A 57,671-nucleotide genomic window follows, 5' to 3' on the forward strand; every position below is an offset into this window, starting at 1 on the left:
AGTGAGCTTTTGGTGAAAGCCAGTCCACTGATTTTAATTGCGTTAGGGCTTGCTGTGGGCTTTCGTGCCAAGCTTTTTAATATTGGTGCTGAAGGTCAGTTGACCATGGGGGCAATCTTTGGCGGTGGTGTTGCTATTTTGTGTCACGATCAGACAGGTTGGTGGATTTTACCTTTAATGATTGTGATGGGTGCGTTAGGTGGTGCACTGTGGGGGCTTATTCCTGCACTGTTAAAAACCCATTTTAATGCTGAAGAAACACTCACCACGCTGATGATGAATTATGTGGCGATGTTTATTTTGCTGTACTTGGTGGGTGGGCCATGGCGTGACCCGAATGGTATGAACTTTCCGCAGTCCATTATGTTTGGTGATAGTACAACTTTACCAATGGTGATTGAGGGTACGCGGATTAATGCATCTATTTTTATTACCATTGTGGCCGTGGTGTTGTTTTGGTTATTTGTACGTAAAAGTATGACTGCCTTTAAACTTGAAGTGAGTGGTCAAGCACCAATGGCAGCCAAATATGCAGGGTTTTCCTCTAAGAAAGCCATTTGGTTTAGCTTGGGGATTTCAGGGTTAATGGCAGGGATTGCTGGTTTGTGTGAGGTGGCAGGGCCGATTGGTCAGTTAAACCCTAATATTTCACCAGGTTATGGTTATGCAGCCATTATTGTGGCGTATTTAGGACGTTTAAACCCAATTGGTATTGTACTTTCGGGGTGCTTAATGGCACTGATTTATCTTGGTGGTGAAATGGCACAAATGCAACTTCAGTTGCCTGTGGCGATTACGGGTATCTTTCAAGGTTTATTGCTCTTTTTCCTTTTAGCCTCAGATGCATTTATTGAAAACCGTTACCGCTTTGCAAAAAGAAAAGTAAAAACCCCACCTGTAAGTACCACCTAAAAAGGTCATTAATGCCCATGAAAATGAAGGCAGGAGAACAGCATGAGTATTGAAGTTACAGCGATTTTAGCGGGTACAATTGCCGCAGCAACCCCGCTCATCTTTGCAGGTTTAGGCGAGCTAGTTGCAGAAAAAACAGGGGTCATTAACCTTGGTGTAGAAGGCATGATGTTGGTTGGTGCAATTGCAGGCTTTGCTTTTGCAACCCATTACCAAGCCAGTGTCTTTAGCTCACTGTTGGTTGGTGGTGGGGCGGGTATGATCATGGCGCTTATTTTTGCCTTTTTTACCCTGTCTATGAGTACTAACCAATCTGCATGTGGTTTGGCATTAACCATTTTTGGTATGGGTATTTCTGCTTTTATTGGGCAAAACTACGTGAGTATGGCTTTACCTGGTCTTGGTAGTTTAAATGTTCCAGTGTTATCAGATATCCCATTTCTTGGCCCGATCTTATTTCAGCAAAACTACGTGGTTTATTTGTCTATCTTGGCATTTTTCGTGGTTTGGTGGGTTTTAGCGAAAACACGTTTAGGCTTACTGCTTAAAGCAGTGGGTGAGTCGCCTGAAAGCGCACATGCCATGGGCTACAATGTGTTGGCCATTCGCTATGGTGCTGTTTTATTTGGTGGTTTAATGGCAGGTATGGGCGGTGCATTTTTATCTACCGTGTATACGCCAATGTGGATTGAAAACATGGTGGCAGGTCGTGGTTGGATTGCCATTGCTTTAGTGGTATTTGCAACGTGGAAACCGACACGTTTAATGTTGGGTGCATACTTGTTTGGTGGCGTGACCATTTTACAGTTTCATGCACAAGCATTGGGTTTAAAAATTCCAAATGAGTTTTTGTCTGCACTGCCTTATGTGGCAACCATTGTGGTATTGGTGATTATTTCACGTGACAAAAAGCTTTTAAAAATGAACTTGCCTGCATCTTTAGGGAAAACTTTTAATCCTTAAATTGATGATTTTGCTCTGATGTATTTTGAGATTGCACCATATTCATGGTGCAATTTTTTATTCAAAATAATATAGCCCCTAACCAATTTTCATAATAAAAAATATGAAAATATTCTATACCTGTTTATACGTCGATAAATATGCTTCGGTTGAATGTATATCAGCAAATTTAGTTAATGCTGCTAAATAAGAATGTTGTACATCATCTACAGCAATCTTTTTGTGGTTAAACTCTAACTCTCTAGTGGTAGTTGCATCATGAATTAAAATATTATCAAACCCTAAATCCTTTGCAGCTCTTGTTGTCGTATCAATGCACATATGGGTCATCATCCCTGTAATGACTAATCGTTTGACTGAGAGTTCTGTTAGGGTTGTTAATAGATTCGTATGTAAGAAACTATTTGGGAACTCTTTTATAATAATTGTAGAGTTATTTTTAAGTAACAGTCCTTTATGTAATTGAGATCCTAAGCTATTTTTAAGAAAAAAAGTGGCATTTGGGGCATTGTTAATATGTTGAATGTAAATAATAGGAAGGTTCTGGTTCAAAAAATAATGTTCTAAGGCATTAATATTTTTTAATACAGCAATTGGCTCATGTAAAGGGTATTTTCCATTTACAAAGTAATCATTCTGTACATCAATAATGAGTAAAGCTTCTTTCATTTTCATACTCTTATATAACTAAAAATGTTGCCTTAACTATAAATATCCTATATAAAATATCGAATGACCTGCTGAAAAAAATAAGATGAAATGCCTTTCACTGTGAAAGAAAAAAATAAAATGGATGATATAGACCTACAAATTTTAAAATTACTAAGATTAGATTCTAGAATGTCTAATAAGCAAATTGGTCAGCGAATACACCGAACAGGGCAAGCTGTTGGATTAAGAATTGAAAAATTGGTGTCTATCGGAGTTTTGAAAAAATATACTATAGAAATTGCGACAGATAATAAATCTTACATCAGAATTTTTTTAAAAGTTGCTCCATCTCAAAAAATAGAAGACATAATTGCTTCATATCCTAATATTCTTGAATTTAATAAAGTTGCAGGGCAAGCTTGCTATATGGTTGTTGCTGATTTTTCTAAGGATCAGATGCGTAATTTCCTAAACCATATCTCTGATTTTGCAAGTTATAGTGTTGAAAATGTTGTTAAAAATATCAAATGATTATGAATCATAGGTAAAACGATCATTTGTTGAATACGAGCCAATAGTTTTTTAAATTGAATAAGGTCGACGTTTAATCTTCTATTGAAAAAAGCTAAACCACTTTGGGGTCAAGTTGACCCCAAAATGAGCATAGATTAGAAGTGGTAATCTACACGAACCATTGGTGTACTTGCTGTCGCACCTTTGTTGCCTGTAGTTGGGTTACCAAATTTGTTGTGCCAGTATTGGTACTCAAAACCTGCACGGAATGTTTGGTCATTTTTACCCCAAAGCGAGGTTAAATCATACATCACACGTGCATCAATGTTGGTTTCTGGGGCAGTTTTGCCGCCGAACTCATTTTTGCCTTTAGAGTCAATCCATAGTGCAAAACCTTCAAATGCTAAAGGTGTTTTACCAATTGGCATGCCCCAACTCAATTGGAATGCGGCATGTGGGTCATAGCTGTAACGGCTACTAATGGCAGCAGGTTTATTGCTTTCAAAGAGCACTAAAGTACTTAAACTTAAAAAGCCTGGTACGTCAAAGTTAATGGTTGGACCAACCACCCACATTTGTTTTTTAGATGCATAGCCATCATTTTTAGTATTCCAATCTAAACCTGCAGTAAGTGCATAGCCACGAATACCCTGAGACGAAAGATCAGTTTTAAATACTTTACCAATGTCTACGTTGTTACGGTAAACCAAGTATGCTTCTTGAGTGCCTTTACCGCCTGTTTGAGCTGTATTGGGTTCTGATGAAGACTGCAGAAAGTCTACATTTAAGAAGTTTGTACCGTAAGCATAACCACTTGCGTGTGTGAAAGAGTAGATTTGCTTAGTAATGTCAATTTTTGAACCGTTGCTGTTGTTTTTAAACGGTTCAGCGAAGTCTGTACCATAACGCCAACCAATTGAGTTGTCGCTCCAAGTGAGTGCAGATGCAGAGGTCGATAACAATACAGATGATAACAGTGCGGTGGCAACTGCAGATTTTCTATAGTTAGAGAAGTGTTTGAAAAGCATATAACGCCCCCAAATAGTCTGGTATTGACCAAGTTAAGTAATATCTCAAGATCTTTCACATCTAAGATAGAAAATGAGATAAGCCATGTATTGGCTTATCTAGCAAAAAATGCACCACACTTTATAAAATTTAGTAAAAAAAATAAACAAAAAATCACAATTTATATAAAAACATTAGTTATTAGTCACTTATATTACTGCTGTGTTAACTGCCTCTATAGGTTGAGTAGGCATAAGGGCTAATTAATAATGGTACATGATAGTGCTCGGTTACATTGGCAATATAAAACTGTAGGCACACTTTTGGAAAGAAAGTGTCCTGTTTAAGTGCTTTAAAGTAAGGCAAAATGTCATACTCTAGTTGATATGCACCTTCTGTGAACACATGCTCACCAACATTAAAATCTTTGAGTCGACCATCAGTATCAGTAATGCCTTGCCCAATGAGGCTGTGTGTGTTGGCATCAAATAGTTTGACCTGTACGCCACTGGCAGGTTTTCCTCGGTTAGTGTCTAAAATATGGGTACTAATCATGTGTTAATTCCTTGATCTAAACGGCGTAATGCAATGAGTGCCAGTTGCTGTTTGACAATCTCTTGTTCGATTTGAGTGTCGTGTGTTAAACGTATATTGAGTTGCTCAAGTACTTGCTCACTCGACAAGCCCGCGGCTTTAATTAAAAAAATAAAACCGAACTTTTCTTCATACGCAATGTTACCTGCCAATAATGCGGCTTGTGTACGTTGGTCTTGTGAAATATTGGCTTGTTCTGCATTAGAGTGTTGCTGCTCTTGGGCAGATAAATGCGTTGTTGATGGCTTTTCCCCAATACGTGGGTGTTTACTCAGTGCAGATTCAATTTCTGCCCATTGCCATGTTTTTGCTTGCTGTTCGGCACAGCTGAGCAAAGCCTGTTTGCTTGAAAATGGGCGCTGCTGTTGTATGTGAGCAACCCATGATTCAATATTGACACAGCTTTGTAAAAAGGCTGTGACCTGAGCAGATTGCTCTTGGTTAAAGTCGGCAAGGTGCATACTATTCTCTCGTTGGTTGAAACACTTAGATCGGAATTATTTGCTTTGGCTGTAGTGGCTATACCAATGCTCGGCAATGTCATTACGGCGACAAATCCAAACCTGTTCGTGTTGTTGTATATAATCTAAAAAGCGTTGTAAGGCACGGAAACGACCCGGACGGCCTAAAATACGGCAATGCATACCAATCGACATCATTTTTGGTGCGGTTTTACCTTCAGCATACAGCACATCAAAAGCATCTTTTAAATACTGGTAAAACTGTTCACCACTGTTAAAACCACCCGGTGAACAAAATTTCATGTCGTTACTTTCTAGCGTGTATGGAATCACCAAATGTGGGCGAGTTTGCTCATTTTCGGTTGGGAGTGACGTCCAAAAAGGCAGGTCATCGCCGTAGTAATCACAGTCATATTTAATTTGTGGAAACTCTGCCAATAACTTGCGGGTATTTGGGCTATCACGACCTGTATACCAACCGATAGGCGCTTGACCAAACAACGCTTCAATGACGCTAATGGCTTGGTCCATATATTGACGCTCTTGCTCAATACTCATGTCTTGATAGTGAATCCAACGCTGACCGTGTGACACAATGTCGTAATTGCTGTTTTTGATGGCATCGACAATGTACGGGTTACGTGCCAAAGCCATACCGACACCAAAAATGGTCATGGGTAAGCCACGTTGTTTAAATTCATTGTGAATACGCCAAAACCCTGCACGTGAGCCGTATTCGTACATCGAGTCCATAGACATATGTTTGTCTGGAAAACTGGCTGCACCAATAATGTCAGATAAAAATTGCTCAGAACCTGCATCACCATGCTCCACATGGTTCTCACTGCCTTCTTCGTAGTTAAGCACAAACTGTACTGCCACACGGGCGTTATTTGGCCAAGAAATCTGTGGATTTTCACCATGATAGCCAATCAGGTCACGGCTATAGGCTTCAGATTGAATTTGGTCAACCAATGCTTGACCACGCAGATAGGAAGTTGTCAATTTGTTATCCTTTTGATAAGTTTTTAAAAATCTACTTGCATATTTTTAAAGTTAGATCATATTAAAAGTATAAGGACACTTTAAATGCAAGAGAACTTTAGTGTGATAGCGCATTATTGTTATACCGATTTTGGTGAATCTTGTGAATAAAGACAGGTGCAATAAATGGATGTATTTTTTCTGCACCAGATCAGCGAAAAGCGAGGATAATGTATGAATATTGAAATCCGCACAGATAAAAACATTAAAAACAGTGAGCGTTTAATCAGTTATGTACAAACTGAAATTAGCGATAAATTTCAGCGTCATGGTGAGAAGATCACCCATTTTTCTGTGCATTTAAGTGATGAAAATGCGGCAAAAGGCGGAGAGAACGACCTGCGTTGTATGATTGAAGCTCGTCCTGCAGGCTTGAAACCTGTTGCTGTTTCGCATAAAGCCTCAACCATTGATACGGCCATTCATGGTGCGGTTGAACGCTTAAAACACAGTTTAGAACATTTGTTTGAAAAACAAAAAAATCCACGAGATCAAAAACCATTAGATGTTGCACCAGAGGCCATCTAATTTAATAGATAAGCACGACAAAAAAGCACCGAAAAAGGTGCTTTTTTGTCGTCTAGGGCAGGCTTTCTTGTTACACTAAAAAAAACATGATACGGGCGTAAAGATGCTATCTGCACAACAGCAACAATTTATTGAAGCCATTGAGGCTTTAGATGTAAAGGCCGTAGAGCAAGTTTTAGCACAAGGCTTAGATGTGAATTTTATTGACCCTGAAAAAGGTTTACCGATTTCAATGGTCTGTGACGGTTTATTTGCTTGGTGGGAAGCGGTATCTACAGCGTATACAGAAGGAACGCCGTGGTCAGAACAACAAAAACAGCAAAAATTACAGGTTCATTTAGACCTTTTAGATGCCTTAATTGCCGCAGGTGCAAATGTACATTTATGGGATGCTGAAGAGTTTTATGGCCCATTGTGGGATTGTGCGAGCGCAGCTTGTGTGCCTGCAGTACAGCGACTACTCGATTTAAAAGTTAATCCAAATACCAAAGATGATGAAGACCTAACCATTTTATCATCTATTAGCCAACTGTTTTTTGACTGTGATTATGACGAAATTGATTGGTCAGAAGCATTGCCAGAAGAGCAACAAACCTTGCAACTTTTACGTGAGCATGGTGCAAAAATGTCTAAAGAATTGAGTGTTTAAAAGAGGGGTTAAGCATGAAAACAGTATTTAAAATGACCGTTATTTGTTCAGCATTCATGAGCATACATGCCTTCGCTGAAGATTTTTCGTTTGACCGTCCGGGTACTGGCTTTGGTACAAGCATTGCACCGATTGGCCATGTGGCATGGGAGCAAAGTCTGCCAACAGCGAGCTATAGCAAACCAAATATTAACAATGATTTACAAAACACGGTGTCGTTACAAGGTGACATGCTATTTCGTACAGGCTTAACAAAAAATACCGAGTTACAGCTTGGTTTTGGTGGCCCAGGATGGATTAAAACCACATTGCAGGGACAAAAAGTCACTGTACATGGTTTGGGTGATGTGACCGTGGGTGTGAAACATGCGGTGGATTTAAACGATAACCGTATGACAATGGCATTGCTTGGTCAGGTGGTGGTTGCCACAGGAAATGACCAATTTACAGCAGAAGATAACATTTATGCCTTATCTTCAAGTGTACAGTATGCACAAAATGATATTTTGACCACAGGTATTACCATGCGTTACGAAATGCAAAATCGTGACCTTGCAGTAACGGCTGTACCAACATTAAGCTATCAGCTTTCTAAAAAATGGTCGGGTTATTCTGAGTTTGTCTACCGCAAGCAAGAAAGCCAAGCCAGCCAAACGTCTTTGGCAACGGGTGTGATGTATGCAGTTAGCCCACGTATGCAACTAGATGCCAGTGTAGGTGCGGGCTTAAGCGGTGATGTACCTGATTATACAGGTGGTTTGGGCGTATCATTTTTATTTTAAGCCTTCGCTGTTAAATATTTGAGTAATTTATGGTTTTTCTGTGTCGTTGTTGGTGTAAAACACTGTGGTTGATGATTATTTTAGCAATGGCATGGGCAACTGCCATACTACACGCAGAAGAACCTTTATTACCTGCCAATCAAGCCTTTGCATTGAGCAGTGAGTCTGTAGACCGTAATACCATTGCATTGGCATGGCAGATGGCACCGAACTATTATTTGTATCAACATAAAGTGACGGTACAGGCCAATCAGCAAGATATGGCATTACAGTTTCCAAAAGCAACACGGCAACACGATGAAACGTTTGGTACAACGTGGGTTTATTTTAATCAACTCCATTTAAACATAAAAGCCAAGCCAAATACCGTGTACGATGTGTCTTGGCAAGGCTGTGCCAAAGACCGCTTGTGTTATCCACCACAACATACCCAGTTTAAAACCGATGCAGATGGTTTAATGGTGGCAGAAAATAAAATTGCCTCACAGCGTAGTGTTTTTGATCAAGCACTCAGCCGTCAAAATGATGAAACCACGCCACAAGCAATTCAACCGACATCAGTTGTAGATACAAATCATACTGCCACATTACAAGATACAGCATCGGATCAGCACTGGGCTTCTCGTTTAGAAAATCATTCGCTATGTTATGGCTTAGGACTATTTTTAGGGCTTGGGCTTTTGTTGGCTTTTACACCGTGTTCATTGCCGATGTTGCCCATTGTCAGTTCTTTGCTCATTCGAGAGCATAAAGGTGCAAAGGCATGGCTCATTGCAGGGGTGTTTGTCCTAAGTATGGCTACGGTCTATGCTTTACTTGGTGTATTGGCGTCTTATATTGGTTTAGGCTTTCAGCGTTGGTTACAGCAACCTGTCACCTTAATGGCATTTAGTGGCTTATTTGTATTGTTTGCACTGAATTTATTTGGTGTATTTGAACTACAACTGCCTCGCTTTTTAACAGCACGCTTAGATAAGTTACAATCCTCACAACAAGGTGGGTCGTATATTGGTGCAGCAGTGATGGGTACGGTCTCTGCACTCTTGGTCGGGCCGTGTATGACTGCACCACTTGCAGGTGCATTACTGTTTATTGCTCAAACCCAAAGCCAATGGCATGGAGCATTGTTGTTATTTGTACTTGGTCTGGGTATGGGTATTCCACTGCTTTTAGTGAGTATTTTAGGCAGTAAAGTCTTGCCAAAAGCAGGGCTTTGGATGAACCAAATCAAAGTCATTTTTGCATTTATTATGCTTGGTTTAGCGGTGTACTTTTTACGTCCGTTACTATCGGTATTTTGGTTACACCTACTGATCCAACTGTTATATGTTGCTTTTGCTGTGTACGCTTTATATGCCATTTATAAGTACACATTAAAGCTCAAAGTGTGTTACGCGGTATTACTCGTTGCCGTGGCTGTGGCGTTTTGCATACAGCAGATGCAATACCAACCACAGACCCAAACCGTTGCCAGTGGCATGGTTTGGCATGTAGCGACAGATGAGCAAAGTTTTAAAGAAATATTAGGGAATGCCCCCAAAGGGCAAGCCGTGGTTATAGATGTCTATGCCGACTGGTGTGTGGCTTGCCAGCCGATTGAGCATGGTATTTTAAAACAAGCATCTATTCAAAAAGCCTTACAGCCATATTATTTAATTAAGCTTGATTTGAGTAAATATAATGCCTCTCAGCAAAATGTTTTGACTCAATGGCAGGTGCTAGGCCCACCCACTTATCTTTTTTTAGATGCATCGCATCAAGAACGTAGAGATTTACGTTTAACAGGTGAGTTTGAGCAAAATAAACTGCAAATACAATTGGCAGCATTGGCACAATAGTCTGTTGTTGTTTTATATGATTTAACTATATATTCAGTAAAGGTAATGTCACTTAAGGTGCTTATATTAAAGGCACTTTATTTTTCGATGTGCTTTTAAACATGAAATTTCAGTTAAATCGACTTGCTGTCGCCATTGGTTTTACCTTACAAAGTGCGGTACTTTTTGCAGATACGCCTACGGTGAAATCAGGCATAGATGTATTGTCTGGCTTTAATGATTTATGGACACCTGGGGCAACATGGGACACGGGTACACCTACTGCAAAAGGTGCTCAGGTCTTAGATCAAAATGTACGCTTGGCAGTCAATATTGCAAAAAGTAGAACTGCGGATCAAGAAGTAAAAGCTTATGAGATTGATAGCCAAAATGCCAACTATGCAGTGATTCAAGCCTTAGGCCCTTTACAAAATATCCTTAAAAAAGAAACGGGTGCATTTACAACGGTGAATGGTATACCCAAAGAAGCGTATTCGGGTGCTGTATCAGACAAAGGCAATGGACTGGGCACGACCAATAATAACTTGGGGCAATTGGTGAGCCTTGTGAATGCAGTGCGTTATCCTGCAAGTACCACGCCTGCAAAAAATGCCTATAACTATCCAAGACCATTTCGTCAGTCGTTGGATGGTCAAGACCTAAAAGGGATTTTACAGCCTTCTTTAGCTGCTCGAGTTCCTGCAACAGGCAAGGGTGATGGCGGTTTCCCAAGTGGACATACCAATGCAGGGTATTTGGCGGCATTGAGTGTTGCCTATGTTGTGCCACAACAGCAAGCCGACTTGGTACTGCGTGCGGGTGAAATGGGCTATAGCCGTGTGATTGCAGGCATACATTCACCACTTGATGTCATTGGTGGTCGTATGCATGCCACCTATTATGCAATTCAAGGTTTAATCAATAATGCAGATTTAAGACGCAATGCCTACCAACAAGCCCAATCTTTTTTTGCAACGCAGTGCGGTGGCACAGTCAGTGCATGTTATGGCACATCAGACTTAAATCAGTTGTATACGCAGTATCAAGCAAACAAAGCATTGTATGATAAATATACGTTTGCTAATGCCTTTACGGCCATTGGTGATACAACACTCACACCTGTTGTCCCTGAAAATGCAGAAGTTTTAATTGAAACACGCTATCCATATTTAACAGCGAGTCAGCGTCGCGATCTTTTACAAACCACCTCAAATGCGAGAGGCGGTGTATTAGATAACGGTTTAGGTTATGACACGCTCAATTTATATAAAGCGGCCAATGGCTATGGTGCATTTAATCAAAAAACCACGATTAATATGAATGCAGCCGATGGTGGTTTGTCTGCATCTGACGTTTGGTTAAATGATATTTCAGGTCAAGGGCAACTTGAAAAAACAGGTACAGGCTCCCTCACTTTGGCAGGTCGTAACACTTGGTCTGGTGGTACGCAATTACTGGGTGGTACACTTGTGGGGAGTAATGGCAGTGCATTTGGTCAAGGCACAATTGTCAATCAGGCCAATTTGATTTTAAATCATAACACCACAGAAAGCTTGGCCAACACCATCACAGGTACGGGTACCTTGTATAAACAAGGGACGGGCTTACTGAATTACACAGGCGATGGGAGTGGTTTTACAGGTACAACCCGTGTGCAAAATGGCCAGTTGAATGTAACCAACCGTTTGAATGGTACAACGGTTGTTGAAAGTGGCGGTACGTTACAAGGTGCAGGGAAACTACAAAATCTACAGGTGCTACAAGGCGGTACAGTAGATTTAACACAGTCTTTAAATCGATTGTCTGTGAGTGGTGACCTCACTTTAAATCAGGGCACACTCAAAGTACTAACACAAGCCAATAGTGCAACCAGCAGTGGTATAGATGTGAGTGGTCGGACTCAAATTAATGCCGCAAGCGTGTTGCAAGTGGGTTTGGGTAGTGAATATAACCTACTGTCTGAATATGTGATTTTAAATAGTAATCAAGGGGTAACAGGCCGTTTTGCAACAGTAAAAAGTGCTTATAGTTTTCTGACACCGCAAATTGGTTATACGGCAAATACAGTCACATTACAGCTACTTAGAAATGACCAACGCTTTAATAGCGTGGCAAAAACAGCCAACCAATATCAAGTGGCAAATAGCATTGAAAGTCTAGGTTTGGGTAACAGCTTATATAACCTTGTGGCTAAACAAAGCAGTGACCAAGCAGTACAGTCATACAATAGTTTGTCTGGTGAGGGTTATGCATCTTTAGCAGTCAATGCAACGCAAGATTTATTGGCGACTACAGATTTTGTGGCAGCACAAAAATTACAGTCTCAGCCTTATTTATGGTTAAACAGCTATGGTCGTCAGTTGAACAACCGTGCTGTAGACGTGTCAGATTCAACCTATAAAAATTATGGTGCAGTGGTTGGCGGTGAATTACCACTTAATCATCAAAGTAGTCTTGGCCTAGTGTTGGGGCAGGCTAAAGGTACGGCTAAAGTTGCAGACAAAGGCTTTACTGCAAAAGATAATAATAGCCAGCTGGGTGTTTATGGTCGTTATGCAGATGAGCAGTCAAGTACAACGCTTGGTCTGATTGGCCGCTGGGGTGATGTCTCTGTTAAACGTCAAATCAATAGCACGGGTCTAAATAGCCAAGCCAATGCCAATCTAGATGTTTACAGTATTCAAGGTTTTGCTGAATATGCCTTTAAACCAACAGCACTCCCTATCAGCCCATACCTACGTTTGGCTCATGTGGTTACGCAAACCAAAGCATTCCAAGAGCAAGGTGCCGATCTTGCGAACTTACACGGTGCAAAGTCAACCAATAACATGACATTTACGACATTGGGTTTAAAAGCGAACCATGATTTTGCAGTGGCGTCTCACGTGGTGACCGCACAATTTGGGTTAGGTTGGCAACATGCACTTGGTGATACGCAAGGACAAGCCACGTTGAATTTTGACCGTGCTTCAAGCTATAAAGTGAATGGCTCGGAAGTTGCAAAAGATCTTGCTAAAGTAGATCTTGGCATAAGTACAAAACTGACAAATCAGTTCAGTCTTGGGTTAAATTATACAGGGCAGTTTGCGAGTGACAGCCATAGCAATGAAGGCACATTAAAGCTCGATTATCGTTTTTAATTGCTGATTATTTTTTTAATCATGGCTTTACCGAAGTAAAGCCATGATTTTTTTAACTGCTTTGATTTAAACGTTGCTGAATAAAAGAACACATATCATTTAAAGCCATTTTGCCTTCATCAAACCATGCATTAAACATAAAAAAGTTGTGCCACATGCCTGTATAGAGTTTATAGTAGACATCGACTTCGGCACGTTCTGCCATGTCTTTGAGTCGTTTTGCATCGTCCATGAGCAATGATTTACTGCCGACTTGTATCAGTAATGGCGGTAGACCTGTGAGGTCATCAAACAAAGGTGATACCCGTGGGTCCGATGTTTCAAAGTCGGTATCTTTAAGGTAATAGCCAATGGCTTTTTTTAAGAAATCAACAGATACCAATGCATCATGTTTTTGATTGTATCTGACTGAGTTACTGGTGAGTGTGAGGTCTACAAATGGCGACAGCAACATTAAACCACATGGCAGTGCTGTATTTTTTTGTCTGATCAAACGTAAGCATAAAGCAAGGGCTAAATTTGCACCTGCATCGTCACCTGCCAAAATAATATCTTGTGCTTGAATACCAGACTCAAGCAGTGCTCTATAGGCATTGTAGATTGCTTCACTTTGCGCTGGAAATGTAGTTTCAGGAGCTAAAGGGTAAGCTAGGCTCATGACCGTTGTTCCAGTGGTACGTGCCATTTCACACAGCCAAGCCCGATGTGTTTTGAGTGAGCCTAAACAAAAACCACCGCCGTGTAGATATAAAATAATATGTTTTGATGTGTTATTTAATGGTGTTATTTTTTCAACGGTGAGGTTGGCTAAACTATAAGTATCTATGTTTAGGCCTTGTTTATTGCATGGAAAAACCTGTGCGATTTGGCCAGTAAAATGACGCATGGTCTGTGGAGAGAAATCATATTTACTTGGGTAGCGTAGCGTGCTTTTTAAACAAGATTCGACAAGCAGTTGTTTCCACATTTCATGCATAATAATGGCCTTATGGTGCATATATTCGTTATAGATAGTCATGTATGATGTGCGTTAAGTCACATCATGAGTTACTTATAGGAATACACAATGAAAAAAATATTATGTTCAATTGCCCTAGCAGGCTTGGCTACCATAACACATGCGGCAGACCCATTAAATGCAAGTGTGTGGAAAACCATAGATGATGAAACCAATCAGCCAAAAGCACAGGTGGTATTTAACCAACAGCGTGATGGAAGCTTTACCGCAACCATTCAAAAAGTGTTAGTACCCGGTGAAGATGGTATTTGTGGTGAGTGTGAAGGGCAATACCACAATAAGCCGTTACAAGGTGCGGTGATTGTGCGTGGTTTAAAAAGTGTGGGTGATAATAAATATGAGGACGGTACAATTATTGACCCTAAAAATGGTAAAAGTTATCGTTTGAAAGGGGAGTTACTGAATCAAAATAAAACCCTGAAATTACGTGGTTATATTGGTATTTCATTGTTGGGTCGTAACCAAATTTGGCAACGTATACAGTAGTTTTTATGTAGGTAAGCGTTGTGCCTACGGGTGTAGGCATAACTAGAGTTTAAGTGGATTAATGGTTGGTGTGAATTTTAAAACGGAATCATCGAAAAATGGTGAGTCAATTTAATTTTAGGTCATTTTTTAATAGTGAAAAAACTGAGGAAGATATACTTAAAATAGATGTGGCTGTATGAGCGGTTAAGAGCCTATGTTTTGTTAAAAACCAAATAGACCAAACTTCATGAAGCAGGGCATATGGTGCTAAATCTTTAAGCGTAAAATGATATGCTGATAATTGATTGTAAGATGATAGAAAAAAATCAATTTTACGTAAATATTTTTCATCATAAATGCTTTTTGTATATAAGCCCCAAACCATTATTGCAAGATCTAGGGATGGATTAGATAAGCAACTATACTCAAAGTCTATTAATGTGGCTTGATCATTTTTTATAAAGATATTTGGAGCCCTAGGGTCGCCATGGCATATAGAACCCCCAGACTGAAAGCTTTGTATTTTTAGTGCTGTAATTAAACCTTTATAATGCTGTTCTAATGGTTTAGAAAGAAAGTACAAGTCAGATAGTTTACTCATCTGCTGAATTTTTTTGTCAATGTCAAAAATAGGAACATTGATATGTGTAGAATCTATATTATGCAGTTGAAATAATGTCGTTGCACAAATTACTAGATCTTCATCATTGAGTGTACATGGCCGACCATTTGCTTTTGAAAAGACTAGAGCAGAATATAACTGATCCTTTATAGAAATCAAATGACTGAGTTGACCTGTGATACTTTTTACCGCTTCGGTAGCAGCAATGCTTTTTAAGCGTAGAAAATTGGTGATAAGTCCTTCACTTTCTACTGAAGTGATTGATCTTTCAGAACTAAATACTTTTATAAAATATTGGTGACCCTGATGGGTTTGTGCAGATAAAACAAGATTGATACCAGAAACGATGATATGACAAGATACACAGGGGATATCGTAGTTTTTGTATAACCATGAAGGTATTTCTGATGTAATATCTATGGGGTTGATCATAATAAATAAAATAATGAGTTATTATTAGATGTAAATATAGTGGCTATATGATAGCCACTATGAAGCATTAGTATTTTACCTATACAAAGTCTAATTTAAATAAGTGACTAATTTGTTAAAGCTCGATATTTTTCTTCATCAAAGCCTACAATGAGCCCATTTGGTGTTTCTAGCACGGGGCGTTTAATCATACTGGTGTGAGTCATCAGAGCTTCAATGAGAGCGGTTTGACTGGCTAAAGCCGTTTGCTGTGCTTGTTCATCTAGTTTACGCCAAGTTGTACCTTTTTTATTTAAAATCACCTCTGCACCTACTGTGTCTAGCCACTGTTTTAAGTGTTGTGCATCTATACTTTGTTTTTTATAGTCATGGAATTCATAGCTCAAGCCAAGTGTATCGAGTAAGTCAAAAGCTTTCTTCATAGAGCTACAGTTTTTAATGCCGTATATTTTTAACATGATGAAGTATCCTTATTGAATAGCTCATAAGGTTAACTGAAAAAACATGGCAGTGTCATGCTGAACACAAAAAGCAGGGTATAAAAGCAGAAAACCCGCATTAAATCATCCTGATTATGCGGGTTTCACTGTGTTAACGTCCAATGTTAAGTCCTTTAAAACCTACGATCACTCGTATGTTTCTTTACTTCCTACGGCTTCCAATCCTTTTGTGTCATCCTGACATGTCCCTGTGCCGTATGAATATATTGCACTTATTTGACATAAATAAATAGCCGTAAAGACGACACGTGGTGTAAGCCATTTCCACGTTAAAAAAGAACAGGTGTTCTCTATAACCATTTACACCTTTCATTTGGCACTAATATTACCATTTAAGTGTGATTTATGTATTTTTAATCTAAAAATTAAGCATTTTTTAATTTAAATGATAGTCAATAATGACAGGCGCATGGTCGCTATACCATTGTTCACGATACACCCATGCATTCACCGTACGAGCTTCCCAGTCAGGAGAGCAGGCCTGATAGTCAATCCGCCATCCCACATTTTTAGCACGAGCTTGGCCACGGTTCGACCACCACGAGTAAAGCTCTGCTTCTGGACGTACAGTACGGAAAGTGTCTACATAGCCAAGTTCGTCATACATATGATCAAGCCATGCACGCTCATGTGGTAAACAACCCGATGAATTTTTATTGCCTGACCAGTTTTTAATATCAATACGTTTATGTACGATATTGTAGTCACCACAAATAATCATCGACTTATCTTCATCACGCCATTGCTTTAAAATGGATTGATACCTTTCTAAGAAAATTTCTTTACGTGCTTGAGCTTCATCGCCCGATGAACCAGAGGGTAAGTAAAGTGAGCAAATATAGACATTTTTTTCAAGGCCTAAGTCAAACTCAGCTGCAATAAAACGCCCTTGGCTGTCTGCAAGTTCAAAACCTAAGCCATCTGTGACAGATACAAAGGGTAGGCGACTAAAAATTGCAGTGCCTGCATAACCTGCTTTTTCGGCAGGAAATAAGTGAGTATACCAACCTTCTGGTTTAAATTGGTCAGTGCACTGAGCATGGGTGATACGGCTCTCTTGAATACAAACCACATCTGCATCTGATTGTGCTAACCATTCGAGTAGACCTTTTTTAACCGATGCGCGTAGGCCGTTCACATTGAGAGATACAACTCGCAGAATTTTTTGATCACTTGTGTAGCTATCCTTTGGTATCATGGTGACGTTTTACCTCAATATCTAAATCTAAAAATGGAGTGCTTCATGACCACGCAGTTTAACATACAGGCTTTTATTGAACTTGCCTTATCGCGAGGTGTGCTTAAATTTGGTGAGTTTACCTTAAAGTCTGGTCGTGTCAGCCCTTACTTTTTTAATGCAGGTCTGTTGTCTGATGGTGAGGCATTGTCTGTGTTGGCAGATGGTTATGCTGCTAAATTACAGCAGTGTGAGCAGGTCGATGTGATTTTTGGCCCTGCGTATAAAGGTATTCCTTTTGTGGCAGCAACGGCGGTTGCACTGTCTAAAAACCATGCCCAAAGTGTACCGTGGGGTTTCAACCGTAAAGAAGCCAAAGACCATGGCGAAGGTGGGGTGTTGGTGGGTGCATCTGTTGAAGGTAAAAATGTTTGGATTATTGATGATGTGATTACTGCAGGCACAGCCATTCGTGAAGTAGTGACACTGCTCAAGCAAGCAGGAGCCAATATTGCAGGTGTATTGGTGGCATTAGACCGTCAAGAGCGTGGGCAAGGCCAATTGTCTGCAATACAAGAAGTGCAACAAGAGTTAGAGATTCCAGTACATGCCTTAATGACCATGCAAGATCTCATGGCATATTTAGAGCAACAAGGCGACCAAGTCGCGTTGTCTAATATGCAAGCGTATCGTCAGCGTTATGGTATAGATGTTTAATACAGCTCAAAGAAAGCCCTTGTGTTGAAAGAGACAAGGGCTTTTTTTGTTATGAAGCCGCTTTTAATGCTTCGATCATGTCTATATCTTCATTAAATTCTGCATCTGTTTCTTTACAAATGACTTGCCCAACAATGACTTGTGAACCATTAAAAGTCATGGTTGGTGCACCGTGTAATGTCCAGCCTTTGTTGAGTGCTTTGCTTACACGTGCACAAAAGGCTGAATCATCTGTACCTGTTAAATAGCGATAAAGTTTCATTCATTTTTCTCCATATTATGTCTGGGGAATCTGCTGGATATGCTTTGTAATTTAAATACAAAGTATAGAAGTAAAATATATTTATTAAATATGAATAACTAATAAACTAATTCTTATTTTTTTGTGACCACTTTGCACAATACCATATCGTTCATATTAATAAACAACCATTATCATTATGAAAAAACAGTATAGAAAGCCTCTAACGATAACAATATTGATTGTTGTGGCACTTGTTGGCTTTTTGATTTATCAGAGTTCTGGAACGACAACAAAAGCCATCGCACAGAATGAAACACCAATTGTTATTGCATATCAAACGGGCGTTGATCCAAGTAAAGTGGCACAGGCTGAAGGGTTGTATGAAAAAAATAGCCAACATGCGATATCGTGGAAAAAATTTGATACAGGTTCTGATGTGGTCACTGCGTTGGCATCTGGAGATGTTGCGATTGGTAATATTGGCTCAAGTCCATTTGCAGCGGCGGCAAGTCGAGGCGTTCCTATTGAAGCATTTCTCATTACCGCAAAATTAGGCAGTTCGGAAGCCCTTGTTGTTCAGAAAAAATCAGGCATTAAACAACCGATTGATTTGATTGGTAAAACAATTGCTGTGCCATTTGTATCTACGACACACTATAGCTTATTGGCTGCGTTGAAACATTGGAATATTTCTGAAGACCAAGTCAAAATTATTAATTTAAGACCGCCTGAAATTATTGCAGCATGGAACCGTGGGGATATTGATGCCGCGTATGTTTGGGAGCCAGCTTTAAACAAAGTCAAAGAAACAGGGCAAGTACTGGTAGATTCAGAGCAAGTGGGGCAGTGGGGTGCACCAACATATGACCTATGGGTGGTTAGAAAAGATTTTGCTGAAAAGAATCCTGAGTTTTTAAAATCTTTTGTTTCTACGACATTAAATCAACTCGATAAATACAACCAATCTCCAGATCAATTTACACTGGACAGTAAAAATATTACCGATATTTCCACATTGACTGGTTCTAAACCTGAAGATATTAAATTGCTACTTTCAGGAAATACGTATTTAAATCAACAACAACAAATAGATGCTTTGTCGAATGAATTTGCTAAAAATGTTTTGGATACAGCACAGTTTTTAAAACAGCAAGGTAAGGTAGACCAAGTAAAGCCCAATTATCAAGACAATGTATCTACAGCATTTTTAAAGTAAGGTAAGGGTTAGATCATGAGTAAATTGATTGCAGATCATATAGGGCTAACCTTTCCAAACCATACAGTGCCAACGCTAGAGAGTATCCATTTAGAGATTGAGCAAGGTTCTCTGACGACTGTTTTAGGAGAGTCAGGTTGCGGTAAAACAACGTTATTAAATATTCTGGCAGGATTTCAAAAGCCAAGCACAGGACAGGTATTACTTAACGGGAAACCTTTACATGGCCCAGATGCTACTCGTGCAGTTGTGTTTCAAGAACATGCTTTATTCCCATGGTTAAATGTACAAGACAATGTTGCATTTTCTTTAGAAGTTCAGAAGTTAAATGTGGCTGTTATCGAACAACGCGTTCAGAAAATTTTAGAAATAGTCGGTTTAGCTCATGTGGCGCAATCGAATATTTGGGAGTTGTCTGGAGGTATGAAGCAGCGAGTAGGTATTGCTCGTGCATTGATTAGCCATGCCGAATTTATTCTATTAGATGAGCCTTTTGCAGCCTTAGATGCATTTACAAGAGAGCATATGCAAAAGCTTGTCTTGGATTTATGGGCAAAGCAAAAAAGAAGTTTCTTCTTAATTACACACGATATAGAAGAAGCACTTTTACTGAGTGAAGCGCTTATTATTATGCAAGCAAAACCTGGCAGAATTGCAAAAAGATTAAGCTTGGATTTTTCACATCGCTATCGTAGAGGAGAGTCCATTCGTTTAATTAAATCAGACCCTCAATTTATTGCTCTTCGTGAACAACTCTTCACACAACTAAGCCATGAAGTGGAGGGCTAATGTATGCATGATATCGTAGATACAAAGCGAATAGTCAAAGAAAAAAAAGGTTTCATAGATCATAAGACCACTTTTTTACATAAATACTGGATGCAGTATCAGGCTGTTATTTTAAGTATTTCAAGTGTAGCACTGCTTTTTGTGATTTGGTTTCTAATAACAGCTTTTGGTGTTATTTCTCCATTATTTTTACCAAGTCCCCAAGCTGTTTTTCATAAGTTTATTGAAGTGAGCCAACACGGTTTTATGAAAGCCACGTTATGGCAACATTTGGCGGCAAGTATCAGTCGGGTTTTTATTGCACTACTTTTAGCTATTGTTGTCGGTGTACCTGTAGGCCTGTTAATGGGTTTGAATAAATGGGCAAGAGCAATCATTGATCCTTTAATTGAATTATTAAGACCCATTCCACCATTGGCATATTTACCCTTACTTGTCATTTGGTTTGGCATTGGTGAAACAACTAAAATTTTACTTATTTTCCTATCTATTTTGGCACCTATTATTATTAGCAGTACCTATGGTGTGCTTAGCCATCAAAAAAATAGAGAGCGAGCAGCACTTTCGCTTGGTGCAAGTCCAATACAAGTATTCCAATATGTCATCTTACCAACAGCACTTCCACATATTATTACGGGCATTCGTATAGGGCTTGGTGTTGGTTGGTCAACTTTAGTTGCTGCAGAACTGGTTGCAGCAGATAGAGGTATTGGGTTTATGGTTCAATCGGCTGCACAGTTTTTAATTACCGATATCGTAATTTTAGGCATTCTTGTTATTGCGATAGTGGCTGTCATTTTTGAGCTGTTTTTACGTTGGTTGCAACAACAACTTTCTCCTTGGTATGACAAGCAGTTATAGGATAAATAATATGCCATTTGAAATTGAAATCATTAAACCTACAATTGGTGCAATTATTCATGGTGTTGATTTAAATGAGTTAAATACCAAAACTTTGGCGATGATTCATCAGGCATTACTTGATTATCAAGTCATTTTCTTTCGCCAACAAAATATCTTGCCACGCCAACAAGCAAACTTAGCCCAGAGTTTTGGGTCACTGCATAAACATCCTATTTTCCCACATGTTGAAGATGTCCCTGAAATTATTATTTTAGATAGTTTAAAACAAGACCTAAGAGATAATGAGTTATGGCATACAGACGTTACTTTTAGTCAAACACCACCATTAGGGTGTGTGTTACAAGCCAAAAAAATTCCAGCTCACGGAGGGGATACCTTTTGGGCAACAGGTATAGGTGCTTTTAATACACTTCCAGTAGATATACGAAAAAAGCTGTTTGGTTTAACTGCCACACATGATATTCGGCAGTCTTTTCCAATAGAGCGCTATGCAAAAACACAGCAAGATAAGGATAAATTATTAAAAGTTTTTGAAAGAAATCCGCCAGTTACCCATCCTGTTGTAAGAACACATCCCATTACTAAAGCACCGATACTCTTTGTGAGTGAAGGCTTTACCACTCAAATTAATGAGTTAGAAGCTTCAGAAAGTCAGCGTCTACTTCAATTTCTATTTCAACATGCGACACAGCCGAACTTACATTTACGTTGGCAGTGGGCACAAGGTGATGTGGCTATTTGGGATAATCGTTGTACACAGCATAAGGCACTTTTTGATTATGGCAGTGCGCATCGTATTATGCATAGAGCCACCATTAATGGTGATATCCCATTTTGATTTAGAATAAATACAATACACAGTAATTCAAAATATACTGGTTAGAAAGGGGATTACATGAGAATGCTCTTCAGACATCATTTTATAAAGCTGACATTTTTATTTAAACTAACCATGAGTGTTAAGATAAAAGATCAGCTCAGTTTTGGAAACTTTAAAGGTTAAATAAATCGCCTGTCGTTAAAGTATTTATACACTATTTTACAATGTGGAGTGATACGATAAAAACAATAAAAATATCTATGGCAGGATGCTGATGAGAATTAATAAAGATACTGTGCTGTGTATGTCTTTGGCGGCTAAACCGAGTAATTTTGGTACTCGCTTTCATAATTATTTATACGAAGCTTACCATCTAAACTATGTATATAAAGCCTTTGCGCCAGTCAATTTGGCACAAGCCATACAAGGTGTACGTGGCTTACCTGTACGAGGGTGTGCCATTTCTATGCCGTATAAAGAAGAAGTTATGGCATTGGTTGATGAGCTAGACCCATCAGCACAAGCCATTGCCTCTGTAAATACCATTGTAAATACAGATGGTGTACTCAAAGCATTTAATACCGACTATATGGCAATCCAACAACTGATTGACGAGTACAAGATTTCACCCAACACCCGATTTGCTCTGAAAGGCAGTGGTGGTATGGCAAAAGCGATTGCTTATGCTTTGAAAAATAAGGGCTTTGAACAAGGCATTATTGTGGCAAAAAATGAAACCACAGGTACGGCATTAGCCCAAAAGTTAGGTTATGTTTGGCAAACTGGTTTAGAGCCAAATCAGGCCGATTTAATTATTAATGCTACACCTGTAGGCATGCAAGGCACAGCATGGCAAGATGAATTGGCATGGCCTAAAGAGGTCATAGATGCGGCGAATATCGTATTTGATGTGGTTGCTTTACCAGAAAATACGCCCACCATTTGCTATGCTAAAGGTCTAAATAAAACGGTGATTACAGGTGCAGAGGTTTTTGCACGCCAAGCATTGGCACAATTTCATTTATATACAGGGCTTTACCCTGAGCAAGATGTATTTGAGGCGGCAGCCCAATTTTCACGTACAGCAACAACACAATAAATCAGGTATATTCAAAGTATCTTAAAAATAGAGTGAGCATTATGCGTGTTTTAGTGATTATGGACCCTATTCAGCAAGTCAATCTTAAAAAAGATTCGACCATGGCCATGTTATGGGCAGCCAGTCGTCGTGGGCATCAACTGGGCTATGCACAGCAACACGATTTATATATAGACCAAGGGAAAGCCTTTGGCTTAGTGGCAGACTTACAAGTGTTCGAACAGCAAACGCCGCATTACCAATTAAGTGAGCAAAGAAAACAATCTCTTGCCGACTACGACATTATTTTAATGCGTAAAGACCCACCGTTTGACATGAATTTTGTCTACACCACCTATGTGTTAGAGCAAGCCGAGCGAGAAGGTGCATGGGTGGTCAATAAACCCCAATCGTTGCGTGACTGTAATGAAAAACTCTTTGCAACACAGTTCCCAGCGTTGCAAGTACCAACGTTGGTGACCTCACAACACACATTAATCCGAGAGTTTATACAGACGCATCAAGATGTGATTGTAAAACCACTCGATGGTATGGGTGGTTCTGGTATTTTTCGTTTAAGTGCGGGTGGGCCCAATATTGGTTCTACACTAGAAATGTTGACCGCACTTGGCACAGTGCCCATTATGGCACAGCGCTATATTCCTGAAATCGTAGATGGTGATAAACGCATTTTAATGGTTCATGGTGAACCTGTACCGTATTGTCTTGCCCGTATTCCGCAAAATGGCGAAGTGCGTGGTAACTTAGCGGCAGGTGGTTTGGGTGAAGCTCGCCCACTCACTGAAAAAGACCGTGAAATTGCGGCCAAAGTTGGGCCATTTTTGCGTGAAAAAGGACTAGTGTTTGTTGGGTTAGATGTCATTGGTGAGTATGTAACAGAGATTAATGTCACCAGTCCAACCTGTATCCGAGAAATAGACACACAGTTTGGTACATCTATTGCCGACCTATTGTTTGATGTGCTTGAAGATCGGAAAAACAAAGTTAAATAAACACCAGATTGACTAAAAGAGCCAGTCTATTTGTAAATCGCAGCATGCACTTTGTTAAATATTCAGCAATTGAATTTATTGCTGAATATTTAATGAGTTATTTTCACAAAATTTGTTTAAAACACGTGAAAATCATTCACCTCATAAGCACTTTATGATTAGAATAAGACATTAAAATTATCAAATTACAGCCGAAGTATTATACCCGTGACCGAATCAACAGTGTTTAAACCCAAACATATTTTAATGATGGCTGCTGGCACCGGTGGTCATGTTTTTCCTGCGCTTGCAGTTGCAAAAGCACTTCAACAACAAGGCCATCGTATATCGTGGCTTGCGACACCACATGGTATGGAAAACCGTTTGCTAGAACAAGAAGACATTCCTATTTATCAAATAGATATACAAGGTGTGCGTGGTAACGGTGTCATGCGTAAGTTAGCAGCACCATTTAAAATTTTAAATGCCGTGCTACATGCCATGAGCATTATGAAACAACAAAAAATAGATGTTGTGGCAGGATTTGGTGGCTATGTGGCAGGGCCAGGCGGTCTTGCGGCCCGTGCATTGGGCATACCTGTGGTGATTCATGAACAAAATGCCATTGCAGGTTTTACCAACTTACAATTAGCAAAAGTGGCTAAGAAAGTATGCCAAGCTTTTCCAAAAACCTTTCGTAGTCACCCAAAAGTTGTCATCACGGGTAATCCTGTACGTACTGAAATTACCAATATATTGAGCCCTGCGTGGCGTTACGAACAACGAGAAAAACAACAGCAGCCATTTAATATTTTGGTGGTTGGAGGTTCTCTTGGAGCACAGGTCTTAAATGAAACCATGCCAGTTGCATTACAACAACTAGGCGCTTCCTTAAAGATTACCCACCAGTGTGGTCAAAAACAGCTTGAAGCAACACAAGCACGTTATGCCAATGCCCCTAATAATATAGAGGCGACGGTTGTGCCATTTATTGCCGATATGGCGCAAGCATATAGCGATGCAGATTTAATTATTTGCCGTGCAGGTGCATTGACGGTCACCGAAGTTGCAACTGCGGGTGTGGCTGCGGTGTTTGTACCGTTACCAAGTGCGGTAGATGACCACCAAACAGCCAATGCACAATACTTATGTAAAGTAGGGGCAGCCAAGTTGTGTCCTCAAGCGACCATGACCGTGGAGTCTGTGACTGAACTACTTAAAACACTGATGAATCGGACCATTTTGTCTGAAATGGCGGTGAATGCACGCCAAAAATCACAACCGAATGCAACACAACATGTTGCTGAAATTATTGCAAATATTTAACTTAAGGCCTGTCATGTCACCAAAAACACCTGCTCACTTAGAAAAAAAACTGATTAAAGTGCCAGAAATGCGTCGTATTAAACATATCCACTTTGTTGGAATTGGCGGTGCAGGCATGTGCGGTATTGCAGAAGTTCTGAAAAACCAAGGCTATTGTGTGTCTGGTTCAGACATTAAAGCGTCAAAAACCACTGCACAATTAGAGCATGTGGGGATCAAAGTCTATATTGGCCATCATGAAAACAATATTGAACAGGCCGATGTCATTGTCGTCTCTACCGCCATTGATGCAGAAAACCCTGAAATTAAAGCAGCTTTAGAACAACGTATTCCATTGGTACGCCGTGCAGAAATGTTAGGTGAGCTGATGCGTTATAGACATGGTATAGCCGTTGCGGGTACACATGGTAAAACCACGACCACCAGTTTGCTGACCACCATGTTAGCCGAAGAAAAGTTTGACCCAACGTATGTGATTGGTGGTTTACTCAACAGTACAGGTGTTAATGCTGCACTGGGCGAAAGCCGCTTCATTGTGGCAGAAGCAGATGAATCAGATGCATCATTTTTATACTTGCAACCGATGGCTGCCATTATTACCAATGTCGATGCCGACCACATGGATACTTACGAAGGGAGCTTTGACAAGCTTAAAGATACTTTTGTCGAGTTTATTCGCCGTATGCCATTTTACGGCTTGGCAGTGGTTTGTGGTGATGACCGCAATGTACGTGAAATTATGCCACGTTTTGGGCGACCAACGCTGACCTATGGTTTTAATGACGACAATGATATTCGTGCCATAGATGTAGTACAAGATGGTATGCAGTCACATTTTACCGTGCTGAGAAAAGAACGTGAGCCATTACGCTTAACGATTAACCAGCCTGGATTACACAACGTTTTAAATGCACTTGCTGCCATTGGTATTGCAACCGATGAAGGTGTTTCAGATGCAGCCATTAGCCGTGCTTTACAGGGCTTTAGTGGCGTGGGTCGTCGCTTTCAAATTCAAGGTGAATACCCACTTGCAGATGGCACAGTCAAACTGATTGATGACTATGGGCATCATCCTAAAGAAGTTGATGCCACCATTAAAGCTGTGCGTCAAAGTCACCCAGAGCAGCGTTTAGTGATGATGTTCCAACCACACCGCTTTTCACGCACACGTGATTGCTTCGATGACTTTGTGGATGTACTGTCACAAGTTGATCAATTGATTTTGCTTGAAGTTTATCCAGCAGGTGAAAAACCAATTGTTGGGGCAGATAGTAGGTCACTGGCTCGAAGTATTCGTTTAAGAGGCCAAGTTGAACCAATTTTGATTGATCCAATTGATGAAAAACATCTTGAAACAGTATTAGGTCATCTATTGCAAGCCAACGATGTTGTTTTAACCCAAGGGGCTGGAAATGTTGGTACAATTTCAGCAGAGCTTGCACAAAAACAACTTTTTTTAAATTAGGTCAATCAACGCACATGGCTGAGCGTTATACGGTGTAAAGGGGAAAATATGTCAAATGCAGAAAAATTTGGAAAAGTCGCCGTACTTTTAGGTGGTCGTTCAGCAGAGCGAGATGTGTCATTAGACAGTGGTCAAGCGGTACTTGAGTCGTTACAACGCTCAGGTGTAAACGCAGAAGCATTTGACCCGCTACACCGTAGTGTGACCGAACTTGTGAATTATGACCGTGCGTTTATTGTATTACATGGCCGTGGTGGAGAAGATGGCCAAATCCAAGGTGTGCTTGAATGGTTAGATATTCCATATACAGGCACGGGCGTACAAGGCTCAGCCATTGGCATGGACAAAGTTAAAACCAAGCAAATTTGGCAGGGCAGTGCATTGCCGACTGCACCGTACCGTATTGTCAATAAAGTGGTAGACACAGATGAACTGATTGCTGAACTGGGTTTGCCATTGATTATTAAGCCAGTACACGAAGGCTCAAGTATTGGTATGAGCAAAGTTGAACATGCAGAACAGCTAGCTGAAGCCATAGACAAAGCCATTGCCTTAGACAGTATTGTGATGGCAGAGAAATGGATTACAGGTAAAGAGTACACCATTGTGGTACTCAATGGTGAAGCGTTGCCAGTGATTCGTTTACAACCACCCAAAGATGTTGCATTTTATGACTATGATGCCAAGTATCAGCGTAATGACGTTGAATATGGCATACCAAGTGGTTTATCTGTTACTGAAGAAAAAGAGCTACAGGCCTTAACATTGCAAGCCTTTAATGCTGTAGGGGCACATGGGTGGGGGCGAGTAGATGCCATGCAAGACCAAGATGGCCAATTTTGGTTGCTTGAGGTGAATACTGTGCCAGGTATGACCAGCCATTCTTTAGTGCCTAAGGCTGCCCAAGCAGTCGGTCATGACTTTGATGCACTGTGTTTGACCATTTTAGAACAAACGCTCATAGAGGCAGAAAAATAACAGATGGCGCAACTTCCTGCTTCAATGCGTCGCAAGCAACAACAAGCGGCAGCAGTAACCTCAATCCATGATAAACCCCCTTCGCTAAAAGATCGATTGATCTCTATTGGTGGCTGGATTATTTTACTTTTTGCCGCTTGCGTTTTACTTGTTGGGATATATAGCAGTTATAAAATGCTCAATGATGCCCGCGTTGCGAATGTAGAAGTTGTAGGTACACGTTCTGTCGCAGAGCAACAAAGCCTGCTACAAAGTATTCGTCCTGTTGTAAATAAAAACTACTTTACCGTAGATTTAGAAGGCATTCGTGACCAAGCTTTAGCACTACCTTGGGTGGAGCAAGTAGTGGTTTCTCGTGCATGGCCAGATGAAATTAAAGTGCGTATTATCCCGAGACATGCTGTTGCCCGTTGGGGTACAGGTCGTTTACTCAGTGACTCAGGTATTGTCTTTAAAGAAGTAACAGTACAAGACAATCAAAGTTTACCTCTATTACATGGGCCTGTAAGCCAAGCGCCTTTTATGATGCGTCGTTACCACGAAATTAACCAACTTTTTCGACCATATCATTTACGTCTCACAGAATTATATTTGACTGAGCGTATGACATGGTTCATGCAATTTGATAGTGGTTTAAGGCTGATTGTCGATCAAGATCAAACCATGAGTAAATTACAACATCTCAGTCAATTGGCAGGACAAGACCTACAACCTGTATGGTCACAAATCTCAACAGTAGATTTAAGATATAGAAATGGATTATCTATACAATGGAAGGGTGTACCTCCTGTATCACATGGTCAATTTGTTGTAACGAATCGTAGTTAAACCCTTGCAGGTGATACACTTTTGAGGCGATAATGTGGTTTTTTATACATAATAATCACATAATTCCAAATTAAACGAATAAGTCAATGGTATTAGGTAATGAATGACGCTGTTCCTTCGGTAGTAGCAATAGATATTGGAACACATAAAGTATCTGTACTTATTGCAAAAGTACACGCGCCAGACCATATAGAAGTTGTGGGAATGGCTTCTGCTCGAAATCAAGGCATGAAAAAGGGAAAAATCACCAGCCTTGATAAAATGATTGCATCTATTAAGCAAGCCGTTTCAGAAGTAGAGGATATGACTGAGTGTCGTATACATTCAGCATGGGTATCTATTCCAAGTGCAGACTTAAAAAGCTTTTATGCTCAAGGTAAGGTTTTTATTACCAATAGTGAGCGTATTGTGACCACCAGTGAGGTGGTTGAAGTGCTCGAGTCTGCGAAAAAAAATAAAGTAGAACAAGAGCCAGAACTGTACTTGACCAGTGCCGTGCCATTAGGTTTTCAGCTCGATGACTCAGAGCAGTGGGTAACGCATCCTGTAGGTCTTGGTGCAAGCAAAATTTCAGGGCATTATCAGCTGATGATGTTGCCTATTAATGAAATGCAAAATTTCGACCGTGCAATGAAAAGTGCCAATATTCGTGTTGAAAAAACCATTTTGTGCTCTTTAGCCACAGCCGAAGCCAGTTTGTTACAAGATGAAAAAGATTATGGCGTTTGTTTGGTAGATATTGGTGCAGGAACAACAAATGTTGCAGTATACTTAGAGGGACATTTGGTATTTGCTAAAACCTATGCAATTGGTGGTGATAGCGTCACGCATGACATTGCAGCAGTTTTACAAACAACAACGGAAGAAGCTGAACGCATTAAGTTGCTCTATGGTTGTGTAGACCTTCAGGCAGTAAAACCAGATCATATGATTCAGGTTAAAGGCATTGAAGGACCTCAAACCATCAGTCGTATCGAGCTGAGTGAAATTATCATCGCACGTTACGAAGAAATTTTACATACAGTAAAATATGATCTGACGCATAACGGAGCAATAGGTGGCTTATATCACGGTGTTGTACTTACAGGTGCCGCCAGTCAGATCGAAGGTATTGTGAGTTTTTCACGACGTCTATTTGGTGTATCGGCACATTTAGGCAACTTACCAACCACCGTGACCGCTACAGATGATTTATTGCCTGCACTTAAACGCCCACAATATGCCACTGCCATTGGTTTACTTCTGTATAGTCAAAAAGAGCCAACCGATGCCATAGACATACAGACAGATGTTGGTGAAAAAACATTTGTTGGTCGTTTAAAAAATGGTTGGGATCGTTTTCAGGCACAGCTCAAAGCAATTTTTTAAGTCTTTCTCGTTAGGCGGTTATTGTACGGTTGTTGTAAGTCATTGAACGGAGGCTTGACAAAGATTACTTTGTCACTTCATTCTAAAAACACACTGTAACCCATTTAAAAATTAAAGGCAGTAAATGTTGTTTGCAAACTGCTAAACATTAGGAACACGTAAGGTCATGGCCTCATTTGAATTTTTAGAAGATGAACAAACCGAAGGTAACGGTCAAGCCCGTTTTACTGTATTTGGTGTAGGTGGTGCAGGTGGTAACGCCGTACAACACATGGTGCAATCAGACATTAAAGGTGTACGTTTTGTATGTGCAAACACAGACAAACAAGCCCTAGATCGTATGAGTGCACCACATAAAATCCAACTTGGACAAGAAAGCACACGTGGTTTAGGTGCAGGGGCAAACCCAGAAGTAGGTAAGCGTTCTGCAGAAGAAAGCCGGGAACAAATTCGCCAGCAACTTCAAGATGCAGACATGGTGTTTGTGACTGCAGGTATGGGTGGCGGTACTGGTACAGGTGCTGCACCTATTGTCGCTGAAATTGCCAAAGAAATGGAAATTTTAACTGTTGGCGTTGTGACAACACCTTTTAGCTTTGAAGGTCGTCGCCGTCAAAAGTCTGCTGAAAAAGGGATTGAAGAGCTCGAAAAATACGTAGACTCATTAATCATTATTCCAAATGAACGTTTATTGAATGTCTATGGTGATATTTCAATGCAAGAGGCATATCGCCGTGCAGATGACGTGCTTTTAAGCGCTGTCCGTAGTATCTTCGATTTAGTTGTGCGTCCGGGTCATATTAACCTTGACTTTGCTGACCTTAAAAATGCCATGAGCACCCGTGGTTATGCCATGATGGGTGAGGGTAAAGGTTCGGGTCAAAACCGTGCAGAAGAAGCTGCGCGTTTAGCGATTCGTAGTCCATTGCTCGACAACGTCAATATTATGAATGCCAAAGGCGTACTGATTAATATTACAGGCGGTAATGATATTACACTGAGCGAAACTAAAGCCATTACCGATGTTGTCAACCAAATTGTTGATTTAGATGAAGGTGATGTGTTCTTTGGAACTGTTTTTGAACCAGAAGCACGAGATGAAATTCGCGTGACAGTGATTGCTACAGGCCTGACTCGAAATACAGGTAGCCAAGCCCAAAAAGCAGGTCAAGCTCAACAGGCACATGTGGCACAAACTCAAACAAATACACTGTCAGATGACGAACTTCCAGCCATTCAAAGACAACAACAAGGTGTTGGAACTGCACAAAATAGTGCAGACAATACACAAACAACTGCTCGACCAAATCGGATTAGTATTCAAGAATACCTTAAAAAACAACAAGGTAAGTAGTATTGATAGATTCAATCGATATCATCTAAAAAAAGGTAGGCACTGATCCTACCTTTTTTATTTTTTATCAATGGCGAAATGTGCTAACGTATAGCGGTTTTATTGGTGGACTATGAGTATAGATGTTAAAGCAACGTACCCTCAAACGTGTTGTTAGGGCCAGTGGCATTGGCTTACATAGTGGACAAAAAGTCATGATCAATTTTGTGCCGCACACAGTTGATTCGGGCATTGTTTTTCGTCGTATTGATTTAGACCCCATCATAGATTTGCCTGCAGATGCAATGCTGATTCAAGAAGCATTTATGTGTTCAAACCTCATACAAGACAATGCGAAAGTGGGTACAATTGAGCATGTGATGAGTGCAATTGCTGCTTTAGGTATAGATAACCTCATTGTTGAAGTGTCTGCATCGGAAGTACCAATCATGGATGGCAGTGCAGGGCCGTTCATTTATCTACTCATGCAAGGTGGTTTGGTTGAGCAAGATGCTCCGAAAAAATTCATTCGTATACTCAAACCAGTAGAAGCACTGATTGACGATAAAACCGCAAAATTTACACCACATGCTGGTTTTCAACTCAATTTTACTATTGATTTTAATCACCCTGCCTTTGCTAAAGAGTATCAGTCGGCGACCATAGACTTTTCTACAGAAACCTTTGTCTATGAAGTCAGTGATGCTCGAACATTTGGCTTTATGAAAGACCTCGACTTTTTAAAAGCCAATAACTTGGCACTGGGTGCAAGTTTGGAAAATGCGATTGGACTCGATGAAAATGGCGTGGTCAATGAAGAGGGCTTACGTTACAACGATGAGTTTGTGCGCCATAAAATTTTAGATGCTGTGGGTGACTTATATTTACTCGGACATCAAATTATTGCGAAGTTTGATGCATGCAAGTCAGGCCATGCTTTGAACAATCAGTTATTACGCAATGTTAAATCTGATCCATCTAGCTATGAAATTGTAACATTTGATGATCTTCATAAATGTCCGATTCCATATGTTGCAGTCAGTTAAATGGCTAAAATTTAACAACTATTAAAAGCCTATGAAGAAACTTGCTTTTGTAAATTGTAAGCTATGATGAACTGCTGTTCTTTTTATTGCTTGCAAAGTTGTGTATAGCTTGGCTAAGCTTAGGGTCATTCACCATTTGTGCTGCATTTTTTAACATATTTTGTGTTTCTGCAGACAAAGGTTGGGGTGTCACTTCATGGGTTTTTTTTACGCTTTTTGTTCGTAGTCGAACATGAATCTCCTGTAAATCTTTGAATGCTTCAATCTGTGAAAGTTGTTGCACATAGTGTTTTTGTAAATAACCTACCTTACTAATCATCGCTTGGTTTTCACCAGAAAGCGTGAGTATGCCATGCCGATAACAGGCAATTTGCCAATTTTCAGGTTGTGGCAGAATAGGCTGAATGTGCTTAGTGAGTTTTTGCCAATGCAAAACATATTGTGTAAGAGATTTAGCAGGGCTACTTTTTTGATCTTTTTGCTGGTTTTGAAAAAAAAGATGTGGTTGTGCCATATATAGTCTCTTGTTTGTATTAAATGAAGCTTAAATGCTGATTGAGTGAAATTAAGACATGATTTGACTTAACAGTCACGACTTTAGAGGTTTACTATGCGACGTATTTTGTTTGCGCTGTCGGTGGTTTTTGCATCACCTGCGGTATTTGCAGATTTGATGGATAACTCCCAAACATCAGTGACCAAAGCAGACCGCTTAGAGCGTACCATTGCTGAAGGTTCATTTGCCCAAGATAGCAAAGAAGATGCGAGCACAAAGCAAATGAGTACCCATATTACGTTGCGTAATACCAATAAATCAACTGCGACGAAAGCATCATCAAACGAGATTATGTCTTGGTTGACGAAAAACCCAGTCCCATCGCATGCTAAAGTCAGTTCAAACTTTGGACAGCGTGTTATGTTTGGCAAAAAAGAAGGGCATTCAGGTCTAGATATTGCTGCACCAACAGGTACACCCATTTATGCTTCGGGTACGGGCGTGGTGACACGTGCAGGTTGGGTTACTGGTTATGGTCAATTTGTAGAAATAAACCATGGTAATGGTTATTTGACCCGTTATGGCCATGCATCAAGAGTATTGGTAAGTGTGGGTGATCGTGTGAAAGCAGGTGCAGAAATTGCGAAAGTAGGTTGTACAGGACGTTGCACAGGTTCGCACTTACATTTTGAAATTGTGGCTGATGGTGTACGCAAAAATCCAGGCACTTATTTAGCAATGTTGCCATAATTTCCTTAGAAAAAGTCATGTATAATACGTATGGTGTCAATGAAATATAAACTGTACGAAAAGACTGTCTATAAAAAATCGCCAAATTGGCGATTTTTTTTGTGTAAAAATGCGACTTGTTTGCTGAGTATTTATTTACGAAATGTTATTTTGCTATTGTATTTAAATCTAGCCATTACATGCTGCTATAAAAACATGGTAAAAATAGATGTGGCTATCGATTAACGATGAAGGAAAGGTGAAATATGGCGTACTATGGTGATTCCGACGCACAAGAAACCCAAGAATGGCAAGATGCCTTTGACTCTGTTTTAAAACACATGGGTACAGATCGTGCCGCATTCTTATTAGAAAAGTTATACCAACAAGCAATTGCAAAACATGTTCCGATTCAGCGACTAAACACGCCATATGTGAACACTATTCCTGTAGAAGAACAACCAACCATGCCTGGCGACCGAGATATGGAACGTCGCATCCGCGCACTTATTCGATGGAATGCGTTGGCAATGGTACTTCGTGCGAACAAAACAGGTGATGACTTGGGTGGTCACTTAGCCAGTTTTGCATCATCTGCAACATTGTATGATGTCGGTTTTAACCACTTTTTCCGTGCAAATAGCGAAAACTTTGGTGGAGACATGATCTACTACCAAGGGCACTGTGCACCGGGTATTTATGCACGCTCATTTCTAGAAGGGCGTTTGACTGAAGAACAGTTAAGTAATTTTCGCCGTGAAGTGAACGGCAATGGTTTACCAAGCTATCCACACCCATACCTTATGCCAGACTATTGGCAGTTCCCAACGGTATCTATGGGACTTGGACCAATCATGTCAATTTATCAAGCACATATTCAAAAGTATTTAATGAATCGTGGGTTGATTAAAGAAGAAGACCGTAAAGTCTGGGCATACCTTGGCGACGGTGAAATGGATGAGCCAGAAAGCTTAGGTGCGATTTCTCTAGCAGGCCGTGAAAAATTAGACAACCTGATTTGGGTGGTCAACTGTAACTTACAACGCTTAGATGGTCCTGTACGTGGTAACGGTAAAATTATTCAAGAGCTTGAATCTATTTTTCGTGGTGCAGGCTGGCGTGTGATTAAAGTGGTTTGGGGTCGTCAGTGGGATACGCTACTAGACAAAGACACTTCTGGTGCACTCAAAGCATGTATGGAAGAAGCTGTAGATGGTGACTACCAACGTTACCAAGTGAAAGGTGGTGCATACACACGTGAGCACTTCTTTGGTAAATACCCAGAAGCTGCAGAGCTCGTGAAAAACTTAAGTGATGATGACATTGATGCGCTAAACCGCGGTGGTCATGACCCATATAAAGTACATGCTGCATATAGCGCTGCAACACAAAGTAATGGTCAGCCTACGGTAATTTTAGCTAAAACAGTGAAAGGTTACGGTTTATCTGATGAAATTGAGGCGGTGAATAAAACGCATCAAATCAAAAAAATGCAGTTGGAATCGCTAAAATACTTCCGTAATCGCTTTAATCTGCCGTTTAATGACGAGCAACTTGAAGAATTGCCGTTCTATCGTCCAAGTGAAAATTCACCTGAGATGAAGTATCTCAAAGCACACCGTGAGTCATTAGGTGGCTATTTACCTGCACGCCGTAAAGAAAGCGTAGCATTACCTATTCCTGAACTTTCAGTATTCGATGCAGTACTTAAAGGCAGTGGTGGTAAAGAGCAATCAACCACAATGGTATCTGTGCGCTTAATTTCTGCATTGTTAAAAGAAAAAGCACTGAAAAACCATGTTGTACCGATTGTACCAGATGAAGCACGTACCTTTGGTTTAGAAGGTATGTTCCGTCAGCTTGGTATTTATGCAGCACATGGCCAGCACTATATTCCAGAAGATCAAGAACAGCTCATGAATTATCGTGAAGCAAAAGATGGTCACATGCTGCAAGAAGGCATTAACGAAGCAGGTGCCATGAGTGCATGGGCGGCGTTGGCAACCAGTTATTCAACCAATAACTTGCCAATGATTCCAATGTATATGTATTACTCTATGTTTGGGTTCCAACGTATTGGTGATATTGCATGGGCAGCAGGCGATGCACAAGCACAAGGCTTCTTATTTGGTGCAACAGCAGGCCGTACTACGCTTAACGGTGAAGGTTTACAACACCAAGATGGTCACTCACACATTTTAGCTGGCACGATTCCAAACTGTGTAGCTTATGACCCATGTTTCGGTTATGAGTTAGCTGTGATTATGCATGACGGCTTAAAACGTATGTATGCCAACCAAGAGCGTGTGTTCTACTACTTAACTGTAATGAATGAAAACTACGAACACCCAGCAATGCCACAAGGTGCTGAAGAGGGTATTAAACGTGGTATGTATTTATTGCAAGAAGATGAGAAAGCGACAGTTCAACTCTTAGGCTCAGGTGTGATTTTACGTGAAGTTATGAAAGCTGCGAAAATCTTACGTGAAGAGTATCAAATTCATGCCAATGTTTGGAGCGTAACAAGCTTTAACGAGCTTGCACGTGATGGTATGGCATGTGATGAATACAATCGTTTACACCCAACTACTGAAGAAACAAAAGAGTCTTGGGTATCTCAACAGCTACGTGGTACAAATGGTATTGTATTGTCTGCAACAGATCATATGCGTGCCTATAGTGAACAAATTCGTGCTTACTTGCCAGACAATCGTCCATATGTGACTTTAGGTACAGATGGTTTTGGTCGTTCAGATACACGTGCGAACTTGCGTAGCTACTTTGGTGTAGATGCAGCCCACATTGTGGTGGCAACACTGAAAAAATTGGCAGATGAAGGTGAAGTGGACAACCGTTTAGTCAAAGATGCGATTTCTTCTTTTGAGCTAGATACAGACCGTCCTGTTGCATGGGCTCCACAAGCACACCCTGAAGTACAAGCAGTTGCTGCATACCAAGAGCAATCAGGTGAGGAGAACTAAACAATGGAAATCAAAACACCTGATATTGGCGTAGATCACGCTACAGTTGCAGAGATTTTGGTTAAAGTTGGCGATCACGTGACTGAAAATGACAGTCTTGTTGTGGTTGAGTCAGATAAAGCCTCTGTTGAAGTGCCTTGCACTTCGGCGGGGGTCGTGACTAAAATTTTAGTCAAAGAAGGTGATGAAATTTCTGAAGGCGCACCACTGATTGAACTAGACAGTGGTTCAAATCAAGCAACACCTGAACCTGTTGTGGCTGAAGAAAAACCAGCACCGACAGCTACACCCGCGAAAACCACAACTGTGCTACAAGAAAAAGCACAGCCTCAGGCAGCATCAACAAGCCAAGTGGTTGAAGTGAAAGTGCCAGATATTGGTGTTGAAAAAGCATCTGTTGGTGAAATATTGGTACAAGTTGGCGACAATATTGAAAAAGATGACAGTATTGTTGTGGTTGAATCAGACAAAGCGACGGTTGAAGTCCCAAGTACAGCTGCAGGAACTGTTGAGAGTATTGCTGTAAAAGAAGGTGATACCATTCAAGAAGGTGTGCTTTTAATTACAGTGAAAACTGTTGGTCGTGAGCAACAAGCACCTGCGGTGAATGTGAGTAAATCAGTTGTTGAACCTACGCCAGCACCTGCACCACAGAAAGCAGAATCTGCTCAAACACAGCCTGCAGGCGACATTGAAATTGTTGTACCTGATTTAGGTGTAGATAAAGCTGCTGTGTCTGAAATCTTGGTCAAAGTTGGCGACAGCATTGAAAAAGATGACAGCATTTTAGTGGTTGAGTCAGACAAAGCCACAGTTGAAGTACCAAGCTCAGCTTCGGGTGTCATTAAAGCGATTCATATTGAAGTGGGTCAATCTGTTGAGCAAGGTATTAAAATTGCGACAGTTGAGGCACAATGTCAAGCGCCTAGCAGTGTAGCAGTTGAACCGAAAGCGACACCTGCACCTGTTGTTTCGGTGGCACCATCTCCTGTAGCTGAAAAAGCACCTGTAGCATCTGAGCCTACAAGTACAGAAAAACTGACGAAAGCACAGCAAGCTGATAATGCTAAAGTGTACGCAGGCCCTGCGGTACGTAAACTAGCACGTGAGCTTGGTGTTATTTTGGCAGAGGTGAAAGCATCAGGCCCTCATGCACGGATCATGAAAGATGATGTGTTCGCTTATGTGAAAGGACGTTTAACTGAAGCACCAAAAGTGGTTGAGAAAGCGGCACCTGCTGCTGTGGCATCAGGGTTACCAAAATTACCTGACTTTACAGCACATGGTGGTGTAGAAGAAAAACCGCTAACTCGCTTACAACAAGTGTCTATACCGCAGTTATGTTTAAACAACTTTATTCCGCAAGTTACGCAGTTTGATCAAGCCGATATTACGGCATTGGAAGCATGGCGTGGCGAGTTGAAAGGTGGCTTTAAACAACAGGGGATTAGCCTGACGATTTTGGCATTTATTGCTAAAGCGTTGGCGAACTTGCTTAAAGAAGAGCCATATTTTGCTGCACATTTAGCAGATGACCAAAAGTCAGTGCTTTTGCGTAATGAAATTCATATGGGTATTGCTGTGGCAACCCCAGATGGCTTAACTGTACCTGTATTGCGTAACCCAGATCAAAAATCAATTAAACAAATTGCAATTGAGTTGGGTGGGTTAAGTAAGAAAGCGCGCGAGAAAAAACTTTCTCCGAAAGACTTACAAGGTGCAAACTTCACCATTACCAGTCTAGGTAGTATTGGTGGTACAGCATTTACACCGTTGGTGAATTGGCCTCAAGTGGCAATTTTAGGTATTTCACCTGCAACCATGCAACCAGTTTGGAATGGTAAAGACTTTGAGCCTCGCTTAATGTTGCCATTGTCATTGTCTTATGACCACCGTGTAATTAACGGTGCAGATGCGGCACGCTTTACCAATAAGTTGACTAAACTGCTTGCAGATATTCGCTCTTTACTGCTTTAAGCTGTAATAGATGAATTGAAGATAAAAAGACTCTGTTAATCAGGGTCTTTTTTATTCAAAATTTTAGACTTTAATGCCCTGAAAGAACTATATTGCCATATTTACTTGGCAGTCGCTCGCTTTGTTCATTAAGTTTTAATTGATGATGAGTATTGAGGCTTAAAAGTAATTCAGGTTACTATATTTATATTCTTTGCGCTTTTATTCAATGGTTAACCTCTCTGATGAGTGACATAACAAATTATTATAATCAACATGCTCAAGAGTTTTTTAGTCATACCTATGATGTAAATATGGAACAGTTATATGAGCCCTTTTTAAGATATATTCAACATAATGGACTTATTTTAGATTTGGGATGTGGCTCTGGGCGTGACAGTTTAGCTTTTAAAAATAAAGGTTATCATGTCGATGCAATTGATTTTTCTGAACAGCTTGTTGAAAAGGCAACACAATTTTCAGGTATTGTAGTGCGACACCAAAGTTTTTACGATTTAAACGAGAGGTCTAAGTACGATGCCATTTGGGCATGTGCCTCACTGTTACATTGCGAACGAACAAAACTCGTTGATGTGTTTACAAGAATAATAACTGCATTGAAAGCCAACGGAGTTTGTTACGCATCTTTTAAATATGGTTCAACTGACCGAGAAAAAGATGGACGCTCTTTTACAGATTTAAATGAGCAACAAGCAGAGCAATTGCTACGTCAATTGCCAAATACGCTTCTTTTACAGCAGTGGATTACCATTGATAAGCGTCCAAATCGAAATGAAGAGTGGTTAAACCTTATTTTTAGAAAAATAGAACAATAAGTATTGAGGGTAGTATGTCTGAATTTTATGAAATACAACCATCTAAAGAAAACTATTGGCGATCGATTATTTTATTTGGACGTAATGTTGCTTCATATAAATTTGCATTGGCGAAAGCACTCTATGATGTGAAAACAGCAGGTCATACGGTTGTTACATTAGACCAACTTGCAGTGCCTTTTAGTCGCTATATTTGTGAGCATTTACAGCTTGTAGATAAGCAGGCAACCTCTCAATCAAGTAAATTTTTAGATTTTTGTAGAGCATATAACCGTAATGAAATAGATCAAACGATGCTAATCAATAAAACGGTTCGGTATGGATTTGTCAATGTGATTGATGCGTTTCATTGCGTACATGGGCAGGAAATTCCACAACGTTTTTTTTCAGATGCTAGAAAAACACATCAAGGTATTATTTTAACAGATGAAATATTTCAGTTATTTGATGGAGAGCAGTCAAAAGATTTAATTGAGGAAACAGAAGCCAGATGGCGTTTGGTCGAAACAGCTTGGGATATGAACTTACCCAAACACTTAGTTCAGATTCAGCATGATGAACAAGGCATTTTAGTTGCAGATAATAAAATAAGAAGAGTGAATGTGACTTCTGTAAAGTCTGCATTAAATGGTTATCAGAAAAGTAAATGTTTTTATTGTTTTACGGATATTACGATTACCCAATTTTTACCAAATTCAGCAGATGTAGATCATTTTTTCCCGCATAAATTACGTTATTGCGATGCTCAAAAACCTGTCAATGGCGTGGCTAATTTGGTGTTGGCTTGTACTGAATGTAATCGTGGGCAAAACGGTAAGTTTGACCGCTTACCGTCAGTGAGCCTTTTAGCGCAGCTACATAAACGTAATGAATATTTAATTACCAGTCATCATCCCTTACGTGAAACGCTGATTGCTCAAACAGGATTTACCGAAATAGCACGGCGAGGTTTTTTACAATCTGCTTATGATTGTGCGACGCACCATTTAGGTATGGCCTATAAGTGGCAACCAAAACAAAATGGGCATTCTGCTTTTTAATGATTTGATATTTAAGAGGAGTTGTTTAGATTTAACTGCTACGACTTCTGTTTTGCTTTTTGGCGTAAGACGTACAGGTATAAGTTTTCTACTTTTTCACGTGCCCACGGTGTAGTACGCAAGAATCGCAATGATGATTTAACACTTGGGTCTATGCAAAAGCATCTAATTTCAATTTTACGCCCCAAGCCTTCAAAACCACCATAGTAATCTAGTAATTCATCTAAAATATCAGCGAGTTTTTTGCCATGTAAAGGGTCATTGGAGGTGCTCATATTGGATCAATCGTATCTGGGGAAGCGTACATTATAACCTAGGTTAGGTAGAAAAATTCTTAGATTGAGTGTTGGTGATGATGATCAAAGAAAAACATTCTGTGTTTTTATTACATATTACTTTATTGGGTGGTTATTTGATCACTAAATCATTTCCCTACTATTATTACCTTTTGAATATTTAGGAAGCGGGGTTTGAAAAACTACGCTATAAATCAACAAGAAAAAAGCCCCCATCTTTCGATGAGGGCTTTTAGAATTTGGAGCGGAAAAGGAGACTCGAACTCCCGACCCCAACCTTGGCAAGGTTATGCTCTACCAACTGAGCTATTTCCGCAAATTGAGCAGTTTTAATAAACTTTCACTAAAAAATAAACTGGAGCGGAAAAGGAGACTCGAACTCCCGACCCCAACCTTGGCAAGGTTATGCTCTACCAACTGAGCTATTTCCGCATGACGTGTATAATACATTAAAGTTTTTTAGACGCAATATTTTTTTATTAAAAATGATGTTAACTGAGTAAAATAAACACAAAAAAAGTTAGATGGGCGATAAAATAACCTGAAAAAAGTAATTTAGACGGAATTTCACAGTAAAAAATCGACATGTGCTTATGCTAAACTACATTTTTGCACTATTTTTCTGATCTTATGTCTCTACAGCAGCAATTGATTGAGCAACTCAATACACTATCGCCACATCATCTAGAAGTGATTAATGAGTCAGCAGGCCACGGGGGGTATTACCCAGGTAAAGAATCTCATTTTAAAGTGATTGTCGTAAGTGATGCTTTTGATGGTTTACGTTTAGTGCAAAAGCATCAAAAAGTGTATTCATGTACCCAAAGTTTATTAGCAGCACATGGTGGCCCTATTCATGCTTTAGCAATTCATGCCTACAGCAAAGAACAATGGAAAGGTATAGCACCATCGAGTCCAGAGTGTGCCCATGCTAAAAAATAAATAGGAAATTTTATGGATTTATTTCTAGGTTTAAAAATCGTACACAGTATCGCAATTACGGTTTTACTGATGACCATTATTTGGCAGAGTATTATTTTATTTCGTTTACCTAACGCTGATACCGCATTTAATGTTCCTAGTCGTAAAAAAATTACGATCATTCAGCACAGTATTTTTTTAGTCTTATTTTTAACAGGTGGTACGCTACTTTATCTTAAGCACTTTCAAGTTCAATCTTGGTTTTATGCCAAAGCATTGCTGTTTGTGGTGATTATTTCTGCTTCGGTAAAAGCTTTTAAAAAGCCAAATCCAAACATATTATTGGTACAACGTAGAGGTGGCATTATTTTAGCGTGGATTGCTTTTGTGTCTATTATTACGCTCGTTGTGACTAAACCTGTGATTTTCTAATGAATCGGTGAGGTTACATATAGACACTAGTATATTGGGGGGTGTCAGAGCGCATAATAGACTTAATTACTGCACTTAAATTGGGGTATAGATGAAAATGATAAAAACTAAAATCATTCTAATGCTGGGCATGGTTGGGCTTTTTACAGGGTGTATGACATCCGCAGTGAAGCCGAGTTATGTTTCACCCGCAATGTACCAAAATTTAAATTGTATACAGCTACAAAGTGAGTCTGACCGAATTCAGCAGTACATTGCACAAGGTGTCACGCCTGCAAAGCGTAATTTATTTGGTATTGGTTTGGGCTTGGGTGGTGGTTTTGGTGGCGGTGGTTGGGGAATAGTTCCTTCTATCTCAGTCAACCTAGGCCAGTCGAGTGACAGTAGAAATACTCAATTGTCGCAGTTGCTCGGTCAGCAAGATGCAATTGCTCAAGCTGCACGTTTTAAAGGATGTTCAATAAAAGTGGCCCCCAAATAGTCAAGTACGACAGCTGTTTTATCATTAAAAAATGCATCAAAGTTGAGGGGGCGTTTACCCATCAGTTTTGATGCATTTTTTTTCTAATCGGTTGTATTTAACTTTTGGTTTTGGACTAACTGTATACCGTACTGTTCTCCCCATAACTTGAGCATTAAAATGAGTGGTCTTAATGTTTCGCCATACTCAGTGAGTCCATATTCAACTTTAGGCGGTACTTGAGGGTAAACAATTCGATAAATTAAATTAGAGTGCTCTAACTCTCTAAGTTGTTTCGTTAAAATACGTGCAGTGACTGGGCCAAGCTTTCTTCTCACTTCATTAAATCTCAGTTTACCATCGAGTAAATGATACAAAATTATTCCTTTTCCCTTACCACCAATCAACTCTAATGTGGCTTCAACTGGGCAAGCTTCGTCTTGATAAGATTCGTATCGTGGCTGTTTTACAGTATCCAAAATGTTCCTATATATCAAAAATGGTAGTACTTGTTATAAAGTTTATACAAGCTATAATTTTTATACAATAATATTTTGACTCAGGTTGTAAACATGAAAGGATTAGTTTTTGATGCATCTAACGGAACACCACAAATTCTTTTAAAAGAAATTAGTGATCCAGGCCAACCTAAAAGAGGCGAAATTCGAGTTCGTATTCAAGCAAGCTCTTTAAACTTCCATGATTTCATGGTGGCACGTGGCATTATGCCTACAGAAAATGGCAGAGTTTTACTCTCTGATGGCGCAGGTGTTGTGGAGGCAGTTGGTGAAGGTGTTCAAGCCTTTAAAATGGGAGATCAGGTTGTTTCGGCATTTTTTCCACATTGGTTAGCAGGTAAGCCAGTGCCTGCGGTGGGTAATTTTGAAAATACACCGGGGGATGGTGTTGATGGAATGGCGACAGAATATGTTGTACGTTCTGAAAGTGCATTTACGAAAATACCTCAGGGGTGGTCTATGCCAGAGGCAGCTACCATTACAACTTCTGGTTTAACGGCATGGCGCGCTTTAGTAACGAATGGTCAATTGAAAGCAGGAGAGACTGTGCTGATTCAAGGGACTGGTGGTGTGTCAATTGCAGCACTACAAATTGCTAAAGCGATGGGTGCTTTTGTGATTGTGACATCATCGTCAGATGAAAAACTAGCTAAAGTGCGTGATATGGGGGCAGATGAGCTCATTAATTATAAAACGACCCCAGCTTGGGGGGATGAAGTATTGCGTTTAACACAGGGTAGAGGTGTTGATCATGTGGTTGAAGTCGGTGGGCCTCTCACCATTAATGAGTCTTTAAAAGCAGTAAAAGTGGGTGGTCATATTGCACAAATTGGTGTGCTCTCTGGAAATGAAGCAAATATTCCTATTGTTGATCTTTTAGCGAAGCAGGTTCGATTGCAAGGTTTAATTGTTTCAAGCGTTGAAGATCAAAAAGCATATATCTCTGCACTTGAAGTGATTCAAGCACGTCCTGTGATAGATAAGATATTTAACTATACAGCGTTATCAGAAGCTTTTGACTACATGCAAAGTGGTAATCACTTCGGGAAAATTTGCATGACTTGGTAAGTCGGTCGTATGTAGTATTAAAGAGCAAGTGATCTTTTTATTAAAGACACTTTGCTTTTGACGCTAAGCGTGGGTAGTTGGATAACCGTTTATTATATTTATTTAATGGTCAAAGGTTATTTACTACTTTGAAAATAAGGGTGAGATGTAACGATTCACGCTTTGGTCACTTATATAAGTATTTGTACGGCTGATATATTTATAATATTATGGTTTTATTATAAAAAAATCCTAAAAACTAACCATTAAAATTAAACGATATATTTTGAACAGGGTGAGTTGAAGCCCATAAACATTGCTACAAACGAAACTCTACATATACTCCACCTTGGAAAAATGTTACCATACTGTGCTTCCTTTGTTCTTTAGCTTTCTATAGTTGAATCACATGACGACCAATACCCAAATTACTGAAGATCGTATCCTTATCTTGGATTTCGGTTCACAATATAGCCAACTGATTGCACGTCGTGTACGTGAGTCAGGTGTTTACTCTGAAATGTACGCGTTTGATATGTCTGAAGAAGACATTCGTGCATTTAACCCAAATGGTATTATTTTATCTGGTGGTCCAGAAAGCGTACACCAAGAAGGTAGCCCGCGTGCACCTGAAGTGGTTTTTAACTTAGGCGTACCAGTACTTGGTATTTGCTACGGCTTACAAACTATGTCTGAACAGCTCGGTGGTAAAGTAGAGCCGGGTACAGTACATGAATTTGGTTATGCAGAAGTAGATGTATTGGTTCGAGATGCACTGTTGGGTGACTTGCAAGATCAAGACAACCAATTACATGTGTGGATGAGTCATGGTGACAAAGTCAGCAAAATTCCAGAGGGTTTTAACGTTACAGCAAGTACACCAAGCTGTCCGTTTGCAGCCGTGAGTGATGAAGCAAGACGCTTTTATGGCGTGCAGTTTCACCCAGAAGTGACACATACAACTCAAGGTCAGGCTTTACTTTCTAACTTTGTGCATAATATTTGTGGTTGCCGTAGTCTTTGGACTTCTGAACATATTATTGACTTACGAGTAGCACAGCTTCGTGAGCAAATTGGGCAAGAAAAAGTACTGCTTGGTTTGTCTGGTGGTGTTGACTCATCTGTAGTAGCAGCACTTTTACACAAAGCCATTGGTGATCAACTGACATGTGTATTTGTAGACAATGGCTTACTTCGTTTAAACGAAGGTGAACAAGTCATGCAAATGTTTGCTGATAACATGGGTATTCGAGTGATTCGTGCCAATGCAGAAGAGCGCTTTTTAAATGCGCTTGCAGGTGAAGTAGACCCTGAAGCTAAGCGTAAAATTATTGGCCGTGAGTTTATTGAAGTATTCTCAGAAGAAGCCCGTAAACTAGACGGTGTGAAATTTTTAGCACAAGGTACAATCTACCCAGACGTGATTGAGTCTGCTGCAAGCAAACAAGGTAAAGCACATGTGATTAAATCACACCACAACGTGGGTGGTTTACCAGATGACTTGGCTTTTGATCTTGTTGAACCATTGCGTGACTTGTTTAAAGATGAAGTACGTAAGTTGGGTACAACACTTGGCTTGCCTCACAGCATGATCTACCGTCATCCTTTCCCAGGCCCGGGTTTAGGTGTACGTATTTTAGGTGAAGTGAAAAAAGAGTATGCAGATATTTTGCGTTTAGCAGACGATATCTTTATGCAAGAGCTTCGTGCTAGTGGTTGGTATGATAAAACTGCACAAGCTTTTGCAGTGTTCCAACCGATTAAATCTGTAGGTGTGGTGGGTGATGGTCGCCGTTATGCATGGGTGATTGCACTACGTGCCGTTGAGACTGTTGACTTTATGACAGCACGTTTTGCACACCTGCCATATGATTTGGTTGATAAAATCTCAACACGTATTATGAACGAGATTAAAGATGTTTCTCGTGTGGTCTATGATGTGTCATCTAAGCCACCTGCAACAATTGAGTGGGAATAACCCAGACATAAAAAAGAGTGCTTAGGCACTCTTTTTTATGTCTATGGTTTTTACATGGCCACATTTTCTGGTGCGTGTAAGTGATTAAGCACGGCGTAAATTTCATTGATGCTTTTGCACACAATCACTTTTGCACGGTGATGCGCAGGTAAGAAGCCTTCTGTGACCGCATGGTCAAGCTGTGTAATTAAGGCATCATAATAACCATTGACGTTATAAATCATCATTGGTTTTTGGTGTTGTTCGAGTTGTCCCCATGTGGCAATTTCTAAGATTTCTTCAAATGTACCTAAGCCACCTGGCAATGCAATAAATGCACTGGCACGCTCTGCCATCATGGCTTTACGTTCATGCATGGTATTCACCACATGCAGTTCAGTCAGTTCAGTATGTGCCACTTCGTAGTCCAACATAAATTGCGGAATGACTCCTACCGTTTCAGCATTGAACTCAGAAAAAGTATCTGCGACTTGCCCCATTAACCCAATACTGGCACCACCATAAACAAGCCCAAAGCGGTGTTCTGCTAAACCTTGTGCTAATTCAATGGCACTGTTTAAATAAATGGCTTTATTGCCTGCACGAGAACCACAATAGAGTGCAATTAAAGGTTGTGTTGTTTTTACTTTGGCTGTTTTGCGCATTTCATTTTATCCTTTTCGTTTCAACTATCTTTAACATGTTTTTTTTATGAAAGACAACGTAAAGCATCTATTTTTAAGCAATTACAACAATCTTTATCATTCAGTGCATTTTATCTGCTGATAAAAGCCAATGCCCGCACAGCAAATCAATAAAAAACTGTAAAAATTAGTGAATTTGCAATTAATCTTTTCTATACTGAAAATTCGATTAACAACATTTTTATTAATATGAGTAGTGGTTGTAGGCCCTCAACTAAAGAACCCCGAATTTTAAATGTAATTGTTTGCACACAGGCAATCGCATATCTCACAGCAACCCACATGAATTGTACGACTAACATGCAGGAGCATGGGCAATGATATTTGAATGGATGTCAGACCCATCTGCTTGGGTGGGTTTAGCCACGTTAGTGGTGTTAGAAATTGTTTTAGGTATTGATAACCTTGTCTTTATTGCAATCTTAGCTGAAAAACTACCACCAGAGCAGCGTAACAAAGCCCGCATGCTTGGCCTTACTTTAGCATTGGCCATGCGTATGGTGTTATTGGCCTCTATTGCTTGGGTCATTACGCTTACACAACCACTATTTCATATTTTTGACCAACCCTTTTCAGGTCGTGACTTAATCCTTATTTTTGGCGGTATATTCTTACTGTTTAAGGGCACAATGGAGTTGCATGAACGCCTTGAAGGCAAAATGCATGTCAAAGATGATAATCCTGTACATGCTGCATTTTGGGTCGTCATTGCTCAGATTGTCGTGCTTGATGCGGTCTTTTCCTTAGACAGTGTTATTACGGCAGTAGGTATGGTGAAACACCTGTCTGTGATGATGATTGCGGTTGTCATTGCTGTGGGTATTATGATGCTGGCATCAAAAGCACTCATGAATTTTGTGAACAGACATCCAACCGTAGTGATGTTGTGTCTTGGCTTTTTGATGATGATTGGCTTTTCTTTGGTGGTTGAAGGCTTTGGCTTTCATATTCCAAAAGGCTACTTATATGCTGCCATTGGCTTCTCGGTCATGATTGAGTTTTTAAACCAAACCACACGCAGAAACCAAGAAAAATTAGTCACAACCAATGATTTACGCTTTAAAACCGCTTCTGCTGTAATGCGTATGTTAGGTGGTAAACCAAAACACAGCCAAAATACAGAACATCATCATGGCGATAGCGATGTCTTGGCAACACGTGCCTTGGCAGACGAATTATTTGATGATGAAAACAGTACTTACCATAGTGTGATGGTACAAGGTGTATTGGGACTGTCAGAGCGTCCTGTGAAGTCTATTATGACACCTCGTCCAGATATTGACTGGATTGACTTGTCAGATGACACGCAAGAAATACAAACACGCCTGATGCAAATGACCCATTCTCGGATTATTTTTGCACACGGTGAATTAGATAATCTGGCCGGTATTGCACTGACGCATAAGCTACTCAATGAATATGTAGAGCATGAGCAATTTAATATTGAACAAAACCTACGTGAACCCATGATTGTGCATGAAAATGCACCTGTACTTATGGTCTTAGAGCAGTTGCGTCAAGCTCCATTACAAATGGCAATTGTACTCAATGAGTATGGTTCAATTGAAGGCTTAGTGACACCAATTGATATTTTAGAAGCAATCGCAGGTGAGTTCCCTGACGAAGATGAAATGGAAGCGGTGGCAGAAAGCCTTGAAGATGGGTCACTTATTTTAGAAGGCTCGACGGATATTCGTCACTTGTCACTTTTATTAGATCAAAATCTTGTTGATGACAGTGAAGAGTATTCGACATTGTCGGGCTATTTGCTCATGCATTTAGGGCGTTTGCCTGAAAATGGAGATGTCGTGACTGCTGCAGGTTATCACTTTGAAATTGTGACAATGGATGGCCATAAAATTGAAAAAGTGCATATTGTTGCTGTAACTTCATCAGAAGATGATAAAACAGAAGAACATTAACACAGCTTGATTGCCAAGAAAATCGACTTAAAATAGCCTTTTTAAAAAGGCTATTTTTTTATGTCTGAAAACATTTGTCCATGTGGTCATACTCAGAAAAACTATGTTGAATGTTGTCAACCCTTACATGATGGGGCATCTTGGGCGCAAAGTCCCGAACAACTCATGCGTTCTCGTTATAGTGCTTTTGTACAACAAAAAATAGATTATATTGTGAAAACAACTGCAGTTGGTCAGCAATCTCAGCTTGATGTTGTGGCATTAAAAGAGTGGAGTTGTCGTACGCAGTGGCATCATTTAGAAGTATTACAATATGAGATCGTAAAAGATAAACGCCATGCCTATGTCGAGTTCAAAGCCTACTTTATGCAAGGTACACAGTTACAAGCCCATCATGAAAAGTCAGCTTTTGTTTGTCTAGATCAGCAGTGGTATTTTTTAGACCCTACAGTAGATTTGCACTACACCATGAAACAGTCTTGTATTTGTGGTTCAAACAAAAAGTTTAAGGCATGTTGCTACTCATTTTTAGCCATTTAGACTGAAATATCATTAAAAATATATTTCATCTTTTTTAATCTTTAAATGGGGTTAATTCGGTAAAATAACGCCCAATTTTAGCCCTCGACAAGGAAAGGGTATGCTACTCACGATTATTTATATTGTTGCGATTACTGCTGAAGCCATGACTGGTGCATTGTCTGCAGGTCGCCGTAGTATGGACTGGTTTGGGGTGATTTTGATTGCATGTGTGACAGCCCTTGGCGGAGGTTCGGTACGTGATGTACTGCTAGGGCACTATCCTTTAGGTTGGGTAAAACACCCAGAGTATTTGGTGCTGACCTGTTGTGCTGCATTGTTTACAATATTTATTGCAAAATGGATGAGGCATTTACGTTCAATATTCTTATTACTTGATGCACTTGGTCTGATTGGTTTTACTATTATTGGTTGTCAGATTTCGATCCATTTAGGGCATGGTTTTGTAGTGTCTGCTGTTGCAGGGATGATGACAGGGGTATCTGGCGGTATTTTACGTGATATTTTATGTAACGACATTCCACTCGTATTTCGCCGTGAATTGTATGCCAGTATTTCTTTTGTGGCTGTGATCTGCTATTGGCTGTGTATGTCTATGGGCATGTCACTTGAAGGTACAGTGGTCACCACCTTAATTTTTGGTTTTAGTTTGCGTGTGATTGCCATTTATTTTGGTTTGGAAATGCCAAAATTTATTTACCAAGATGATGATGATCAGTCTGCATCATCAAAAGACCATTAATACAATAAACAAATTTAATCTATAAATGTAGGTCAATGATCAGGAGATCTCATGACTGATTTAATTACACGGGTACAACGCTTACCTGTAGGTAAGTTTCATTACACTTTATTATGGGTGGTGGGTTTGGGGTGGATGTTTGATGCTATGGATACGGGCATCATTGCATTTATTTTACCAACGCTCATTAAAGATTGGCATTTGAGCCCTGCACAAAGTGGACTTATTGTCAGTATAAGCTTTGTGGGTATGGCTTTGGGTGCCATTTTTTCAGGGGGTCTGGCAGACCGATTCGGTCGTAAAGTGATGTTTATGGTCACTTTAGCCATTTATAGTATTGCAACAGCGTGTTGTGCGTTCGCACCGAATTTAACCTGGCTGTTAGTATTTCGCTTTATGGTGGGTGTTGGTTTGGGTGGGCAATTACCTGTTGCTGTGTCACTGGTTAGTGAGTATATGCCTGCACATGTGCGTGGGCGATTTATTGTTTTGCTAGAAAGTTTTTGGGGCTTAGGTTGGCTTATTGCAGCACTGGTGTCTTATTTTCTTATTCCTAAACTGAGTTGGCATGTGGCCTTTTTAATTGGTGGCTTGCCATTATTTTATGTATGGGTGATTTGGAAGAAAATTCCAGAATCTATCCCGTATTTAATTCAACGGGGTGACGTCCAAAAAGCCCATTTAATTGTGCAAAACTTAGAGCGTCAAGCAGGTGTTAAGGTCATACAAGAGGCAGTAATGCCTAGTGTTCGCCCACATCAAAAAATGAGCTTTAAACAGTTGTGGTCAAAAACTTTTTTACGCTCAACCATCATGTTATGGCTGATTTGGTTTGGGGTTGTATTTTCCTATTACGGTATTTTTACATGGCTACCGAGCTTGTTGGTGAAGCAAGGTTTTGACATTGTAAAATCGTTTGAATACGTTTTATTTATGATTTTAGCACAGCTTCCAGGCTATGCTGTGGCAGCGTGGTTGGTTGATAAGCTTGGGCGTAAAGCCACGCTGTCTGGTCTAATAGGATTGTGTGCAGTGTGTGCAGTGTGTGCAGTGTGTGCTTATTTCTTTGGCCAAGCACAAAGTAACCAAGAGATTATACTTTGGGGCTGTTTAATGTCATTCTTTAACCTTGGTGCATGGGGCGTTTTATATACTTATACACCAGAGCAATATCCAACCCATATACGTGCATTTGGTGCAGGGTGGGCGGCAGCTATGGGGCGTATTGGTGGTATTTTAGCCCCGATGGTTGTCACCCAAATGATGACTTTTGAGCACGCTTTTCAGCATGTATTTATGATGTTTACTGCAGTGATGCTTGCTGTTGCAGTGACTGTTGTGGTGTTAGGAAAAGAAACAAATGGTCAGCCACTCAAATAGTGGTGCTGATTGTTTTGTATCTAAATACTGAAGTTTATGTGAGATTGAATTATAATCAATCATACCTAACTGATTAAAGTATTTATATTATTGCATGGAAACCACGTCATCTGCCCACTTATCACCTTTTCAACTCAATAAACGCATACTTTCTGTTGTGATGTTTACCTTTATGGCGTACTTGTCCATTGGCTTGCCTTTGGCAGTACTGCCACAATTGGTACATAAACAGCTTGGGTTTAGTTCGTTTGTTGCAGGTCTTGTGATTAGTATGCAGTATGTGGCGACTTTAGGGTTTAGACCTAAAGCTGGCCAGTTGGCTGACTCACTTGGTGCTCGAACAGTGGTGCTGATTGGTTTGGCATGCTGTGCCATGAGTGGCGTGTTTGGTATTTTGGCCATTTTGTTTTTGTCGAATCCAAGCGTAAGTATTGTCCTACTCATTTGTAGCCGTTTATTTTTGGGTACAGGTGAAAGTTTTACCAGCACAGGGGCAACCTTGTGGGGCATGAACTTAGTCGACCGTAGTGAAACATCCCGTGTGATTTCATGGAATGGTGTGGCAACGTATTCTGCAATGGCCTTTGGTGCACCACTCGGGGTATTTTTAGATGCAAAAATTCCGTTGTATGGCTTTGCGATATTCACCTTACTCATTTCGAGTATTGGTTTGGTCTTGGCTTACCGTAAACCAAAAATTAAAGTCAAAGTAGATACTAAAATTGCCTTTTTAAAAGTGGCATCTCGAGTGTGGATATTTGGTGTCGCCTTGGCACTCGGTACAGTTGGCTTTGGGGTGCTTTCTACTTTTATTACCCTTTATTTTGCTGAACAGCATTGGCCAAATCCTGCGTATGCTTTGAGTATTTTTGGTGCAGGTTTTGTGATTATTCGTCTTATTTTTGGCAAAATGATTCCAAAGTTTGGTGGTATTAAAGTCTGTCTGGTGTCTTTTGTAGTAGAAGCACTCGGCCTATTTTTAATTTGGGGCGGTGAGCATATTGGCATTATTTATACAGGTGCATTTTTAGTTGGTGCAGGTTTTTCTTTGGTGTTTCCATCTTTAGGGGTCGAGGCGGTCAAGCAAGTCGAAGCTAAAAATAGAGGTTCAGCACTTGGGGTTTATAATGCCTTTTTAGATATTGCCCTCATGTTTATTGGGCCCATGGCAGGTTTACTGATTCCTTTAATTGGTATACGAGATGTGTATGGCCTTGCAGGCGTGATTACAGTCTTTGCTGTACTGCTCATGGCGTACCTATTATATAGGGCGAAACACCTGCAAAAAGCAGTATAACTGCACATAAAATCGATAAAAATTGACGACAATAGAACAAATACTTGATCGCTTGCATCGCACGGTCTAGCATAGGCTCAGATTAAAAGTAATATACTGGCTGTTGTCCTTATGTCTAACCTTCATCAGCATGCAACTGAAAACCGTTCAGTTGCTGAGTTTACCGAACAAGCCTATTTAAATTACGCCATGTACGTGATTATGGATCGTGCATTGCCACATATTAGTGATGGGCTTAAGCCTGTGCAACGCCGTATTGTATATGCGATGAGTGAGCTTGGGTTAAAAAACAGTGGTAAGCCTAAGAAATCTGCACGTACAGTGGGTGATGTATTAGGTAAGTATCACCCACATGGCGACTCGGCGTGTTATGAAGCGATGGTGCTGATGGCACAGCCTTTTAGTTATCGTTATCCGTTTGTAGAAGGGCAAGGCAACTGGGGTTCACCAGATGACCCAAAATCATTTGCGGCCATGCGTTATACCGAAGCCAAACTTTCACAGTACAGTGAATTATTACTCTCTGAATTAGGGCAAGGTACGTGTGAGTGGCAAGATAATTTTGATGGTTCAATGAAAGAACCCATTAATTTACCTGCTCGTGTGCCCAATATTTTGCTTAATGGTACAACAGGCATTGCGGTGGGTATGGCAACCGATGTGCCACCACATAACTTGCGTGAAGTGATTAAAGGGACCATTGCTTTAATCCGTAACCCAAATTTAACAGATACCAAAATTGCTGAGTATATTCCAGGCCCAGATTTGCCCACCCATGCTGAAATTATTACGCCAAAAGAAGAGCTCTTAAAAATACAAAGCACAGGGCGTGGTAGCTACCGTATGCGTGCCACATACACACTTGAAAAAAATGAAATTGTCATTGCACAACTGCCATATCAAGTGTCTGGTTCAAAAGTGATTACTCAGATTGCTGACCAAATGCAGGGTAAGAAGTTACCATGGGTGTCCGATATTCGAGATGAGTCTGACCATAAAAACCCAACCCGTATAGTCATTGTGTTGCGTTCAAACCGTGTAGATGCAGACATGGTTATGAGCCATTTATTTGCTACGACTGACTTAGAAAGTAGCTATCGTGTTAACTTAAACATGATTGGGGCAGATGGTCGCCCACAAGTGAAATCTATTCGCCAAATTTTACTTGAGTGGATAGAAATACGAAAAAATACCGTGACACGCCGTTTACAGTATCATTTAAATAAAATTGAAAAACGCTTACACATTTTAGCAGGGCTTTTGATTGCTTATTTAGACATAGACACGGTCATCAAAATTATTCGTGAAGAAGACAAGCCAAAACCTGTACTGATGGCACACTTTAATTTAGATGAAATTCAAGCGGAAGCCATTTTAGAGCTGAAACTGCGCCATTTGGCCAAGCTAGAAGAAATGGAAATTCGACAAGAGCAAGATGAATTGTCTGCACGAGCAGCTATTATTCGTGAGCAATTAGAAAACCCTGAGTCACTTAAAAATCTTATTATTGATGAGTTGAAAACTGATGCGAAAAAATTTGGTGATGATCGTCGATCGCCAATCGTGACCCGTGCCGATGCAGTACAGTTAAAAGAACAAGACTTTATTCCTGCGGAAGCCGTCACCGTGGTATTGTCGCAAGCAGGTTGGATACGGTCTGCCAAAGGTGCAGATGTTGACGCAGAAAAACTAAATTATAGAGCAGGTGATCAATATTTAAGTCACGCCTCTGGAAAAAGTAATCAAAAAGTTTATGTGCTTGATGATACAGGTCGTAGCTATGCTTTAAATATTTCTACACTGCCTTCGGCAAGAGGTTTGGGTGAGCCATTAACATCTCGTTTGTCACCTGCGCAAGGGGTGCGTTTTAAACAACTTCTGATTGCAGACGATGAACAAGCCCTCACAGTACTCAGCTCGGCAGGATTTGGCTTTAATACCAAAGCACAGGCCTTAGATACCAATGCGAAAGCAGGAAAAGCATTTTTAACATTGCCTGAAAATGCTGAAATTTTTCCGCTTCAAGTGGTGCAACAGCAGACCCATTTGGCACTTTTAAGTTCTGCAGGGCGTTTATTGGTGGTCGATTTAGCAGAATTGCCAATGCTAAATAAAGGCAAAGGCAATAAGTTAATGGCTTTAGATGTGCAAGATACCATTGTTGCAGCACAGCTTCTAGCATTGTCAGACACGCTAGAAGTCACCGCAGGACAGCAAAAACTGAAACTAAAAGGTGACGACTTACAGAAATATGTTGCCAAGCGTGCAAGTAAAGGCCATATTTTACCAAGAGGCTACCAAAAAGCACATCAGTTATTTTGTTTAGCCTGAAGCTAAGCTACGGTAGTAAAAAATAAGCACATGAAGCATAAATTGTCAGACAGCAACATACGTATTTGGAATTGAAGTGAGCAGAATTATGGAAAAGAGATGGTTTAGTGAGTTGGAAAAGACAGGGATCCAAAATGAGATTAACTTGCCTCCAGAAAATACTTCATTGCTCGATCTTTTCGAAAGTAGCTTTCAAAAATACGGTTCACGACAAGCTTTTATCTTTATGGATAAAGCCATTTCTTATACAGAATTAGAAGAGGAAAGCCGTAAATTTGCCTGTTATCTGCAAGGTATTGGTCTGAAACAAGGCGATCGTGTTGCGATTATGATGCCGAACGTTTTGCAATACCCTGTGGTAAGCTTAGGTGTATTGCGTGCAGGCTGTGTATTGGTCAATGTTAATCCACTCTATACAGCACGTGAGTTAGAACATCAGCTGAATGATGCAGATGTAGATACTTTGGTAATTATTGAAAACTTTGCTTCTGTATACGAAAAAATTATTGGTAAAACACCTGTTAAACATGTGGTGGTTGCCACAGTTGGCGATATGCTAGGCTTTGTTAAAGGCAATGTAGTGAACTTTGTTTTACGTAAAATACGTAAGCAAATTCCAAAATGGAATATTCCAGGAGCTGTTTCATTTAATGATGCACAGAGCCAATTTAATCCAAGCCAATATAAACGCCCATCGTTAAATTTAGCCGATACTGCTTTATTACAGTATACGGGGGGTACTACGGGTGTATCGAAAGGGGCAGAGTTAACACACCGCAACCTTGTGGCCAATATGCTACAAATTCGCAACCTATTTGACAGCAAGTTTAGAACACTGCCACATGTCGAATACCGTTTCTTAGCCGCTTTGCCGTTGTATCATATTTTTGCTTTCACCTTATGTGAGCTTTATGCACTGTGCCAAGGTGCAACCAATCTGTTGATACCTAATCCGCGCGATTTACCTGCTTTGGTGAAAGAAATTGGTAAATTTAAGCCTACGCTCTTTCCTGCAGTGAATACCTTGTTTAATGCGCTGATTCATAATGAAGAATTTAAGCAACTTGACCATAGCCAAATGCAAATTGCTGTTGGTGGTGGTATGCCAGTACTGCCTGCAACGGCAGCTGCATGGAAAAAATACACAGGTATTATTATTCATGAAGGCTATGGCTTATCTGAAACTTCGCCAGCCGTGGTATTTAATCCACCAATATCTGAAGAATTTACGGGCACGATTGGTATTCCGTTACCAACCACAGACGTTGCATTGTTAGATGATGATGGCAAAGAAGTACCTTTAGGTGAACAGGGGGAAATTTCAATTAAAGGCCCTCAAGTCATGAAGGGCTATTGGAAACGTCCTGATGAAACAGAGCAAGTCATGACAAAAGATGGCTTTTTCCGTACAGGTGATATTGGTGTCATGGATGAAAAAGGCTACATTAAAATTGTAGACCGTAAAAAAGACATGATTTTGGTGTCAGGTTTTAACGTGTACCCAAATGAAATTGAAGAAGTGGTTTCGCATCACCCGAAAGTGTTAGAAGTGGCTGTGATTGGTGTGCCTGATGAGAAATCAGGTGAAGCACCAAAATTATTTGTGGTGAAAAAAGATCCATCCCTCACCACAGAAGAAATTTTGGCCTATGCAAAAAGTAATTTAACAGGCTACAAACGCCCACGTTATGTCGAATTTATAGATGAACTGCCAAAGTCACCTGTAGGTAAGATTTTGCGTAAAGAGCTTAGAAAATAAAGCCCGATAAAAAAGACCGATATCTTCGGTCTTTTTTTATGGTTGACTATTTTGCATGAGCTGGTCTAGGCGAGGGCGAGCAAAATGTATAATGACCATAAAGCTGATCATCGTACCTGCTTGCATTTTAAATGGTGTCATTGCAAATGTACCATAACTAAAAAAGTTATCTAACAGGCAATATAAAAGGACCACGATCATACACAGCAGTAGCGGCAAGCGTTTGATTCCTACCGCAATCAATGCAATGGTCAGTACCACAAAGGTTGCCACTGTAGATTGCCAATTTAGATTGGCACAAATGACACTAATTAAAAAAGCCATAATAGGTAAGACAATATATAAAATACGATCTAATTTTTTCTGAGCGTTACTGTGCTGTGCTAAGGCAATGAGTAACTCATCTTGATCTTGTTTAGACATATCTTCCCTATATACAAATTGCTATATTTAACCGAAAAAATCATCAAAAAGCCATGATATGATAGCCAACAATAGATAAATTTCATCGAGATGACAATACAATGATTATGCAAAGCATCAGTACAGTGGCTTATATTATTCTGATTGCTTGTTTACTGCCATACGTATTTACAGTCATTGCAAAAGTTGTGGGTGGTTTTAAATTTAAAGACAATTTGAACCCTAGAGATTTTCTTGCAAAAACCACAGGCCTCGCTGCTCGAGCAGATGCAGTCCAAAAAAATAGCTTTGAAAGTTTACCGTTATTTATTGCTGCCGTATTAATGGCAGAGTATATGGTTGTAAACCAATATTTTATTTATAAATTAGGTTCGATGTATATTGTTCTGCGAATAATTTACGGAATTTGCTATTTGGCAAACTGGAGTAAACTACGCACCATCGTATGGTTTCTTTCTATGGCATGTCCAATTTTACTGTTGATTTTAGTGATTCGGTTAAACTCAGTGTGATGGTTTTGACAGAATTCATAACGACTTTTGTCAATATAGTGTCATATCA

At 40.1% G+C, this 57,671-nt stretch carries 56 protein-coding genes and 2 tRNA genes (1 of these 58 cut by a window edge); 41 read left to right on the plus strand and 17 right to left on the minus strand.

Annotated elements, in window-relative coordinates:
* Positions 1-912, plus strand: the 3' portion of a protein-coding gene (locus tag I2F31_RS08375; protein WP_195768671.1) for an ABC transporter permease. It extends 177 nt beyond the left edge of the window; only the last 912 of its 1,089 coding nucleotides appear in the window; its start codon lies beyond the left edge, outside the window; its stop codon occupies positions 910-912.
* A 42-nt stretch (positions 913-954) separates the two neighbouring features.
* The gene (locus I2F31_RS08380) at positions 955-1,875 is read left to right on the plus strand and encodes an ABC transporter permease (RefSeq protein WP_195768670.1); all 921 of its coding nucleotides are present in this window, start codon (positions 955-957) and stop codon (positions 1,873-1,875) included.
* Between the two features lie 114 nt (positions 1,876-1,989).
* Here I2F31_RS08380 and I2F31_RS08385 read toward each other — a convergent pair whose 3' ends face one another.
* Positions 1,990-2,544, minus strand: a complete 555-nt coding sequence (locus I2F31_RS08385) for an isochorismatase family protein (protein ID WP_195768669.1) — start codon at positions 2,542-2,544, stop codon at positions 1,990-1,992.
* Between the two features lie 102 nt (positions 2,545-2,646).
* On the opposite strand from I2F31_RS08385, the gene I2F31_RS08390 reads away from it, so the two are divergent.
* Positions 2,647-3,057 (plus strand): Lrp/AsnC family transcriptional regulator, encoded by a 411-nt coding sequence (locus I2F31_RS08390; RefSeq protein WP_323127570.1) that lies wholly within the window; start codon positions 2,647-2,649, stop codon positions 3,055-3,057.
* 137 nt (positions 3,058-3,194) lie between these two features.
* Here I2F31_RS08390 and I2F31_RS08395 read toward each other — a convergent pair whose 3' ends face one another.
* The 4 genes from I2F31_RS08395 to puuE form a co-directional block, all read right to left on the minus strand.
* Positions 3,195-4,067: an outer envelope protein gene (locus I2F31_RS08395; RefSeq protein WP_195768668.1), complete on the minus strand. Its 873-nt coding sequence runs from the start codon at positions 4,065-4,067 to the stop codon at positions 3,195-3,197.
* A 205-nt stretch (positions 4,068-4,272) separates the two neighbouring features.
* The gene (gene uraH, locus I2F31_RS08400; protein ID WP_195768667.1) at positions 4,273-4,602 is read right to left on the minus strand and encodes a hydroxyisourate hydrolase; all 330 of its coding nucleotides are present in this window, start codon (positions 4,600-4,602) and stop codon (positions 4,273-4,275) included.
* Complete coding sequence (gene uraD, locus I2F31_RS08405; RefSeq protein ID WP_195768666.1) at positions 4,599-5,102, minus strand: 2-oxo-4-hydroxy-4-carboxy-5-ureidoimidazoline decarboxylase; 504 nt, start codon at positions 5,100-5,102, stop codon at positions 4,599-4,601. The genes uraH and uraD overlap by 4 nt, the downstream gene beginning before the upstream one ends.
* 36 nt (positions 5,103-5,138) lie before the next feature.
* On the minus strand, positions 5,139-6,107 hold the full coding sequence (gene puuE / locus I2F31_RS08410) for an allantoinase PuuE (protein WP_195768665.1): 969 nt from the start codon (positions 6,105-6,107) through the stop codon (positions 5,139-5,141).
* 213 nt (positions 6,108-6,320) lie between these two features.
* Between puuE and I2F31_RS08415 the strand changes: the two genes are divergently transcribed.
* The 5 genes from I2F31_RS08415 to I2F31_RS08435 all read left to right on the plus strand — a co-directional run bounded on the left by I2F31_RS08415 (position 6,321) and on the right by I2F31_RS08435 (position 13,062).
* Entirely contained in the window at positions 6,321-6,674 is a 354-nt protein-coding gene (locus I2F31_RS08415; protein WP_195768664.1) for an HPF/RaiA family ribosome-associated protein, read from the plus strand.
* Positions 6,675-6,777: 103 nt separating this feature from the next.
* A complete protein-coding gene (locus I2F31_RS08420) occupies positions 6,778-7,323 on the plus strand; it encodes an ankyrin repeat domain-containing protein (RefSeq protein WP_195773751.1) in 546 nt (181 codons plus the stop codon).
* 14 nt (positions 7,324-7,337) lie between these two features.
* On the plus strand, positions 7,338-8,105 hold the full coding sequence (locus I2F31_RS08425) for a transporter (protein WP_195768662.1): 768 nt from the start codon (positions 7,338-7,340) through the stop codon (positions 8,103-8,105).
* Between the two features lie 71 nt (positions 8,106-8,176).
* Positions 8,177-9,943, plus strand: a complete 1,767-nt coding sequence (gene dsbD, locus I2F31_RS08430; RefSeq protein ID WP_228285919.1) for a protein-disulfide reductase DsbD — start codon at positions 8,177-8,179, stop codon at positions 9,941-9,943.
* Positions 9,944-10,044: 101 nt separating this feature from the next.
* A complete protein-coding gene (locus I2F31_RS08435; protein WP_195773753.1) occupies positions 10,045-13,062 on the plus strand; it encodes an autotransporter domain-containing protein in 3,018 nt (1,005 codons plus the stop codon).
* A 52-nt stretch (positions 13,063-13,114) separates the two neighbouring features.
* Here I2F31_RS08435 and I2F31_RS08440 read toward each other — a convergent pair whose 3' ends face one another.
* A complete protein-coding gene (locus I2F31_RS08440; RefSeq protein ID WP_407647870.1) occupies positions 13,115-14,080 on the minus strand; it encodes an alpha/beta hydrolase in 966 nt (321 codons plus the stop codon).
* 48 nt (positions 14,081-14,128) lie between these two features.
* On the opposite strand from I2F31_RS08440, the gene I2F31_RS08445 reads away from it, so the two are divergent.
* Complete coding sequence (locus I2F31_RS08445) at positions 14,129-14,566, plus strand: DUF2147 domain-containing protein (RefSeq protein ID WP_195768659.1); 438 nt, start codon at positions 14,129-14,131, stop codon at positions 14,564-14,566.
* A 106-nt stretch (positions 14,567-14,672) separates the two neighbouring features.
* Here I2F31_RS08445 and I2F31_RS08450 read toward each other — a convergent pair whose 3' ends face one another.
* The 3 genes from I2F31_RS08450 to I2F31_RS08460 all read right to left on the minus strand — a co-directional run bounded on the left by I2F31_RS08450 (position 14,673) and on the right by I2F31_RS08460 (position 17,300).
* Positions 14,673-15,602, minus strand: a complete 930-nt coding sequence (locus I2F31_RS08450; RefSeq protein WP_195768658.1) for a phosphotransferase enzyme family protein — start codon at positions 15,600-15,602, stop codon at positions 14,673-14,675.
* A 107-nt stretch (positions 15,603-15,709) separates the two neighbouring features.
* Complete coding sequence (locus tag I2F31_RS08455) at positions 15,710-16,060, minus strand: Spx/MgsR family RNA polymerase-binding regulatory protein (protein ID WP_195768657.1); 351 nt, start codon at positions 16,058-16,060, stop codon at positions 15,710-15,712.
* A gap of 418 nt (positions 16,061-16,478) precedes the next feature.
* On the minus strand, positions 16,479-17,300 hold the full coding sequence (locus tag I2F31_RS08460; RefSeq protein WP_195768656.1) for an exodeoxyribonuclease III: 822 nt from the start codon (positions 17,298-17,300) through the stop codon (positions 16,479-16,481).
* Positions 17,301-17,345: 45 nt separating this feature from the next.
* Between I2F31_RS08460 and pyrE the strand changes: the two genes are divergently transcribed.
* Complete coding sequence (gene pyrE / locus I2F31_RS08465; RefSeq protein ID WP_195768655.1) at positions 17,346-17,996, plus strand: orotate phosphoribosyltransferase; 651 nt, start codon at positions 17,346-17,348, stop codon at positions 17,994-17,996.
* A 49-nt stretch (positions 17,997-18,045) separates the two neighbouring features.
* Here pyrE and I2F31_RS08470 read toward each other — a convergent pair whose 3' ends face one another.
* A complete protein-coding gene (locus tag I2F31_RS08470) occupies positions 18,046-18,258 on the minus strand; it encodes a DUF1737 domain-containing protein (RefSeq protein WP_195768654.1) in 213 nt (70 codons plus the stop codon).
* Between the two features lie 178 nt (positions 18,259-18,436).
* Here I2F31_RS08470 and tauA point away from each other — a divergent pair, with 178 nt between their 5' ends.
* The 13 genes from tauA (at position 18,437) to lpxC (ending at position 32,343) form a co-directional block, all read left to right on the plus strand.
* Positions 18,437-19,456: a taurine ABC transporter substrate-binding protein gene (gene tauA, locus I2F31_RS08475; RefSeq protein WP_195768653.1), complete on the plus strand. Its 1,020-nt coding sequence runs from the start codon at positions 18,437-18,439 to the stop codon at positions 19,454-19,456.
* A 15-nt stretch (positions 19,457-19,471) separates the two neighbouring features.
* Complete coding sequence (locus tag I2F31_RS08480) at positions 19,472-20,245, plus strand: taurine ABC transporter ATP-binding protein (RefSeq protein ID WP_195768652.1); 774 nt, start codon at positions 19,472-19,474, stop codon at positions 20,243-20,245.
* A gap of 3 nt (positions 20,246-20,248) precedes the next feature.
* Entirely contained in the window at positions 20,249-21,106 is an 858-nt protein-coding gene (gene tauC / locus I2F31_RS08485) for a taurine ABC transporter permease TauC (RefSeq protein WP_195768651.1), read from the plus strand.
* Between the two features lie 10 nt (positions 21,107-21,116).
* Positions 21,117-21,947 (plus strand): taurine dioxygenase, encoded by an 831-nt coding sequence (gene tauD, locus I2F31_RS08490; RefSeq protein WP_195768650.1) that lies wholly within the window; start codon positions 21,117-21,119, stop codon positions 21,945-21,947.
* Between the two features lie 256 nt (positions 21,948-22,203).
* On the plus strand, positions 22,204-23,028 hold the full coding sequence (locus tag I2F31_RS08495; protein ID WP_228285085.1) for a shikimate 5-dehydrogenase: 825 nt from the start codon (positions 22,204-22,206) through the stop codon (positions 23,026-23,028).
* 41 nt (positions 23,029-23,069) lie between these two features.
* Entirely contained in the window at positions 23,070-24,020 is a 951-nt protein-coding gene (gene gshB / locus I2F31_RS08500) for a glutathione synthase (protein WP_195768648.1), read from the plus strand.
* Between the two features lie 207 nt (positions 24,021-24,227).
* Complete coding sequence (gene murG / locus I2F31_RS08505; protein WP_195773755.1) at positions 24,228-25,325, plus strand: undecaprenyldiphospho-muramoylpentapeptide beta-N-acetylglucosaminyltransferase; 1,098 nt, start codon at positions 24,228-24,230, stop codon at positions 25,323-25,325.
* Between the two features lie 13 nt (positions 25,326-25,338).
* Positions 25,339-26,790: a UDP-N-acetylmuramate--L-alanine ligase gene (gene murC / locus I2F31_RS08510; RefSeq protein ID WP_195768646.1), complete on the plus strand. Its 1,452-nt coding sequence runs from the start codon at positions 25,339-25,341 to the stop codon at positions 26,788-26,790.
* Positions 26,791-26,838: 48 nt separating this feature from the next.
* Positions 26,839-27,768: a D-alanine--D-alanine ligase gene (locus I2F31_RS08515; protein WP_195768645.1), complete on the plus strand. Its 930-nt coding sequence runs from the start codon at positions 26,839-26,841 to the stop codon at positions 27,766-27,768.
* Between the two features lie 3 nt (positions 27,769-27,771).
* Positions 27,772-28,596 (plus strand): cell division protein FtsQ/DivIB, encoded by an 825-nt coding sequence (locus tag I2F31_RS08520; RefSeq protein ID WP_195768644.1) that lies wholly within the window; start codon positions 27,772-27,774, stop codon positions 28,594-28,596.
* 99 nt (positions 28,597-28,695) lie between these two features.
* Entirely contained in the window at positions 28,696-29,964 is a 1,269-nt protein-coding gene (ftsA, locus tag I2F31_RS08525) for a cell division protein FtsA (RefSeq protein WP_195773757.1), read from the plus strand.
* A 166-nt stretch (positions 29,965-30,130) separates the two neighbouring features.
* On the plus strand, positions 30,131-31,318 hold the full coding sequence (gene ftsZ / locus I2F31_RS08530) for a cell division protein FtsZ (protein WP_195768642.1): 1,188 nt from the start codon (positions 30,131-30,133) through the stop codon (positions 31,316-31,318).
* Positions 31,319-31,440: 122 nt separating this feature from the next.
* Positions 31,441-32,343, plus strand: a complete 903-nt coding sequence (lpxC, locus tag I2F31_RS08535) for a UDP-3-O-acyl-N-acetylglucosamine deacetylase (protein ID WP_195768641.1) — start codon at positions 31,441-31,443, stop codon at positions 32,341-32,343.
* 61 nt (positions 32,344-32,404) lie between these two features.
* Here lpxC and I2F31_RS08540 read toward each other — a convergent pair whose 3' ends face one another.
* Positions 32,405-32,857 (minus strand): DUF721 domain-containing protein, encoded by a 453-nt coding sequence (locus I2F31_RS08540; RefSeq protein WP_195768640.1) that lies wholly within the window; start codon positions 32,855-32,857, stop codon positions 32,405-32,407.
* Positions 32,858-32,953: 96 nt separating this feature from the next.
* On the opposite strand from I2F31_RS08540, the gene I2F31_RS08545 reads away from it, so the two are divergent.
* The 5 genes from I2F31_RS08545 (at position 32,954) to I2F31_RS08565 (ending at position 40,381) form a co-directional block, all read left to right on the plus strand.
* Entirely contained in the window at positions 32,954-33,589 is a 636-nt protein-coding gene (locus I2F31_RS08545) for a M23 family metallopeptidase (protein ID WP_195768639.1), read from the plus strand.
* A 245-nt stretch (positions 33,590-33,834) separates the two neighbouring features.
* Positions 33,835-36,549 (plus strand): pyruvate dehydrogenase (acetyl-transferring), homodimeric type, encoded by a 2,715-nt coding sequence (gene aceE / locus I2F31_RS08550; RefSeq protein ID WP_195768638.1) that lies wholly within the window; start codon positions 33,835-33,837, stop codon positions 36,547-36,549.
* A gap of 3 nt (positions 36,550-36,552) precedes the next feature.
* Positions 36,553-38,526 carry a 2-oxo acid dehydrogenase subunit E2 gene (locus I2F31_RS08555; protein ID WP_195773759.1) on the plus strand — a complete coding sequence of 658 codons (1,974 nt, stop codon included), beginning with the start codon at positions 36,553-36,555 and terminating at the stop codon, positions 38,524-38,526.
* Between the two features lie 224 nt (positions 38,527-38,750).
* Complete coding sequence (locus I2F31_RS08560; RefSeq protein WP_195773761.1) at positions 38,751-39,341, plus strand: class I SAM-dependent DNA methyltransferase; 591 nt, start codon at positions 38,751-38,753, stop codon at positions 39,339-39,341.
* Positions 39,342-39,355: 14 nt separating this feature from the next.
* Positions 39,356-40,381, plus strand: coding sequence for an HNH endonuclease family protein (locus I2F31_RS08565; RefSeq protein ID WP_195768635.1), 1,026 nt, complete (start codon positions 39,356-39,358; stop codon positions 40,379-40,381).
* Positions 40,382-40,419: 38 nt separating this feature from the next.
* Here I2F31_RS08565 and I2F31_RS08570 read toward each other — a convergent pair whose 3' ends face one another.
* The 3 genes from I2F31_RS08570 to I2F31_RS08580 form a co-directional block, all read right to left on the minus strand.
* The gene (locus tag I2F31_RS08570) at positions 40,420-40,656 is read right to left on the minus strand and encodes a VF530 family protein (RefSeq protein ID WP_195768634.1); all 237 of its coding nucleotides are present in this window, start codon (positions 40,654-40,656) and stop codon (positions 40,420-40,422) included.
* Positions 40,657-40,917: 261 nt separating this feature from the next.
* Positions 40,918-40,993: transfer RNA gene (locus I2F31_RS08575), tRNA-Gly, on the minus strand.
* A 40-nt stretch (positions 40,994-41,033) separates the two neighbouring features.
* A tRNA-Gly gene (locus I2F31_RS08580) sits at positions 41,034-41,109 on the minus strand.
* 198 nt (positions 41,110-41,307) lie between these two features.
* Between I2F31_RS08580 and I2F31_RS08585 the strand changes: the two genes are divergently transcribed.
* From I2F31_RS08585 to I2F31_RS08595, 3 genes are all read left to right on the plus strand, one after another.
* Positions 41,308-41,619, plus strand: a complete 312-nt coding sequence (locus tag I2F31_RS08585) for a BolA family protein (RefSeq protein ID WP_195773763.1) — start codon at positions 41,308-41,310, stop codon at positions 41,617-41,619.
* A gap of 12 nt (positions 41,620-41,631) precedes the next feature.
* Entirely contained in the window at positions 41,632-42,030 is a 399-nt protein-coding gene (locus I2F31_RS08590; protein ID WP_195768632.1) for a SirB2 family protein, read from the plus strand.
* A gap of 97 nt (positions 42,031-42,127) precedes the next feature.
* Entirely contained in the window at positions 42,128-42,511 is a 384-nt protein-coding gene (locus tag I2F31_RS08595) for a hypothetical protein (RefSeq protein ID WP_407647875.1), read from the plus strand.
* Between the two features lie 83 nt (positions 42,512-42,594).
* Here the strand turns inward: I2F31_RS08595 and I2F31_RS08600 are convergent, their stop codons facing one another.
* Positions 42,595-42,969: a winged helix-turn-helix transcriptional regulator gene (locus I2F31_RS08600; RefSeq protein WP_195768631.1), complete on the minus strand. Its 375-nt coding sequence runs from the start codon at positions 42,967-42,969 to the stop codon at positions 42,595-42,597.
* A gap of 93 nt (positions 42,970-43,062) precedes the next feature.
* Here I2F31_RS08600 and I2F31_RS08605 point away from each other — a divergent pair, with 93 nt between their 5' ends.
* A complete protein-coding gene (locus I2F31_RS08605) occupies positions 43,063-44,076 on the plus strand; it encodes a zinc-dependent alcohol dehydrogenase family protein (protein WP_195773765.1) in 1,014 nt (337 codons plus the stop codon).
* A gap of 388 nt (positions 44,077-44,464) precedes the next feature.
* Positions 44,465-46,033: a glutamine-hydrolyzing GMP synthase gene (guaA, locus tag I2F31_RS08610; protein ID WP_195768629.1), complete on the plus strand. Its 1,569-nt coding sequence runs from the start codon at positions 44,465-44,467 to the stop codon at positions 46,031-46,033.
* 50 nt (positions 46,034-46,083) lie between these two features.
* On the opposite strand, the gene I2F31_RS08615 is transcribed toward guaA, so the two are convergent.
* A complete protein-coding gene (locus tag I2F31_RS08615; protein ID WP_195768628.1) occupies positions 46,084-46,677 on the minus strand; it encodes an LOG family protein in 594 nt (197 codons plus the stop codon).
* A 356-nt stretch (positions 46,678-47,033) separates the two neighbouring features.
* Here I2F31_RS08615 and I2F31_RS08620 point away from each other — a divergent pair, with 356 nt between their 5' ends.
* The 7 genes from I2F31_RS08620 (at position 47,034) to I2F31_RS08650 (ending at position 56,687) form a co-directional block, all read left to right on the plus strand.
* On the plus strand, positions 47,034-48,638 hold the full coding sequence (locus I2F31_RS08620) for a TerC family protein (RefSeq protein ID WP_195768627.1): 1,605 nt from the start codon (positions 47,034-47,036) through the stop codon (positions 48,636-48,638).
* A gap of 60 nt (positions 48,639-48,698) precedes the next feature.
* Positions 48,699-49,178, plus strand: coding sequence for a YchJ family protein (locus I2F31_RS08625; protein ID WP_195768626.1), 480 nt, complete (start codon positions 48,699-48,701; stop codon positions 49,176-49,178).
* 100 nt (positions 49,179-49,278) lie between these two features.
* Entirely contained in the window at positions 49,279-49,920 is a 642-nt protein-coding gene (locus I2F31_RS08630; RefSeq protein ID WP_195768625.1) for a trimeric intracellular cation channel family protein, read from the plus strand.
* A 51-nt stretch (positions 49,921-49,971) separates the two neighbouring features.
* Positions 49,972-51,300: a niacin transporter NiaP gene (gene niaP, locus I2F31_RS08635; protein ID WP_195773767.1), complete on the plus strand. Its 1,329-nt coding sequence runs from the start codon at positions 49,972-49,974 to the stop codon at positions 51,298-51,300.
* A 94-nt stretch (positions 51,301-51,394) separates the two neighbouring features.
* Positions 51,395-52,597, plus strand: coding sequence for an MFS transporter (locus I2F31_RS08640; protein WP_195768623.1), 1,203 nt, complete (start codon positions 51,395-51,397; stop codon positions 52,595-52,597).
* A gap of 111 nt (positions 52,598-52,708) precedes the next feature.
* On the plus strand, positions 52,709-54,928 hold the full coding sequence (gene parC / locus I2F31_RS08645) for a DNA topoisomerase IV subunit A (RefSeq protein ID WP_195768622.1): 2,220 nt from the start codon (positions 52,709-52,711) through the stop codon (positions 54,926-54,928).
* An 88-nt stretch (positions 54,929-55,016) separates the two neighbouring features.
* A complete protein-coding gene (locus I2F31_RS08650; RefSeq protein WP_195773769.1) occupies positions 55,017-56,687 on the plus strand; it encodes an AMP-binding protein in 1,671 nt (556 codons plus the stop codon).
* Positions 56,688-56,723: 36 nt separating this feature from the next.
* Here I2F31_RS08650 and I2F31_RS08655 read toward each other — a convergent pair whose 3' ends face one another.
* On the minus strand, positions 56,724-57,110 hold the full coding sequence (locus I2F31_RS08655) for a hypothetical protein (protein WP_195768620.1): 387 nt from the start codon (positions 57,108-57,110) through the stop codon (positions 56,724-56,726).
* 107 nt (positions 57,111-57,217) lie between these two features.
* On the opposite strand from I2F31_RS08655, the gene I2F31_RS08660 reads away from it, so the two are divergent.
* Entirely contained in the window at positions 57,218-57,622 is a 405-nt protein-coding gene (locus tag I2F31_RS08660; RefSeq protein ID WP_195768829.1) for an MAPEG family protein, read from the plus strand.
* The last annotated feature ends 49 nt before the right edge of the window (positions 57,623-57,671 follow it).

Source organism: Acinetobacter rathckeae, assembly GCF_015627125.1.
Taxonomy (GTDB): domain Bacteria; phylum Pseudomonadota; class Gammaproteobacteria; order Pseudomonadales; family Moraxellaceae; genus Acinetobacter; species Acinetobacter rathckeae.

What these genes read in the sequence shown, in the direction of transcription:
- I2F31_RS08605 (WP_195773765.1), top strand. Translation starts at nt 43,063, where the DNA reads ATGAAAGGATTAGTTTTTGATGCATCTAACGGAACACCACAAATTCTT.
- I2F31_RS08520 (WP_195768644.1), top strand. Translation starts at nt 27,772, where the DNA reads ATGGCGCAACTTCCTGCTTCAATGCGTCGCAAGCAACAACAAGCGGCA.
- I2F31_RS08455 (WP_195768657.1), bottom strand. Translation starts at nt 16,060, where the DNA reads ATGTTAAAAATATACGGCATTAAAAACTGTAGCTCTATGAAGAAAGCT.
- I2F31_RS08555 (WP_195773759.1), top strand. Translation starts at nt 36,553, where the DNA reads ATGGAAATCAAAACACCTGATATTGGCGTAGATCACGCTACAGTTGCA.
- guaA (WP_195768629.1), top strand. Translation starts at nt 44,465, where the DNA reads ATGACGACCAATACCCAAATTACTGAAGATCGTATCCTTATCTTGGAT.
- I2F31_RS08450 (WP_195768658.1), bottom strand. Translation starts at nt 15,602, where the DNA reads ATGATCAACCCCATAGATATTACATCAGAAATACCTTCATGGTTATAC.
- I2F31_RS08630 (WP_195768625.1), top strand. Translation starts at nt 49,279, where the DNA reads ATGCTACTCACGATTATTTATATTGTTGCGATTACTGCTGAAGCCATG.
- aceE (WP_195768638.1), top strand. Translation starts at nt 33,835, where the DNA reads ATGGCGTACTATGGTGATTCCGACGCACAAGAAACCCAAGAATGGCAA.
- tauA (WP_195768653.1), top strand. Translation starts at nt 18,437, where the DNA reads ATGAAAAAACAGTATAGAAAGCCTCTAACGATAACAATATTGATTGTT.
- I2F31_RS08590 (WP_195768632.1), top strand. Translation starts at nt 41,632, where the DNA reads ATGGATTTATTTCTAGGTTTAAAAATCGTACACAGTATCGCAATTACG.
- I2F31_RS08415 (WP_195768664.1), top strand. Translation starts at nt 6,321, where the DNA reads ATGAATATTGAAATCCGCACAGATAAAAACATTAAAAACAGTGAGCGT.
- I2F31_RS08385 (WP_195768669.1), bottom strand. Translation starts at nt 2,544, where the DNA reads ATGAAAGAAGCTTTACTCATTATTGATGTACAGAATGATTACTTTGTA.
- I2F31_RS08640 (WP_195768623.1), top strand. Translation starts at nt 51,395, where the DNA reads ATGGAAACCACGTCATCTGCCCACTTATCACCTTTTCAACTCAATAAA.
- I2F31_RS08595 (WP_407647875.1), top strand. Translation starts at nt 42,128, where the DNA reads ATGATAAAAACTAAAATCATTCTAATGCTGGGCATGGTTGGGCTTTTT.
- I2F31_RS08420 (WP_195773751.1), top strand. Translation starts at nt 6,778, where the DNA reads ATGCTATCTGCACAACAGCAACAATTTATTGAAGCCATTGAGGCTTTA.
- dsbD (WP_228285919.1), top strand. Translation starts at nt 8,177, where the DNA reads ATGATTATTTTAGCAATGGCATGGGCAACTGCCATACTACACGCAGAA.
- I2F31_RS08480 (WP_195768652.1), top strand. Translation starts at nt 19,472, where the DNA reads ATGAGTAAATTGATTGCAGATCATATAGGGCTAACCTTTCCAAACCAT.
- I2F31_RS08425 (WP_195768662.1), top strand. Translation starts at nt 7,338, where the DNA reads ATGAAAACAGTATTTAAAATGACCGTTATTTGTTCAGCATTCATGAGC.
- uraH (WP_195768667.1), bottom strand. Translation starts at nt 4,602, where the DNA reads ATGATTAGTACCCATATTTTAGACACTAACCGAGGAAAACCTGCCAGT.
- murC (WP_195768646.1), top strand. Translation starts at nt 25,339, where the DNA reads ATGTCACCAAAAACACCTGCTCACTTAGAAAAAAAACTGATTAAAGTG.
- tauC (WP_195768651.1), top strand. Translation starts at nt 20,249, where the DNA reads ATGCATGATATCGTAGATACAAAGCGAATAGTCAAAGAAAAAAAAGGT.
- I2F31_RS08565 (WP_195768635.1), top strand. Translation starts at nt 39,356, where the DNA reads ATGTCTGAATTTTATGAAATACAACCATCTAAAGAAAACTATTGGCGA.
- I2F31_RS08495 (WP_228285085.1), top strand. Translation starts at nt 22,204, where the DNA reads ATGAGAATTAATAAAGATACTGTGCTGTGTATGTCTTTGGCGGCTAAA.
- parC (WP_195768622.1), top strand. Translation starts at nt 52,709, where the DNA reads ATGTCTAACCTTCATCAGCATGCAACTGAAAACCGTTCAGTTGCTGAG.
- I2F31_RS08560 (WP_195773761.1), top strand. Translation starts at nt 38,751, where the DNA reads ATGAGTGACATAACAAATTATTATAATCAACATGCTCAAGAGTTTTTT.
- lpxC (WP_195768641.1), top strand. Translation starts at nt 31,441, where the DNA reads ATGTTAAAGCAACGTACCCTCAAACGTGTTGTTAGGGCCAGTGGCATT.
- I2F31_RS08625 (WP_195768626.1), top strand. Translation starts at nt 48,699, where the DNA reads ATGTCTGAAAACATTTGTCCATGTGGTCATACTCAGAAAAACTATGTT.
- I2F31_RS08620 (WP_195768627.1), top strand. Translation starts at nt 47,034, where the DNA reads ATGATATTTGAATGGATGTCAGACCCATCTGCTTGGGTGGGTTTAGCC.
- gshB (WP_195768648.1), top strand. Translation starts at nt 23,070, where the DNA reads ATGCGTGTTTTAGTGATTATGGACCCTATTCAGCAAGTCAATCTTAAA.
- I2F31_RS08445 (WP_195768659.1), top strand. Translation starts at nt 14,129, where the DNA reads ATGAAAAAAATATTATGTTCAATTGCCCTAGCAGGCTTGGCTACCATA.
- I2F31_RS08470 (WP_195768654.1), bottom strand. Translation starts at nt 18,258, where the DNA reads ATGAAACTTTATCGCTATTTAACAGGTACAGATGATTCAGCCTTTTGT.
- tauD (WP_195768650.1), top strand. Translation starts at nt 21,117, where the DNA reads ATGCCATTTGAAATTGAAATCATTAAACCTACAATTGGTGCAATTATT.
- I2F31_RS08460 (WP_195768656.1), bottom strand. Translation starts at nt 17,300, where the DNA reads ATGATACCAAAGGATAGCTACACAAGTGATCAAAAAATTCTGCGAGTT.
- I2F31_RS08545 (WP_195768639.1), top strand. Translation starts at nt 32,954, where the DNA reads ATGCGACGTATTTTGTTTGCGCTGTCGGTGGTTTTTGCATCACCTGCG.
- I2F31_RS08540 (WP_195768640.1), bottom strand. Translation starts at nt 32,857, where the DNA reads ATGGCACAACCACATCTTTTTTTTCAAAACCAGCAAAAAGATCAAAAA.
- I2F31_RS08440 (WP_407647870.1), bottom strand. Translation starts at nt 14,080, where the DNA reads ATGACTATCTATAACGAATATATGCACCATAAGGCCATTATTATGCAT.
- I2F31_RS08655 (WP_195768620.1), bottom strand. Translation starts at nt 57,110, where the DNA reads ATGTCTAAACAAGATCAAGATGAGTTACTCATTGCCTTAGCACAGCAC.
- I2F31_RS08650 (WP_195773769.1), top strand. Translation starts at nt 55,017, where the DNA reads ATGGAAAAGAGATGGTTTAGTGAGTTGGAAAAGACAGGGATCCAAAAT.
- I2F31_RS08380 (WP_195768670.1), top strand. Translation starts at nt 955, where the DNA reads ATGAGTATTGAAGTTACAGCGATTTTAGCGGGTACAATTGCCGCAGCA.
- ftsZ (WP_195768642.1), top strand. Translation starts at nt 30,131, where the DNA reads ATGGCCTCATTTGAATTTTTAGAAGATGAACAAACCGAAGGTAACGGT.
- I2F31_RS08660 (WP_195768829.1), top strand. Translation starts at nt 57,218, where the DNA reads ATGCAAAGCATCAGTACAGTGGCTTATATTATTCTGATTGCTTGTTTA.
- I2F31_RS08615 (WP_195768628.1), bottom strand. Translation starts at nt 46,677, where the DNA reads ATGCGCAAAACAGCCAAAGTAAAAACAACACAACCTTTAATTGCACTC.
- I2F31_RS08435 (WP_195773753.1), top strand. Translation starts at nt 10,045, where the DNA reads ATGAAATTTCAGTTAAATCGACTTGCTGTCGCCATTGGTTTTACCTTA.
- I2F31_RS08570 (WP_195768634.1), bottom strand. Translation starts at nt 40,656, where the DNA reads ATGAGCACCTCCAATGACCCTTTACATGGCAAAAAACTCGCTGATATT.
- uraD (WP_195768666.1), bottom strand. Translation starts at nt 5,102, where the DNA reads ATGCACCTTGCCGACTTTAACCAAGAGCAATCTGCTCAGGTCACAGCC.
- I2F31_RS08515 (WP_195768645.1), top strand. Translation starts at nt 26,839, where the DNA reads ATGTCAAATGCAGAAAAATTTGGAAAAGTCGCCGTACTTTTAGGTGGT.
- I2F31_RS08395 (WP_195768668.1), bottom strand. Translation starts at nt 4,067, where the DNA reads ATGCTTTTCAAACACTTCTCTAACTATAGAAAATCTGCAGTTGCCACC.
- pyrE (WP_195768655.1), top strand. Translation starts at nt 17,346, where the DNA reads ATGACCACGCAGTTTAACATACAGGCTTTTATTGAACTTGCCTTATCG.
- niaP (WP_195773767.1), top strand. Translation starts at nt 49,972, where the DNA reads ATGACTGATTTAATTACACGGGTACAACGCTTACCTGTAGGTAAGTTT.
- I2F31_RS08585 (WP_195773763.1), top strand. Translation starts at nt 41,308, where the DNA reads ATGTCTCTACAGCAGCAATTGATTGAGCAACTCAATACACTATCGCCA.
- ftsA (WP_195773757.1), top strand. Translation starts at nt 28,696, where the DNA reads ATGAATGACGCTGTTCCTTCGGTAGTAGCAATAGATATTGGAACACAT.